Origin of the sequence: Pedobacter sp. KBW01, assembly GCF_003852395.1 — a bacterium.
Taxonomy (GTDB): domain Bacteria; phylum Bacteroidota; class Bacteroidia; order Sphingobacteriales; family Sphingobacteriaceae; genus Pedobacter.
In genome coordinates this window covers 1-57,671 of the sequence record NZ_QAJQ01000040.1, presented here as the reverse complement: position 1 = coordinate 57,671, position 57,671 = coordinate 1, and the positions used below count along the sequence as shown (strand labels likewise).

Genomic DNA, 57,671 nt, shown 5'->3' with positions numbered 1-57,671 from the left:
CATCCTGTTGGCTTAATGGGTTCATCGTTAACCGCTATCGATGCGGTAAGAACACTGGCTAAGGCAAATGGTAAATTTATAAACGCTAAAGATGGCAAGCTCAGTTACGAACTTAACAAGGATAGTGAAGGTTTCAAGCTCATTATGCATTCCAGGAATGGGTTATTACCTGCCATCCGGTTTCATTTAGAAGACCCACATTTAGGTAAGGGCGAAACCTTACTCAAAACAGAAATTCAGGAACATATTAAAGCAAATGATGGCTTTGTGAGCCTCGATTTTTTATTTGAGCAGAATTTTAAAGCCAGGTTTATTAAAGAAGATCCCGGTTTCTACAAAAAAATAAAAGATTTAACGCTTGAAGAGTTTGTAGCAAACATGATGGCTTCCAGGGAGAAGAAAGAGCCTTTTGAGCTTTTTAAACAAGAGTATATAGAAGCCGAAAAATCCATCCGTAAAAAGAAATCGGTTTATTGGAAAGAAGCACTTGCTATTTTAAGCTTTACCATGAACTATCCTGCCAAATATTTATCGGCGGAAGATATGGAACGACTGCAAAAAGTATTAATGCCCTTAATATCCATTGTAATTGCATTTGTGCCACAAAGTTCATGTAGAATCTTATTTGCTTTGCATGATGCCGGCATTTTAGAAATTATTGAAGTTGGTGATGATAGTGAGGTTAAACCCATTAAAAAAGGTGGAGCCAATTATCATTATTACAACAGCCAGAATAAAAAGGTTGTGAGGCATTTTGAGACTTTTGTTGATTGCGTTGGGCAGCCCCATCTCTCTATTAAAGATTTTCCATTTAAAAGCCTGGTTAAAAAAGGTAAAATCAGTCAGGCCAGGCTTGCTTTTAAGTCAGCCGAGGTTGGCCAGGAAACAAAACAGGGAGGTAATAAACAAGTTAGAATTGTAGAAGGGAAGTACTTTTTAAATGTGCCTGGTAGCACCATCAACGATTATTTTCAGGTGGTAGATAAAAAAGGAAATAGCAATGACAGGGTTTATTTAATGGCAGTGCCGTATATGGGAGGCTATAATCCGGACTATTCAGGTCTTGATTTTTGTGAGGCAGCGTCAACAATTGTCACCCAGCAAATTTTAGTTTGAAATACTTGATGATTTTGTCTTTAAATGTAGCGCTAAGTATACTTAATTTTAGGTATTATGTTTATTCTTTTTTAATCTCTTTATTTGTGTAATGTGTTGTTTATGAGTGTTTTGACTTTTGTTTTGTTTTGTTTGTGCTCTTAAAAACAAACGTTTGCGCTTAAATTGTGTGTAAATTGTTTTTCTTGACTTTTCAGTCTGGTTTACACTAGTGTCAAAAACCTAAAGATTAGCGTATTATCCTCATAGTTTTAATTTTTGGTCACTCAATTATATTGTCATCTTGACGTTTATTGTATTTTGCCGTTTGTTAAAGGAATATCTCTATAAAAATCGACAAAAACTGTCGGGTATTTTAAAGGTTGAAAGCTTTTATGTTGCTTTAGTTTGTTTTAAAGGCATTTTTTAGGCAAACGTTTGCGTTAAGAAAAATTAAAATTGAACTTTCTTAATCTATATCTTGCATTAACAAAATTAAAACGAGCCAAATATTTTTTTAGTACAATAGCTTTAAAATGCTTTCTGCCAACCAACAGGAAACACAATTAGTAAGGCAATGATAAACCCTTAACCGGGAAATAACAGCAAACAAACAATAACTAATGGTTCTTGCCACAATATTTTTGTAGCAAGGATTAATAACTAATCCTAATTAAACTCTATGGTCAAAAACTTTACACTTTGTCTCCAGGTATTCTTTTAAGAAAATAACAAACAACCAAATGGTTCTTGATGCAATTCTTTTTGCAGCAAGAATTATAACTAATCATTCTAATTCCCATACTATGTTCAAAAAATTTACGCTTTGTCCACTGGCATTCTTATGCCCAAAATTTTCTGCCAGTAACAGTCTGTTACCGGTCTTTTAGCAATTGCATTTTCATTTAACACTAAAAATTTAATAAAAACTATTCAAATGGTTAAAATTTACACAAGCATTTGTTTTGCCTTGTTTTTATCTGTTTTTGGATCTCAAACTTTACACGCCAATACGGTAGTGGTAAAGGGGGGTAATAGTGTGTATTTTGCTTTTCAGCAAGATACTACGAAAGCTAAGAAAGAGCCATCAACATTTTCTGTAAAAACAGATACAATAGGGCAAATGATTAAGGCGTTGCAGAAATTTAAGGCTGTACGCGATACGATTAACATCCGTTCGGCAACACCAGTTCCAAATTTGTCATTACAACAGATTATTAAAGGAAATTTGGCAGGAGTTTACGTACAGGAGCCAAATGGCGAGCCAGGAACTGAACAGAGCATTATTATACAAGGAGCTTCCGGGCAATTGTTTACAAAAAAGGATATTTATGCACTACAGCCGGCAGTTTATTTAAACGGTGTGCCGTTGGTAGCCGATAACCCTTTTGCTTTTGATGTACAGAAGTATGACTACAATAGGGTTGGTCCGGCAACTAATTTACTTTCTCAGATTAGTATTGATAATATTCAGTCTATTTCGGTGATTAAAGATCCATTTGAGCTGGCCAAACTTGGACCAAATGCAGCAAATGGCGCCATATATATTACCACAAAGAATGCAAGGGCAGCTGGTCTTCGTGATATTAGTGCAAACGCTTATTTTGGTTATGTAACTGCCCCCACTGTAAATACGATTAATGGTGTTTACGAAAATAATTTCAGAAAACCATTTTATCAAAAATATGCAACTACCGAGAATTATGCAGGTTATGCTTCTTATTTAAGAGATTCTACCAATACCGCATATTACGGGCCATCTAACTGGAATGATGTCTATTATAAAAATACGCCAACCTTTTCGGCTGATTTAGGTATTACAGGTGGTGGCGATCGGGCAAATTTCAGATTTTTTGGTTCAGGTACTCAAAATGCAGGTAATGCCGATGATACCCACATTAATAAGTATAACTTATTTTTTGGAATTAACATGGCGCCGTTTAAATGGCTTACTGTTTCGAGTAGCGTAAATGCGGCGCGTTTAGATCGTACCAGAAACCGAAGCCTGAGAGATCGCTTTGCCGAAACCAGATATATTCCTGATTTATCAAATCCCTTATCACCAAATGCCTCTATATATGGAAGCTTTTTAGGCGAAAATGAAAAAAATGTTGACAATAACCGCTCTAGTATATTAAATGGAAATTTAATAATAAGTGCTAAAATCAATAAAATAACCCTCGCTTCAAGTCTAATTTTTGATTACAATGAAGGGGTTAGAGATTATTTTACACCCTCTACCTTAATGGATGGAGTAAGCTACGTATCTAATTATTTTGGTTATAGTCAGCGTTTGTTACAAAGCAATACGGCTTCTTATAAATATGAAATTAATAAAGCAAATACAGTCGATTTTGAAATAGGCCAGAGCTTTCAGGGCGATACTTACAAATATAATTATGCCAGGGCTTATAATGGACCAAATGATTATGTAAAATTAAACCTGGTTGATGGTCGTGAAAAGATTAACGATGCCGATAACCCTGAATATCTAAATACCCTGGCTAAAGGCGGATTCTATGTTTTTAGATATATAGACAAAGAACGGAACAATTTAATGTCTTTCTATGGATCAGCCAAATACAGTTATAAAAACCTCCTAAATGTAAGTGCCCTTTTAAGAAGAGATGGTTCCTCAAACGGACAGCCAGATAGCAGGTGGGTAACTACACCAGCTTTTAGCGCCACCTTTAATTTAAAGGAACAGTTTTTAAAGGACAATACTTTTTTTGATAACCTGAACCTGAGTGCAGGTTGGGGAAGAAATTTGAGAATTTTCCTTGACGACAGATACGCGGCAGGCCCTCAGTACCGTTCAGAAAATGGGTGGTTTGAAGAGCCAACTATCCCTGGCTATGGAGGTAGATTGGGGATAAACAGACCATACGAGAGTGGCTTTATTGGTTATGGAATTAGCCTTCCTTTTTCTGATCGTACCAATATTACCCTTGATGCATCTTTCCTGAAAAACAGAATTAATGCAGCAATTAGCGCTTATAATCGTAATGATAATAATAACATTGTTGGCGTACCAGTACCTTTTGAAACAGGTTATAGTGTTAACTATCAATCGGGAATGGATATTAACAATAAAGGTTTAGAGCTCATGTTGAACGGAGTAATCATCAGTAAGCCGAAAGGGTTAAACTGGAATACTACCTTAAACATCAATTACAATCACAATGAACTTAAAGCATTGCCTAACGGTTTAAAGGAAGTAATTGTTGGAGATAATAAACTTGCTGTTGGTAAACCTGTTGGAAGTTTTTGGTTGTATAGCAACAATGGAATTTACAATACCAATGCCGATGTACCGGCAGGAAGAACCTTTAATGGTATTCCAATGAAAGCTGGCGATCCTAACTGGGCAGATTATAACGGCGATAACCGTGTTGATAGTAAAGATAAAGTTTTAACAGGTAACAGGTTGCCGAAATTTGTAGGTGGCTGGAACAATACGTTGGCTTATAAAAACTTTGATCTTAATTTCAACTTCATATTTGCATTAGGGCAAAAAGCAATTAATCAATATGAAGCTACCCGTTATGGATTTATTAATCGTGAAGCAAGTAACGATATCAATTCGGTTAAAGAAGTTTCTTCTTGGCAGATATTTGACAATGAAAAAGCATATCCAATTTACAATCCATGGAGCGATGTTGATGCTTATCGTGTAGATCAGGACCTATTCCTTGAAGATGCTTCATATGTAAAATTAAGATCGGTAACATTAGGTTACGATTTCGGTAAAACATCATTTTTTAAAAAATCGGGTAAAACAATAAGAAGGGCATATTTATATGCAACCGCGATGAACTTGTTTACCATAACCAGGTTTACAGGAGCAGATCCTGAACTTGTAAACTATACCGGATACTACGATGGAGCCAATTTAACCATTCCTAGAACTTTTGTATTAGGCTTTAAATTGGATTTATAAAATAATTATACAATTAATATGAATGATATAATCAATAAAGAAAATAGGTTTTACAAAACTGCAGCTGCAATTTTGGTATTACTAATTGGCTTTGGAAACTTTTCTTGTAAAAAGATTGACGATGTACAATCGACAAGATTATCTACCGAAGAAACCAACTGGAAAACCTTAGAAGATGCCAAAGCCAATCTGCTATCGGTATATGGTTTACTTCGTTCGGCTACTGTAGCTGATAACGGCCACTGGATCATGGGCGATTTAAGACAAGGTGATTTTACTATTACCAATCGTGCCGATTTAAAGGCAGTTGTGAATGGGCAGCTTAATGCTTCTTACCCGGTAATTAACAGATTAACCAACTGGAGAAGATTTTATGCAGCCATAAATGCGGCAAGCCTTTTTATAGAGCGGGCAAAAGAGATTAAAAGTTTAGATCCACGTTATACCCAAATAAATTTTGATGTAGATGTTGCACAGGCCAGAATGCTTAGGGCTTTTGCTTATTTTTATATGAGCAGAATTTGGGGCGATGTGCCTTTGCTTACCTCTTCTCACGATGGTGAATTTGTACAACTGGCCAGAACATCACAACAAAAAGTACTGGCATTTGCTACCAACGAATTGTTGGCTGCGGCTAAGGTTGTACCTTTTAGATATGGTGGTACCGATCCGATTATGCCAGGCTTATATTATGGCGCAAACTGGCCTTCATGGAATGGCATCGTTTTTACACGCTTATCAGCTTATATCATTTTAGCACACATTGCTGCATGGCAAGGTAACTATATCGATGTGGCCAACTATTCTAAATTTGTTTTGGACAATCAATCTACCCAATATTTTGTAGATGGCGCTAACCCGTTGGATTATATTGATATGAATGCGCTAACGGAAAATCAGAACAACTATAGCCCGTTTGCATACAAAAGAGCAAACCTTATGGTGGGTTTCCCTTTTGAAGCTGGTAATGGTTTATCAACTGCCAACGGCCACATTGAGCAATTAACGCTGGCTTATCCATTTATCCCGAAATCACAGCCAGAAATGTTTGTTTCTAAAGATACCATCATCAAGGCATTTTCAGTTCCATTTGATTTAAGGTTCAGCAGAGATCCAATAACAGGTTTATTGAGAACGAATTATTTCTATGGTTTTGAATCTGAACGTCCAATCTTTAATAAAATAAAGGTAATCTATCCATCCAACACTTCGGGTAATGTTACCTTATTCAGTTCATCTATGGTATTTAGCCGCATGGAAGAAATTACCTTATTAAGGGCTGAGGCACTAGCTGTTTTAGGGCAGAACGATCAGGCACTTAATGCGCTGAACAGGGCCTGTTTATTAAGAGGCTTTGGTTTTACCACCAGCACACCAGATTTAGTTGCTGCAATTTTTCAGGAGCGTAGAAGGGAGTTAATGGGCGAAGGCTGGAGATGGTACGATATTGTACGCTACAATAGAATTAAAAACCCGCAAACTGTTTTTGCAACCAAAGGTGGTAAGTCGATGACGTTTAAGGAGTTTGAGGCTGCCGGAGGTATTTATTGGCCAGTATCACAAGATGTAATTAATGCCAATTCATCAATTACCCAAAATCCATACTGGTAACCATTAACCTAATCAGATTTAGAATGAAAAATTTATTATATAAAAAGAGCACATTTTTTCTTTTGGGGCTTATTGGCTTATTCTTTACTGCCTGCAAGAAAGATGTTACGCCTTATCATGATTATGTAAATACACAGCAAACCTTCAATGGTTCTGCAATGGATTATTTAAAGGCCCAGCCTAAAGGCACCTTTGATTCCTTGTTGTTGGCTTTAGATCGCTATCCATTCCTGAAAGACTCCTTAACAAATCAAAAAGTAACACTTTTTGCCCCGGTAAACAAAAATTTTGAGGCAGCAGAGAAGTACCTAAACTTAGTGCGTAAAAACCAGGGCAAAGCACCCGTTTATTTGTCAAATGCAGATCCGCTTCAATTGGCCGTAATGTTATGCAAATACATCATCAGAGGCGATAGAACTACGGATGCATACATCAATAATGCAGATGGAATGTTACTTAAAAACATTGTAATCGACTATCAGATGCATGTTAAATATGTAAAATTAAGCTCGGCAGGTTATGTTGGCGGAGGCCCCGCATCACTTAATTTTAGCGATACCTATGGTTCTATCTTTTCCAATACCTGGGTAACAACAACAACCAACGCGGTTAACATTAAAACCAACAATGCAATTATCAATATCCTTACACCAATACACAATTTTGGTTTTGACGAATTCACATACAGATTGAACAATTAAAAAGTGATGATGAAAAATAAAATAAATCTATTGCGTATATGCTTAATTCTGGTAATGGGTAGCATAGCCTTATCGGCATGTAAAAAGAATTTACCTGATGAACGTTTATCAATAGCCAACGATTCTCAGTACACCCAATATTTATATCAACCGGTTTTAGGTAGAAATACTTTGTTTGCCAATAATTTTCAATATGGGAATTCCAGCCGTCCGTTGGATTTTAAAATTGTAAATATGCGCACCTTTAATGGGGAGCCGGCACCAGAGTTAACCAACAACTACCCTGTAACCGTTTGGAAAACTGCTTACGATGGGACAGAGAAATCGCTTGCAGCGATCGAAGCGAAACGTACTATAGAAAACCATCCGTTATTCGAAGTAAGACCACACTCTGGTGAGTTTATGATGTGGGCTGCAGCCAATTCGAATATGGTAAAGGCGCAGCCAGACTCGGGATACGTTTTTGATGTAGAAATGTCAAATTCAGGAGGTAGAAAGTACTATCAGAATTTCCGTTTGCGCCCTTTGCGTGAGCGTCCCTATGAGCCATCAAATTTAGATCCTATAACAGGACAAGGTACCTCAGTATCGGTTAATCCTACCAGTGTATTTATCACAGGCGAACGCGGACAGTTACTCAATACCAGAGATGATGTGCAGGTTCTGTTTAAAAAAGTAGGAAATGGTAACAGTCTCACTTTCAAATTCGCAGATACATTATCTAATCCAATTGATCCGAATAAGTTTGCCGCTACCGATTGGGCTAATTTGGTACATGGTTTTAACATGGTTAAAGATGCTGGTAAGGTAAAATACGAGGTGGCTTATCCAATACCTTGCAGTGCTTATCCAACTAAGTACACTACGCTGTCAGGAGATCAGGCCAGTGTTGTTTTCAGGTTTAACAGGCAGGCATTTGGTAATATCCAGCAAAAGTGTTTCCTGTCCTTCAACTTTAATATTTACCAAAAAGGAGATTGGGAAATCACTTTCTGGTTTAAGCGTGATAAACCAAAATTTGATAATGATTAATGGAACAGTATAAACTAAAACAAAACATATTTCCAATGAAGTATTTTTACACCATAGTTATTTTATTGATTTTTGGTTTCCAGAATTTAGCTATTGCCCAGCAACGCATTGTTGTAACAGGGACAGTTATTGATGGCTCATCAAAATCAAAAGAAACGATACCCGGAGTTAGTGTTACCAGCGGAGGCAGTTCGTTAGGTATTACCGATAATAACGGTAAATTTAGGGTAACGGTAGCTAACAACGGTTCTTTAACCTTTAGCTATGTAGGTTACGAACCTATCACAGTTAAAGTAAACAACCGTACCAATATTTCGGTTACCATGGGGGTCGATAATAAAACCTTAAAAGAGGTAACAGTTACAGCTGGTTATCAAACCAAAACAAAAACATTGATGACCGGCTCTGCTGTAACCATTTCCGGAAAAGATATCCAGGGACAACCAGCCAGTGATGTAATGTCGCTATTACAAGGTAAGGTGGCAGGTTTAAATATTCAAAACAATACAGGTTCTCCTGGTTTTAGAGGTAGCGTAACCATACGTGGTATATCTAATATCAATGTTTCGGGTTCTGGAAGTTCTTCTTTCTTAACACCTACGTCGCCATTATTTGTAATTGATGGTGTACCGGTAGATGATAATACCGATTACTCATATGGTTTTCAACAAGCAGGCCCTGGTGTTTCGCCAGCTTCTCAAATTCCACCAGAGGATGTTGAAGATATTACAGTATTAAAAGATGCTGCCGCTACAGCCCTATATGGCTCAAGGGGAGCATATGGTGTAATTTTAATTACCACTAAGCGCGGTAATTCAAAAGTTCCGGTAGTGCGTTATAATGGTTCAGCCTTTATGTCAACCGTTCCGCAATTGCGTTCAGTTATTGGTGGTAAAGGTGAGCGTTTGTTAAGAGTTGATCAGATTTTACGTTATGATACAGCTTATAATCATGCCATCGATTTAATAAACTCTACACCATTTTTATCTGATAGTTTAAATGCCTATTACAATAACTCAACAGATTGGCAGTCTTATTTTTATCGACCCACTTTTAACCAAAACCACAATTTAAATATTTCTGGTGGCGATACCAAGTTTAACTATAAAGTAGCCTTAGGAATTTACGATGAAAAAGGTATTCAACAGAATACAGGTTATTCTCGTTATAACCTGAACATGAATATGATTTATGCACCTAGTCGAAAGTTTAAACTCGAAGGGCAGTTAAATAACTCTATACAAAATCAGCAAACGGGAAGTGGGAACGGACTCCAGAACGCTGGGATTGCGAAAGGAGGAAGCTCGTCTTCCTTACTGCCAGCCCCCTCGCTCTACTCATCTGTTGATGCAGTACTGGGGGCACTAACTACCGATAACGATAATAAGGTATTAAACACTACTGCAACCCTAAATGGAGAGTACGAAATTGTACCGAATTTAAAATTGGGTTCTTATTTAAGCTATACCGGAAAATCGAGTACAAAAGATAATTTTTCACCGGCGGCATTAAATTCAAACCAGGCAGAGTACTATACCTATAATGATAGGGCTACTACTTTATACAACCGTAATCAACTTTCGTATGTATATTCATTAAAAGAGGCTGGCGAAGATGCACACAACTTTTCAGTTTTTGCCTTCTCTGAGCTAAGAGCTTCTTTCTTTAAATCGGATGCAATATTGAACGATCGCGTAGTAAACGATCAGTTAAGAGGGCCGTTAACCAATATGACCGATTATCTGACTTCAAAAGGGGGAACAATTGGTTATACCGATTTAAGAAGTATTGCTTTTGCCGGTGCTTTCTCTTATAACTATAAGCAGAAATATGTAATCGACCTTAACTATCGTGTGGATGGACTTTCTACCAATGGACCAAATGCCGGTTACAAGAAAAACCCTGCGATAGCAGTAAAATGGAACTTTGATAGAGAAGCATTTTTAAGCAATTTGAAATTTTTGGATTATGGTGATATTCGTTTAAGTTATGGTTCCAATATTACACCAAATGGTAATATTTATCAGGCATATGGTAAGTATTCTGGCGGCGGTCGCTATAACAATAGCAATACTGTAATATCAGATTTAGAGTTTCTGCCAAACTTAACTTTAGAGCCAACAAAAGCCACAACTTATAATGCAGGTTTTGATGTTGGTATCTTAAATGGAAAATTCAGTTTGTCAATGGATGCTTATTATAAACAAACAGACAACATTTTCAGAGAAAAAAAGCTATCTGTTGCTAATTCATTTGATAAAATTGGTTCTACAGAAATTAGTAATGTTAACTACGGATGGGAGTTTCAGGCAACAAGCCGCCCGTTAAACGCTACCAGTCCGTTCAAATTAGCTTTAAGTGCGAATTTGGCGATTAATAGAGAGATTTTGGCAGCATTGCCTGATGGATTAAGAGAACAAATTTATTACGATGCAGCTTTAGGTCAGGATACTTATTATCGTTTGGGTATCAATTCACTATCTAATTACCTGTACAATACGAAAGGTGTTTACAGTACCAATGCTCAGGTTCCGGTTGATCCGCTTACTGGTTTACCATACCGTGTAGGTGCCAATGGTAAATTAAATTATTTCAAAGCCGGAGATCCTATTTTTACTGATTTAGACGGTAACTATGTATTAAACGAATATGATAGGGTAATAGCAGGTAACTCGCAACCGCAAATTACAGGTGGTTTTACCTCGTTGTTTCAGTATAAGAACTGGAGTTTGGAGGTTAATACATCTTTTACACTTAAGCGCGATATCTTAAATAACAGTTTGGCAGCTCAGTTTGCCCGTTTCAACACTCCGCTGGGTAATGACAAAGGTGAAATAGGTGGTTTGGTTCCGCTTTCTGAATATAGCTATTGGGCAGCGCCGGGCGATATGGCCATGTATGGTAACCCATTAGATTTTGTTAGGGCAAAACTATTAGATCCATATAGATCTAATCAAACCCTGTTTCAGGAAGATGGATCGTATTTTAAATTAAACTCAGTAAAAGTGTACTACATGTTTAATCAAAAATTCACACAAAAATATGGTATGAACAGAGTAAGTGTTAACCTAACTGCTTCTAACTTAGGTTTTATAACCCGTTACTCAGGCCCAAATCCAGAAAATGTTACCTCTTTAGGAAGAGATGACTCTGGAGGTTACCCAATTTCAAAACAATTTGCATTAGGCTTAAATATTGAATTTTAAATCGGATATGATGAAAGCGAAAAATATAAAATATTTACTAATGGCTACTTTACTATTATTCGTAGCCCCAGGGTGTAAGAAGTTTCTTAATGTAGAACCTATTGATGCATTATCTGGAAACAATTTTTGGCAAACCAAAAAGGATGTAGAAGGTTTTACCAACGGTATTTATTCCAGGTTGAGAAATAAAATAGGCTCGAGTGTGATTATGCCAGCGCTCGACGTTCGTGCGAATTTCGTAACAACAGTTGGTACAATTGATAATAACGGAAACAATGTTTTCAATAACTTAATAGCCAATAACTTAAAGGCTGCTGTGAATGGCAGTACCACTTATGATGGCAGATTAAGGGGGATTATGGATTGGAAAGCCTGGTACGATATTATTGCTGCCAGCAATATCCTGTATTATGAGGTAGATAATGTTCCTGGTAACAACCTATCAGATAGCGAGAGAAAAAGGTATAAAGCCGAAGCAGTATTTACGCGTAATTTAAGTTACATGTTTATCTGCAAACTATTTGGCGATGCCATTTACTATACCGAAGCTTATAATAGTAAAGCGTTGCCACGAAGCCCTCAGGTTGAAGTAATGAAAAAATGTATTGCAGATATGAATGCTGCAAAGAACGATCTTCCCGAATCATATACAGATGCTTCTTTAGTTGGTATAAGACCAACTAAAGCAAGTGCAGTAGCTTTATTGATGCATTTAAATATGTGGGCAGCTGCCTGGGATACCGGAGATAAGACTGGTTATTATAAGGCAGTGTTGGCACTTGGAGAAGAGATGGCCACTTATAAAAATTATACGGTGTTGCCAGTTACTGTAGAAAATACCAAACGGATTTTTAAAGGGCGTTCGAGCGAAAACTTATTTAGTATTTTGCAGGATTACAATTATGGCGAGATATTCTCAAGCTTTTCCAATTATTCATATTTCTTTTCTCATTACCCTGTTCGTGGTGCTACAACTAAAACCACCAGTTTTATGGCATATGAAAAAGATTACATCAATAAACTGTTCCCTGCCGGTGTGCCCGATGCAAGGATAAGCACCTGGTTCGAAAATTACGATGCCGGAAATAACACCTTTCAGTTTAAAAAATTCATAAATGTATATTCAACCGGATCAGGGGCAAGTTTAACTGTAAATAGTGATGATAGCGCAATTATTTTCCGTTTGCCCGATGCGTTATTATTAGCGGCAGAGGCTGCGGCAGAACTTGGTGATGATGTTACTGCGAAGACTTACGCTAACCAGGTTAGAGTTGCTGCAGCAGCCCCCTTATTAATCTCAAACGGCGAGGAATTGAAAAATGATATTTACAAAGAACGGTGCCGCGAATTAATTGGCGAAGGTCAGTTCTTTTTCGATCTCGTACGCACAAAAAGAGCTATAAGTACTGATTACTCTAAAGCGGTAATCAGTGTGTCTAACTTTAACAACGGTGCGTGGACCTGGCCTTTACTCATCAGTAGCGCTGAGCGTACGGCTAATCCATATTTGATAGGTAATAATTTTTGGAATTAAGAAGATGAAAATACAAAACATAAATAAAGCATTTTTATTGGTAATGGCCAGCGTGCTCTTCATGCTTGCAAGTTGCAAAAAATACTATTTTGATACAGGCGTGCACGATCCAAAGTTTAATGGAAGCAGTTTGCAGTATATGAAATCAAAGAAACCTTTCTTTGACAGTACTTTAACAGTGATTAATCTGGCAGGTATGAATGATGTGCTGGATAAAGAAAATGTAACCTTTTTTGCACCACCAAGCGGTTCGGTTTTTAAAAGTATTAAAAGATTGAACGAGTATTTGAGAATAAATGGGAAAGATACCGTATCGCAACTTAGCCAGATAAAACCCGAAGTATGGAGAAACACCCTTTCACAATATATTTTTAAGGGTTCCAACTTGTTAAAAGATTATCCGCAAAGAGATACGCTTTCATACATTGCTTTTCCCGGTCAGAATTATACTTCCTATAATGGACGTATCATGAATGTTGGTGCAATTTTTAGCGATGCAGGAGGGGTGAAATACGCAGGTTACCGTCAGTTATTTTTGGCCTATATTCCGGATTTATCAAATCCGCAGGTAGCGCTGCAAAATAATCCGGTGGCCACGTCCGATATCCAGACTACAAATGGCGTGTTGCATGTATTAACCAAAATTAAACATAACCTCGGTTTTAATACCGATACTTTCATCGATCAGGTAGTTGCAGCGGGCATTTTACCGCCTACACCATAGCTAATTATTTATTTATATTAATTAATAGATACATGTTAACAAACATAAAATATAGAACAGGCTTATTGGTAGCAATGGTAATTTGCCTTGTTAGTCTGATGGTTTCTTGCGAAAAAAGCAAGGGACTGGCCGATGATCCTTACGCTGGTGGGAAACAGGTATTGGGTATAACTTTTATCTCAAAAACTACCGACCCAGATATCGTAACCGCTGGCTCAACCCTAAACCTTCAGGTAAATGGATTAATGAAGTATAAAGATAACTTTAAGCTTTATGTGAATGAGATCGAAGCCGAAGTATTGAATTATACCGACAGTACAATTCAGTTTAAGGTTCCTTTAACGGCCAGTACCGGCAGTGTTTGGATTACTTCACAGGGACAAAGTTTTTTCGGGCCAATTGTTAAAGTTGGTGGAAAAGTAGCAGTAGATCCTACCTTTAAAATTGTAAATGGTGCCAGTTCAGTTTCTGCATTCGGTATAAATACAGTTTACGATGCCGAAAAACTACCTTCGGGCAGGTTTTGGCTTACTGGCGGATTTACTACTTTTGAGCAGAAAGGGTCATTATTAACACCTAATGGAGGTATAGTTCAGGTAGATGCCGACGGGGCTTATATTACCAACGATATTAACTTTGGGAAAGGAGTTGCCGGAGGCTTTGGAATTATAACCTCAATTAACAGAATATCAAGTGGTTCTCAAAATGGTAAATTTATAATTGCTGGCAGTTTCTCTTCGTATAACTCTTACCGTACTAACCGACAAACACTTAGCAATATTGCCCGGTTAAATGCAAATGGTACTTTAGATACCATCAAAACAGCAGATAAAGATGCTCAGGGCAATTCATTGGTGCCTATTGTTAATCCTAAACCAGGCGAAACCTGGAAAAATGGTGATACTGTAGCAGCCTTCAATGCTGGTGTAGATGGTTTTGTAAGAAAAACATTTATTTATGGCGAGCAGATTTATATCGTGGGTAATTTTCAGAATTTCAGAAGAATGTATTATCCAAATTCCAGTTACGATGAGAAGGTATATGATATAACCAAAATGAAACAAATGGTGCGGGTTAATGCAGATGGAACTATGGATTCTACCTTCCATTATAATAAGAATACCCGCCAAAGTGCTGCGGCTGGAAACGGGGGGATTATCGATGCCATGATGCAGACAGATGGAAAACTTATTTTGGTTGGATCGTTTACATCGTTTAACGGTGTAACAGCTAACCGGATTGTACGTTTAAATTTAGATGGTTCTGTAGATCAGTCTTTTAGTGCTGGTAATGGAGCTGATGGCGATATTTATTCGATCAGATATAATGCTACAACCGATAAAATTGTAGTCAGTGGTAACTTTAGTATGTATAACGGAAAAGCCTCTTCCGGCATAGCTTTGTTAAATTCAAACGGGTCTGTAGTTAGTACTTTTAACGGCTCGACTATTACAGGTGGTATTGCCACTTTCGCTGCTCAGCTTAACAATGGTAAAATAATAGTTGCTGGTTCATTCAATAAATATGCCGATTATTTACGTCAGGGCTTTATGATATTGGAAGCCAACGGACAGTTAGCTGTTGGCTACAACAATACAGGTGGTTTTCAGGGTAGAGTTTACGATATGATTGAAACCCCGGTAACCAATGGTTCGCAGGTTATTTTAGTTGGTGATATTTTTAGATTTAACTCTATGCTGCCACATAACGTACTTAGGCTAGTCATTTCTAATTAACTGTACACTTTAATTTTATAGATATGAAAAAAAATATAAGATCAGTTTTTAACATAAAAACGATAAGTGCAGCATTCCTTTTAGGGTTTATTTTACTCCACTCGGCCTGCAATAAAAATTTTGATAATGTTTTGCCTAAATCGTTCAGAAACGATACACTTGGCTTAGGCAACAATTCAAAAAAAGTGTTATACATTATACTAGATGGTGTAAAAGGTTCAGTAGTGAGCAGTTTAGCACCAGCCAACCTGACACAAATTACCAACAATGCCATATTTTCTTATGATGGCGTTGCTGATTATCAGCGTAACACCATCACCAACGCAGCAGCATGGACTACTATGCTTACCGGCGTTGATTATACCAAACACAATGTAAGCACTGAAGCTTTTACAGGGTTGAATTTACAAACCACACCAACGTTATTTAGTGGAATAAAATCAAGTTTGGGAAATGTAAGGACAGTTTCTTTAGCTTCAACAGCTGCATTTAACGATAATCTGGCCGCTGATGCTACTGTTAAACAAACCCTGGCCGATGATGCCGCAGTTAAAACTGCTGTTATTGCTGAGCTAGGAGCTGGTAATCCTTCATTACTGGTGGCACAATTCCACAGTGCAGAAGTGGCAGGTATGGCGAACGGCTATACAGGGTCTACAACAGCATATACAACCGCAATTAATACACTAGATGGTTATGTAGGAGAAATTTTGACTGCTTTAAGGGCTAGAAAAACCTATGCGCAGGAAAGCTGGTTAGTAGTGGTAGCTTCAAACAAAGGTGGTGCTGCAACTTCAGGTGGTGCACCAGGTTCGAATATTTATGCAGACGATTCGCGTAATACTTTTGTAGCTTTTTATAACCCTAAATTTAAACCGAATGCCATAAATAAGCCTGATGTAACTAACCTGCCCTATGCAGGAGTTGGCGCAAAGTTTAACGCAACCAATGGTGCGGTACAAAGCGACGCCAATTTTTTAAATTTAGGTACAAATATAGAGGCTACAATTCGTTTTAACATCCGCTGGGATGGAAGTGCTGGTAATTCAGGTTACTGCGCAATTCTTCAAAAAAGAGGCCTTACCAACGGAATTACCGGAGGAGTACCTGGATGGGCCTTTATCAAAGATGATGGTGGTATTATTAGTTTTAACGCGAGTTTCACAGGAACTACGGGTAATAGCCAGGCAAAGGGGCCAACATCTCAAAAGCTTGATGATGGAAAATGGCATGCTGTTGCGGTAAGATTTTTTAATAATGGTGCAACCCATACTGCAAGTATGTTTGTTGATGGTATACCTGCGCAAACTGCTAATTTAGGCCTAACTGCAGGCAATGGAAATTTAAATAGCCCATCACCTTTACAATTTGGAAAATATACTAATGTTGATTGTTTTATAACCGAATTTGCGGTTTACAATATAGCTATTCCAAATGCCGATATCATTGCAGCCAGTAAAAAAACGCCGTTAACACCAATTACTGATCCATATTACAATAATTTAGTAGCTTATTTTAAAACCAGTGAAGGTGTTGGTAATGTATTGAATGATGCCTTAGGTAAAGCTCCTGCAATGAATTTAGTAGGGGCAGCCAATTGGACAAATTATGCCGATATTTCTCCAAATCTCTCTCCAGCTATATCCGAGGCGGCTTTTAAAGCTGTTCCAAATGGTGTCGATATTCCGGTGTTAATCTACAATTGGTTAAATATTGCGGCACCTGCTCAATGGTCTCTAATGGGGAAATTTTATGCCCCGGTTGTTTCTTATCCAACCAACTAATTTAAATTGTATATGAAAATTAATCATTTCACTATATCATGCGCTGCAGCCTTATTATTAAGTCTGGCAGCTTGTAAAAAATATGGTTACAATATACCAGATGGCTATCCTGATGATTCTCAGAATGTGGCAGCAGGTAAAATTGATACCAATATGAAGATAATCGATAAATCGATGTATGCAAAAGCTAGGGTGTTCCCGGGGCTGGTTGATCAATCAGAGCCTCGTGTTCAAAATGCCAAGTTTACCTTAGATTTAAACTTTACCGATCAAACCGCCGATAATTTGCGTATACAGGTAGCGCCTGAGCCACAATACAGTACGGGATATTATGCCGCACCTGGCGAACTGGTTAAAATCGATGTTCCGGCAGGTATTGAAGGTTTAACCGTTCAGGTAGGCGGGCACACCGATAATCTTTCTGGTAAGTCTCCCTTATTGCGCGATCCGGTTATTTACATGCGCCAGCAACTGTATGCTGGTGCAAACTATGTACGTAATTTATATGGTGGTACCATTTATATCCGTGCAGGCAGGGCCTATCCAAACCCGGTAGAGTTTACCATTACCAATGCCTGCGTTTCTCCCGATTTTATTCTCGGCCAAACAGTAGATGCAGATTGGGTAAATAAAGTAAAAGCTTCTCAGGTGCCTTGGCTGGAATTGCGTAGTAAACGCGTAATTTTCCTGGTGCCAAGAGATAAAATTGTAGCAACATTTAGCTCATCAGAGCCATATACTAACCCAACAGTAGCATTGGGCAAGTGGAACGATGTATTCGATTTGGATTACAACGCCTGGATGGGTTTATCAGATAATGCAGCTGATGCAAAAGACAAAAGCCCGCAAGGGCCATGGCGAGGAATATTAGATATTCAGTTGTCAGCAGGTTACGGCCATAGTGGTTTCCCTTTTGTGGGTTTAAATGACAATGAATGGTTTAAAGGTTTTACAAGTCTAAAAAATATTACCACCAGTGCAGGTCAATGGGGTTCTTATCACGAGTTTGGGCATAACTGCCAGCAAACTAAAGTTTGGAGCTGGAGTACTTTAGGCGAAACCACCAACAACCTGTTCAGTTTTAAGGTTGCCAATAGGATAGGAGCCGATTATAACATTTTGCACCCGGCAGTTTCAAGCGGTTTCCCTCAGGCCATCACTTACGCTACTGGTACAGGAACCAAAAATTTTGATGCAGATGGGGCGATGAACGATCCGTTTAAACGGATGACACCGTTTGTACAGATTTTCGAAAAATATGGTTATGGCGCAATGACCTACCTTTATTCGGAGGCCCGCCACGCTGCCCGCTTGAATACTAGCGATATTAGCATGCATAATTTTGTATACGAAAAATTATCAGATTATACACAAACTGACTTGGCTCCGTTTTTCGATGCATGGGGTATTTCTATTAGCGATGCAGTGGTAGCTAAATTAGCAGCCAAATATCCAATTTTAACCAATCAGATTTGGACCTATAACCCTTTAAATAAAACTGGCGGTACTGCAGCTATTTCTTATGCACCGGGTGTAACTGTAAGTTCTAACCAGTCAAACGAAGGTAGTCCTGCTGCAATGCTCGATAATAATACAGCAACCTATTGGCATTCGCAATATAGTCCGGCACCAAGTGCTGCACAAGGTTACCCATATACCATTGTGTATAGCGAAAATAAGAGAATGACAATTAAGGGAATGTATTTCGTTCCAAGAAATTCTACAGCCCAACGCGTAAAGAACATCGAAATATTGGTAAGTAGCGATAACGTTAATTTTACCAGCGTTGCCACAACACAAATACCTAATGCGTTTTCGCGTTACGACTTTACCTTTCCAAGCGGACCTGTTTTTGGTAAATTTTTCAAAGTTTTGTTGAAAGATGGATGGAATACACCGGTAGCCTCATTTCCGTATGCAGCTATGGCTGAGTTAGGTGTAATTAAATAACCCTCTAAATTTAAAGAAGATGAAGAATTCAAATAAATTTAAAAATATTATCGCTGCAGCTTTATTTATTCCTGTAGCTTTTACAGCCTGTAAAAAATACGATAACCCTCCGCCAGTATTTGAAGAGCTAAAACCACTTAATAGTATTCAGCGAAAGGTAATCTTAATCAGTATTGATGGGGTTACAGGTAGTGAATTAAAGGCTATTGATGCACCCAATCTTGCTGAACTGCAAAAAACATCAAAGTATTCTTTCGAGGTGCAAAAAAGTGGGGTTGGTAACGACGTAGCTTCGTGGGTAACCATGGTAACAGGAGTAAGTTTTGCTAAGCATTCTATAGGAACCGATAATTTCGAAAGAATACAAGATCCTAACGGCGATGATCATGCAGAAATTAAATCGTATAGAAATGTTCTGGATTACATTACCCAGTATAAGGCTACAAAAACCGCAGTTATTACACCTTGGGATAATTTGCGCAAATATTTAAGAAATGCTGATTTTTCTCCTGTGGTAAGCACCGATTTAGCTGTTAAAGACAGTACGATTAATGTTTTAACTAAACAGGATGGTGTTGGTGCAGTTATGGTTCACTTCAGAGATGCAGAAACGGCAGGAGGCAATGGTGGCTTTGTGGCAAGTAATGCCAATTATAAAAATGCCATTTTAAAATCTGATGAATATGTGGGCAATATCATAACTGCTTTAAGAGCAAGAAAAAACTATGCAAAGGAAGATTGGTTGATTATTCTTACTACAAATCATGGTGGTAGTAGTGTAAATCCGCAGTCGGGATTTTTGATCGCTTCGAATAAAAATTTTAAACAAGAAGAGATAAAGAAAAGAGGATTTAACACACCATTGTTTAACAGTACCAGTATAGGTGCACAGGTTAATAATGATAATGGTTTATATGATTCTGGATCGAATAAGGATTTCACTGTTCAGATGCAAGCTAAATTTAACAGCGAGAATTATTATGTAGGTTTCTTATCAAAAAGTACCCTCATTAGTGGTAGTACACAAACTGGATGGATGTGGTTTCAAACCGATTCAAAAAAGTGGAATGTTTCTTTTGGAGGTACAAATAACGGTTCAGGTACTGGTAGGCAAGAGGTTAATGGAGGAGGTATAGTTTTCGATGGTGCATGGCATACTTTAACCATGACGGTTAAATATATTAATACCACCACCAGAACGGTTACGTTGTATACGGATGGAGCACAGAACGCAAGTATAAATATCAGTGCTCATAAAAGTTTATCGACTTCTGAAAAGTTAACCCTGGGTTATAAACAGTTTTCGGGCGGTACCGGTTTAAGTTTTCAGGGAGCAGAGTTAGCTTATTTCAATGTCGCGTTAGATGCAGCAACGGTTCAGGCAAATGTGGCCTTAAAAGACATTACCAAACACCCGAACTATAGCAATTTAATTGGCTATTGGCAAAATAACGAAGGAACGGATGCTTACCTGGCAAATAAAGCACCAGGAGGCTACGACATGGCGCTTTACGGGCCGTTTACCTGGAAAGCCATGGGAACAGATGTACCACCATCGGTAACGCCTGATGCAAATGCAGCAGGTAAATCCATAGCACTTACACCGGCAACTGTTAGTGCAAATATGTTGTACTGGATGAACATTAAAATCTTGGCAGATTTTGGCATTGATGGTAATCCTTTCTTAAATCAGTATGAAATAGAATTCTTAAAATAGTAGTTAGTTTAGTTAGTGAAACCCTTGCCTCCGGAGGAGGCAAAGGGTTTTTTCTGTTTAAAGGGATTTTATAAGCGCATTAATAGTATAATTTCTACACCTTAGTACTAATCAATTCCAAATAACGTAACCGTTCAGTAACATATTTAAAACTCAAACGTTTGCGCTAAAATATGCTTACCATAATCACCCAATCATCCGTAATTTGGATGCACAAAACCTAATATTATACACACACAATGAAGAGAAAATTAACCATTTTATTTACCTCATTATGGGTAGCCGGTCAAGTTGGTGCACAACAACTGCCAGCCGAGCTGCAAACACCTGAAGTGGTTTCGGTAAACCGTTTGCCTATGCGGGCCTCGGCCTTTGCTTTCGAAAGCCAGGAGCTTGCCGCTAAAAGAGCTAAAGAAAAATCAGCCTACTTTTTATCCTTAAACGGAACCTGGAAATTTAACTGGGTAAAAGACCCACGTAAACGACCAACAGATTTTTATAAGGTAGATTTCGACGATAAGGGATGGGATAACTTTAAAGTACCTGCAAACTGGGAAGTAAACGGTTACGGGCTACCTATATATGTGAATCAGCCATACGAGTTTGCCGGTAGGCAGCTTACAGGTAACCGCATGAATCCGCCTTTCGATATCCCGGAAGACAACAATCCGGTAGGTTCATACCGCAGAAAAATCAATATCCCGGCTAATTGGGGCGATAAGCAGGTATTTATCAGCTTAGGAGCAGTTAAATCGGCCTTTTATATTTGGGTAAATGGCAAAAAAGTAGGTTACAGCGAAGATAGCAAGCTGGCAGCCGAATTTGATATCACCAAGTACGTAAAACCAGGCGAAAATACAATTGCCCTGCAGGTGTACAGGTGGAGCGACGGCAGTTATTTAGAGTGTCAGGATATGTGGCGCATCTCCGGTATCGAGCGTGAAGTGTATCTGTATGCTACCCCGAAACTGGATATCCGTGATTTTAAAGTATCAGGTACGCTCGATGCAAGCTATACCAACGGACTGCTGAATGTTGATTTAGCCGTTCAGAATTATAAAATAGATCAACGCACCAACCACAGCCGACCTGATAGTTTTTATGTAGCACTCGATCTGGTAGATGCCAAAGGAAATAACGTGTGGAAAGAAGCGGCCAAACTGCAAAAAGTATTGGGTAACTATAAAACCGATCTTAATTTCAAGGCACAGATTAACAATGTTAAAAACTGGTCGGCAGAAGTACCTTATCTATATACCTTATACATCACTTTAAAAGATAAAAACGATAAAGTAATCGAAGTAATTCCACAGCGTGTGGGCTTCCGTTCGGTAGAAATTAAGGGCAGCGATTTACTGGTTAATGGTAAGCGTGTATTTTTAAAAGGCGTAAACAGGCACGAGCACAATGCCACTCAGGGCCATACTTTAACCCATGCCGATATGGAAAAGGATATGGAAATGATGAAAAAGCTGAATGTAAATGCCGTGCGTCATTCACATTACCCGCCCGATCCCTATTGGATGGAACTTTGCGATGAATATGGTTTGTACGTAATTGATGAAGCCAATATCGAATCGCATGGCCGTTATTACAGTCTGGAAACAACTTTTGCCAACGATAAACAATGGCGCGTTCCACACCTGGAGCGCATTACCCGCATGTACGAGCGCGATAAAAACCATGCTTCGGTTATTACCTGGTCGTTAGGTAACGAAGCGGGTAATGGCGTTAACTTTTACGAAGCTTATGAGTGGTTAAAAGCCAAAGACTTCCGTCCGGTGCAGTACGAAAGGGCCGAAAATGATTTCAATACCGATATGATTGTACCGCAATATCCTTCGCCAAATTACCTGCCCCGTTATTCGAAACAGGAAAAAGAAACCCGTCCGTTTATCATGAGCGAATACGCACATATCATGGGCAACAGTTTGGGTAATTTTAAAGAGTATTGGGATGCCATCGAAAACAATCCAAAATTACAGGGTGGTTTTGTATGGGAATGGATCGATCAGGCCATCGATACCGTAAAAAACGGTAAGCGTATTATGGCTTACGGTGGCGATTTTCCTTTGAGTGGCCCGGTTGATGAAAACTTTAGCGATAACGATTTTTGTGTTAAAGGCGTGGTTACGGCTTATCGCGGAATGACTCCAATGGCTGTTGAACTTAAAAAAGTACATCAGTACATTAAGACAACTTTTAATGGTACCAATCAGATAAATGTAAATAACAGTTATTTCTTTAAAGATATTAGCAATGTGCAGCTAAACTGGGAGTTGGTAGAAGATGGCAAAGTAGTGCAAACCGGTGTGGTAAATAACCTGAATGTTGGTCCGCGCCAAAGCCAAACACTAACCATTCCATTTAATACGAAGTATGCAAGCGGTAAAGAATATTTCTTAAATGTGCGTTACCGCTTAAAAACAGCCGAGCCATTTTTAGAAAAGGGTTATGAAATTGCTTACGAGCAGATTGCTTTGGCAGGAACACCGAAGGCTAATACCTACACTGCTGGTAAAAAAGCTTTAAAGGTTGAGCAAACTGCCGATCGCGCAATTGTTAAAGGCAGTGATTTTACCATTACTTTCGATCTTAAAAAAGGAACTTTAATCAGTTACCTCTCTAAAGGTCGTGAGTTGTTGGCCGCTGGCCCACAGCCGGGCTTTTACCGTGCACCAACCGATAATGATATTGGTGCAGGTTTAAATACCAGGTTAAGGATGTGGCGCAATGTGTATCAGGATAATGATGCCGCCAATATCAAATCTACTGTAAATTCAACTGCCGATGGCTTTACACTAACCGTTAATTCATCGCTGTTAAAAGGCGATGCCGAAACCACTCAGCAATTTACTGTTCTGGCTGATGGTACCGTTAAAGTTGATAACCAATTTAAAGCAGTAACAGGCAATTACAAAAGTTTAATGCGTATCGGTAACGATTTGCAGTTGAAAAACGAATACAGCAATATTCAATGGTATGGCCGTGGTCCGAGCGAAAATTATGTTGATAGAAAAACGGCTTCCTTAATCGGAACCTATAAATCAACCGTTGCCGATCAGTATTTCCCCTATGCCCGTCCGCAGGAGAGTGGTAATAAAACTGAAGTGCGCTGGGTAAATTTCACCGATAAAGCCGGTAAAGGTTTACGCTTCGAATTTGCCGATCAGTTATTGAGCTTTAATGCACTGCCTTACGCAGTTGAAGATTTAGATCCTGAGGCAGAGAAAAAACAATACCACTCAGGCGAACTGGTAAAGCGTAATCAGATTTATGTACACATGGATTTACAGCAACTGGGTGTACAGGGAATTGATAGCTGGGGCTCTATGCCATTAATCCAGTATCAGATTCCTTTCAAAGATTACAATTACAGCTATTACATTAAACCTATTAAGTAACATAGATGGTCGTCATTCCCAATTTGATTGGGAATCTTAAAACATTAGTATTAAGATTCCTACCTGTGTGAGAATGACGACTGTTCTTTTTTAATGAAATGAAGAACGCGGTATCCAAAGAAAATATGAGATTTATCAAAATCTGTTTTACCTTATTGTTATTTGTCCAAATCAGCTTTGCACAAGAAACAAAATTAGCAGCAACGCCACCTATGGGCTGGATGAGCTGGAATATCATGTCAGAAAATCCGAACGAAAAAGATATTAAAGAAATGGCCGATGCGATGGTAACCAGCGGAATGGTTAAAGCAGGTTATCAATATATCTTTTTAGATGATTGCTGGCAGGGCGGTCGCGATAATAAAAACAACATCATAGCCGATGCTAAGAAATTCCCATCAGGCATTAAAGCGCTGGCCGATTATCTGCACGATAAAGGGATGAAACTCGGCATTTATTCAGATGCCGCTCCTTTAACCTGTGGTGGTTATACTGCCAGTTTAAATTTCGAAGACCAGGATGCCAAAACCTTTGCATCGTGGGGAATCGATTACCTGAAATACGACTATTGCAACGCACCAGAGGATGTAGAAACCGCGAAGAAACGTTATGGTAAAATCGCCCAGGCCTTACGCAAATCGGGCAGGGATATCGTATTGGGCATTTGCGAATGGGGCCCACGCGAACCCTGGAACTGGGGCGCACAAGTTGGCGGCCAAAGCTGGCGTACCACTTTCGATATCAGGGATAAATGGCTGGATACCGAAGGTAAAGGCGGTGTGGGGATTTATAACGTGGTTGATAAAATGGCAGGATTGGCCAGCTTTTCAGGTCCGGGTAAGTGGAACGATGGCGATATGCTTGTAGCTGGTTTGCATGGCACCAAAGGGCCTTCTTCTGCTTTTAATGGCGTGGGTTGCACAAAGGCTGAGTACCAGAGCCAGATGAGTTTATACAGCATGCTTAACTCGCCACTGTATGCCAGTTGCGATATCCGCAAAATGGACGATGAAGCGAAAGCCATTTTTACCAATGCCGAAGTTATTGCCTTAAACCAGGATGCTTTGGGCAAACAGGCCGAACGTAAAATTAAAACCGATACCTGGGATATCTTTGTACGACCTCTGGCCAATGGCGATTTCGCCATCGCTATTTTAAACAAATCAGCCTCAACACAAAGTGCCAAAGTAAACTTTGCAGAACTGGGCCTGGCTAATAAATATGAGATTAAAGATTTGTGGCAACACAAAATTATTGGCAAAAATAACAAGTGGATAGGTGAAGTAACTGCTCACGAAACCAAAGTTTTCCGCTTGAAAAAAGTATAACCTACTTCAAAATACTAAACCATCCCAACTAAAACACAATGAACCAAACACCAATCAAATCAGCATTAACACTCGCACTTATGGCAGGTGGTTTAACTGCTTTTGCCCAGGATGTAGCTAAAGATCCGGCAACTATTGTTATCTCGCCCGAGCATACACTTGCTAAAACTGATACAGAATTTAGGAAAGCCATAGCCAAATGGAGCGATGAAACATTAAAAAGCACCGATTATAAAAGCGTTAAAGCACAGCCCTCTGCTAATATTTTTCCAGGTGCCGTTAAAGAAGGCTTCCAGTTTATCAATAAAACAGTAAGCATCGAGCATAAAAAAATGGCCGATAGTCTGGTCTCAATTGTATCAACCTTGGGTTATTCGGGTTACGATAATGCCACCATGTACAGCACGGGTTTATATGCCAAAGCCGGCGAATACATTGAAATTGACGTGCCTAAAAATGCCGATGTAAGCGAACTTGAAGTGCAGATTGGCGCGCATAGCGACCGCCTGAATTATTGGGTTGCAGGCAAGGAAGATTGGCGCCGGATGCCGATTATTACCAAGAAACAAAAACTGGTAGTGGGCAAAAACAGGTTGGCTTCGCCTTTTGGCGGTTTAATTTACATTGATGTTAAACCGCAGGCTGCCAGCAGAAAAATTGATTTCAAAATTAGTCATGCGGTAGCGGCACCACTTTTTGTTTTAGGCAAAAGCACGCAAAGCGATTGGGAAAACCAGTTGAAGAACAATAAAGCGCCATGGGGAGAAATGGCTACTGAAAATGTAATTTTAACCCTGCCGGATAGTGTTTTGCAAACCATTAAAAAACCTGAAGAGGTGCTTAAACTGTGGGATCTGGTAGTATTGGGTGAGCTCGATCTGGCCAATATGCCTGCTCCGTTTTACCGCGCACAACGCATGGTTCCCGATGAGCATATTGGGGGAGGTTATATGCACAGTGGTTATCCGATCATGATTCACCATTCGCCTTCGAGGCACATGGTTTCTAACGAAATTATGGCCAACCCGGAGTTGCTGATGAAACCTAGTAAAGGTGGCGCAAACTGGGGCTTTTTTCACGAAATAGGGCATAACATGCAAAACTTAAACTGGGTTTTTGGCGGTACAACCGAAGTGAGCAACAACTTCTTTTCGCTGTACATGTTCGATAGATTAATGGGCGGAAGAGACGATTCGCACACAGGTGTATCGAGTGCAAACACACAGAAAATGATGAAAAAATATTTCGCAGAAGGAGCCAGCTACGAAAAATGGAAAAAAGATCCTTTCTTAGGTTTAATCATGTTTCGCCAGATGCAGGAAGGATTTGGCTGGGAGAGCTTTAAATCTTTCTTTAAAGAATATCAAAAAATCGGACCAGCTATAGGCGAACTTAACGATCAGCAGAAACGTGATTTATGGGTTAAAACCTATTCGAACATCGTAAAACGCAACCTTGCGTCATTTTTTAATACCTGGGGAGTTGATATTAGTGAGCAAACCCAGAAAGAACTGGCAGCTTTGCCTGCCTGGAAACCTTTCAATTTTCCGCCGGTAAACTAAGTTTAAAAGCTATTCAATCAAAAATAAATTAACGGGTATGGCTTTAAGCGCAAAAATAACATCAAAAACAAAAGAGCTGAAAATTTATGAGGTTAATCCCATCATTTTTTATTCTGGCGAAGCCGATGAACTGAATATTGAGCTGCTGGAGTTTAATCATGGCGAGCTGATTATCAAATCTTTGTCTACAGCTATTTTAAAAGTGAAATCGCTGGCAATGGCCGACGAAGACTTTACCATAAAATGGAAGCAGGACGCTAAAGGGCTGAGAATTACGCTACCTGATGGACTCATCAATGATGAAAGCAGGGAAAAATGCGTTTTGAAAATTAAGTTTTAACCCGGTTTTCCGAAATTTCACACTTCAAACCTACGAGGTTTTAATGGACACATTGCTCTTAAAACCTCATAGGTTTTTTAGGATTTGGGCTTTTATTCGAAGACCTACGAGGTTTTAATGGACACATTGCTCTTAAAACCTCATAGGTTTTTTAGGATTTGGGCTTTTATTCGAAGACCTATGAGGTTTTAATAAGCATATTGCTTAGAAACCTCATAGGTCTTTTAACCTTTGGATTTTTGTTTCTAGAACTATCAGGTTTTATTGGGCACTTTGCTCAAAAACCTCGTAGGTTTTTAATTATAATCTCTAAAACTTTCTTATTTAGAATTATTCCAAGCCGCCCATGGAGGGAAGCTTTCATACCTTCAATGATTTGGCGCTGCGCACTGCAGGAAGCTTTCATGACCCTCATGATTTGATGCTGCTTGTAGCACGAAGGTTTCTTCGTAATTTAGATATTTGTCGCCAAAAAATAAATCAGAATCCTAAAATTAATCCTTTCTGTTAAGTATAAATGTTGCCAGACTGCTGTAATGGGATACTTTTACTATTTAACATATTCCTTAATAAATAGCTGTGGATTGTAAAACCGCTCGTTCAATTGGCTGTTGGTAAAAGTTAACCAGCTTGCACAGCCGTAATCATCAAATTTCTTCCTGATTTCTAAATGCAGGTGATGATAATCGCCTCCATATTTTTTGCTTTCCTGCGGGGTAAACAGGCGCGCCAGTTTGGTAGTCTGATCTACGTTTTGGCCGTTGCTAACATATACTTCCTTTAAATGTTTATAGGTTGTAAACATCGTTGTGCCATTGGGCAATTTATGTTTCACCACTACAGTGCGCTGGTTTTCGCCTAAATGTATCGAACAAACAGTACCATTAGCCATGGCGTAAACACTAACCAGTTTGCTTTTGGGCTGGGCAGGGTTAATGTCAATCGCAGTGTGGATATGTCCTTTAACATAACTATCGCGGTGATCGCCGAAAATGCTGATAATTTTAATATTGTTTACCTTTTTACGGTTGGCTACATCAAATGGAAGGTACCACTGGTCGGCCGTTCTAGCGGGGCTAATCTCACTGTAATAAGGTTTCCAACGCTCGCGGTCCTTTTCAATAGTTGGTGTTTCAAATAATAGTGCCGATAAAAAGATAAACAAGATACTTTTCATAAATAAGAAATTATAAGGCCAATATAAATATTTTAACGGAATAACTATTAGATTAGTTCATGAAAAATATCCATCACTATTAGCCAAATAGCCTACAGTTCTTTTATACAGGGTTAACGTCTTTTATCAGGCATAGGTAGAGCATAGTTCCAGTATAGATAAAGCATAGATAGAGTATTGCAATAGTATAACAAGCCATATTTTTTCTAGAAGCTTGTCACGTTGAGCCTGTCGAAACGTCTCGCACAGTATTCAGGCAAGTCCTTCGACAAGCTCAGGATGATAATTCTAATATTATGATACAATATCTTCGTTCCGCGTAGTGAAGATTTACCCAATTATGCTAAAACATCTTCCCTCAAAGCCTCCGCTGCCGGATTCACCAACGTACCAATCAATTCCGGTACGGGTACATCAGTACTTTCACTGTAACCATGGGTAAGTAACCTTACTCGGTTAATGCATACGCGGATAAACTCAGGCACAAACAGATCGAATTTTTCGAATTTGGAAGATAATTCAGGATTTTCCTGCTGGAAAGCTAAAATTACATCTGCCACTTGGCGCCAAAACTGCTTCTCATCCAAACCCACATAGCTGTGAAAAATATTGCCCAGATACCTGAAAACGGCATCAAAAATGCCCGAGAGGATAAACAGGGGAGCAAGTTCATCGTTAATTTCTCTTAAAACATCCACCAGGTCTTCTGGTAATTTAGCTTTCGATTCGTCGGTGAGTACAATTTCTTCCACAAAATCTTTGATGATAATCCTTTCAGGTACACCGTTCTTCATAACCAGTATGGTATTTTCGCCATGCGGACTAAAGAAGAAGGCATGTTTGTAAAATATGCGGAGTATGGGTTTTAAGTAAGCCGATAAATAAGCATTTAACCAGATCGCAGCATCCAGTCCCGATTTTTCGATCAATGCCTGCACCATGCTCTTGCCCTGATCATCTACATAAAGCAAGCTGGCCATGGTCATGATGGTTTCGTCTTCTAGTAGGTAATTTTCGGCACTTTCGCGCCAAATAGCACCTAAAAACTCCTGGTATTGGTAAGGGGATCCGGGAATTTCGCTATACTGCGGGTGTGTATAGGCTACGGTAGCCACCTCGCCCAAAAGCACAACGCGGGTTTGTTTCAGGTATTCATCGCCTTGCAACATATCTTTAGCCCATTGGGTTACCCTTGGTGCAATAGCCAGTTTTTTAGGCGATAGGCCCCTGAAAATGGAAGTGTTTAAAATAGAAATGGCCGTTTTTACATAATGTTTTTTAGGTTCGCTTACATTAAAAAAGGTACGGATACTGTTTTGGCACATATACTCATCTGCGCCCAAACCAACTGGTACAATTAACTGGAGGGCAATATCATGCGCCAGTTGAAGCACAATTTTATTGTTCCACTGCCATTCGTGCACCGGGATAAAGAAATAATCGGCAGGTTGCAACTGTTGCTCCAAAAGCACCTGATTAAAATCGTGTACCTGTTTTAAGCTTAGCTCTTCATTGTAGAAAGAAAATGCCGAAATACTTTCAATGCTTTTAAACGATGCCCTGCTATGGTGTACCGCCAGCCAGGCCAGGCGCGTTTTTTGTGCCGCTTCGGGCGCATATTTACCCTGATCGCTATGGTTAAAACCTATACGGCCTTTGTTAATGGTTGCCCATGGGTGACCATCCATTTGGTGTTCTATCGTTTGGTAATCTGCATTGGCCAGTTCATCGGCGCTTAACCTGCCTTTTTCGTGAATGTAGGCATCGGCATAAAGGGTATTTAAGGTTTCTTCTATAAAATGTGCCAGCGTAAAAGGTTTAATACCGAAGGTTTGCTGCAGCTCAGTGTAAAATGCCGGTGCATTATTTACCGCCACGCTTTCACCGTTTACAAATTTTTTAATGCTCTTTTTGTCGATATGCAGGTAATCGAGTGCACGTTCCTGACCCGAAAAGGTGTAGTAAATCGCTGCACTGTCGGTGGCTAAATGGTAATCATTCCAGCCCGGTGTACTGCTGCCTACCAACGCAGGTTCGGCCAGTTTTTCATGCATCAGTTCGACTATCGATTTAGCGATATAGTTGAGATTTACCTTATCCCAGATTTCTTTTTTTAAAGGTTTTATTTGATCAAAGTTGTTGTAATTCATGGTGTTGTTTTTTAATGGTGTTGTTAGTCCGGATTTGCGCCTAGTTAGTCCGGATTCGTAATCCGGACTTTACTTATCTCCGGTCGGGATTACAAATCCCGACCAACTATAAATTGCATTTGTTCCTCTGCAAATTCATTCTCCGGTTTTTCATCTGGGATGCTAAACTGCTGGAAGGCAATGCGTTTTTCTACCTTGTAAATTTCGAATCCCAATGCGGCATTGATAATGGAAGCATTGCGATAAGCACCCATGCCCAAATCGGGAGTTACAAAACCGTGGGTATGCAGTTCGGCATTCTGAACAAAAATTTCATCTCCGTTTACATCAATGGCATAATTGCGGTGCACCTGGAACAGTCCGTCGGCATTTCGGCCTATGCGTTCTTGAATAGGACTTAAAAACGCAGGCTCGTTATACTTATAGCCGGTAGCCAGTACCACAAAATTCGTATCTACACTAAAGTTTTTCTCGCTTTCAGTATGGTAAAAGTCGAGCTTGTAAGTACCGTTATCTTTGGCGTTTAAATTGTTCAGCTGGCAGTTGGGCATCAGTGCTGCATTTATTTGTTCGCCATCTACACTCAACTCATACAGTTTATCGAATATCTGGTTAATCAGATCGAAGTTAATGCCTTTAAATAGCGAATTTTGTTTACTTAGCAACTGCTTTCGTTTGGCATCGCTCAGGTTGTAAAAATGGTCTACATACTCTGGCGAAGTTAATTCCAGCGTTAGTTTCGAATATTCCATTGGGAAAAACCGGTCGGGACGCGTAAACCATTTTAGTTGCAGTCCGTTCTCTGTTTCCGGTAAAAGATCGTAGAAAATCTCTGCAGCACTTTGCCCCGAACCCACTACGGTTACGGTTTTTTGCTGTAAAATGCTTTGCTTAAACTGGAGGTACTCTGAAGAGTGTATCGCATTTTGGTGCAGGGCAGGCTTAACAAAGTCGGGTACTTTTGGCCCTGTTCCGGTTCCGAGTACAATTTTTTTGGTAAAAACGGTTTCAGTTGTTCCGGTGTTTAGGTTAATCCGCTCTACCTTGTAAATGCCATCTTGGTAATGTATTGCCGTAACTTTTTGCTCAAACTGGCAGTTAGGAAGGTGGCTGATGGCCCATTTGCAATAGGCATTATACTCTTTGCGCAACACAAAAAAATCTTCCCTGATGTAAAATTTATACAAACGATCGGTTTGTTTCAGGTAGTTTAAAAAACTGTACGCACTGGTTGGGTCGGCCAAAGTTACCAGATCAGCCATAAAAGGAACCTGCAGGGTAGCATCGCTCAGCATCATGCCCGGGTGCCAGTTAAATTCACTGGCCTGATCTAAAAACAAGGTAGATAAACCACTAATAGGCGCGCACAAGGCGGCAAGTCCCAAATTAAAGGGGCCAATGCCAATGCCTACGATATCATATATTTTCTGGTTCTGCATTAGGCTTCCTCCGTTTCAAATGGTGATAATTTGGCCTGAGCATAAGCTTTGGCTTCGGGGAATTTTTCCCAGTACCAGTCGCGGTAGCAAAAGGTAAGGTTGGCCATTTTGTATGGCATCTGGATTACTTTTTCAAGCTTAAAGCCGAGTCGGGTTACAAAAATGTGCATGGCGCGACTTTCAACAGCAGCTTCGCCGATGCATTTGCCTACCTCTTTCTGCTCAAAAATGAAATCCATTAAAGCCTGGCCGGTTTCAAAACTGTACTTTTTGTCTTTTTCGGTTGGGGCAATGAGCAGGTGCGCACCATAATCAGTAGTTAATGCCTCGTAACAAGCGCCTACGCCATCGCGCATAGGCCAGTAAGGTTCTATGGTGAAGGTGGGTTCGCCGTTTATCTCGCCAATAAAACTGTGCGAGGCATCGTTAGGCAGTAATGTGCGGTAAAAAAGCTCTAACCCTTTAATCGGGCCATCCATTTTCCAGATGGGTTTGGCATGTTCCTGGTTAAACCAGTCGTGCACCATTTCCAGATCACGGTCTATATCAAAAGGACGGATGTTAATCGTCACATCTTCTTTCGGGAAATATCGGCTGTATAGCACCTCTTTGCTTTGTGGTTTAATCAGGTTTTCAGCAAACAGATATTTTGAGAGGGGATTCGGGAATTCGCGGTAAATGGCCGGATTATCAATCGGTGCGCTGGCTTCGTCGATATTGCAGAGGTTGGTAAGCAGGTTGCCTTTAACTTCCCAGCTGCGGCGGTTAATAATATAATCTACCAAACCCGTAGTATCGCTGTTTTCAAATTGTTTAAACTCTAAATAAACCAGGTCGATTAAAGTCTTTTCGTCAGCCAGGTTATTGCTGGCCAGCGCATTTACTACGCCTAAAATATTGTTAATGAGTAAATAATAAGTCAGTTTCGGAATGATATACGCATTCGGTACAATAGAACCGCTTTCTGCTGCAATTTCGGGATATGCCTGTTGCAGGGCTTCAGCTTTGCTATCGCTAAAGAAATAGCCCTGGTTGTCTCTGAAGTACAATTTGGCCGGATAAAAATCCTTATCCAGCTCTACCATTACGTTTTGCTGGTGAAATTCGAAAGCCATTCCGTAATTGTTGTACAGGCCAACAATAGGCGTTACGCACAGGTGCAGGTATTGTTTAAACCAGTTTACTGCGGTATGAGCAAGGCTCTTGTTTTTACTGATCGATGCCTCTTCAATCACATGTACCAATCTTGGTTTTTGGCCCAGCAAGCCATCCTGACATAAGGCAGCAAGCAGGGTTACGTTTTTCTCTGCTTCTTCGCCCTTAAACGGATTGTGCCTGATACTGATATTAAAGCCATCGATGTTTTGCCCCTGATAATTTACCGTAATAAAAGCCGGATCGGTAATGAATTCAATTTCAGGGAATTCGGCTTTTGCCGCTTTGCCCAAAGTGGTTTTTAAAAGTTTACTTACATCGTAACCACGGTGCAGTTCTCTAACCAGGTTAACGCGTTGCGAATTGGTGATTTTAACATGGAGCGAAAATTTAAGCATCCAATCGCTCGCTGCATTGTACACGGTTCTAACCGATGAGGTTGGGGTATAGGCATCGCCAAATTGCCCGAGGTAAACCAGCAATTTTTCCGCTCGCATGGCTTGTACAGCAGGTTGGTCAAGCAGGTAATCCGCTTCCCAGGGATGCATGGGCACCACTTTGTGGTTAGGGTACCGATCAAGTATTGTTATTGTTTCTGTATTTGTCGTCTCTAAAAGTTCAATCCTGAACAAATCAGTAATATCGAAACCTTCGGCATTTTTTTCATTGATATTGGCTGCCGCAATTAAGAAATAACTAAGCTGGAAACTGCCTTTTGTTTCGGGAGAATATTTTAAAAGCTCGTCAGTACTGTTAAAACCCGACCGGCCCTTGGGTAGGGGATGGGCATTATGACCTAAAAACAGCGATTGTTCTGCCGATATAAAGTTCATTTTAGCAAAGTTTACCGGTTTGCCATTTTGCTGGAAGAACGAAAGAAATTGCTGAAGGTTTTCTACACTATTGGCTAAACGTTGTTTTACCTGGTCGGCAGCTGTATCCGGAAACTCAGCTGTGCTGAACTGCACCGCTAATTCCATGAAGCGATAAATATCAATGGCAGTAATTGTATTTGTTTCAATACCGCGTGCTACAACCGGGAAATTAAAAACATGCCGGCCGCTATCTGCATAAAACTTTAATGGGGCATATACCTCGTAACCAATGCTGCTAAAATCAAACCTGATATGCAAACGGTCTGATGTAGTAGACAGGTAGTTAGCCAGTGGTGCGTCGTATTTCGGGATACCTGCATAACGGGTCCAGTTGGTAAATTCGCGGCAATAACTGTTAAGGAGCGCATTAAAGTTAGTTTCTTCTGAAATCTGCTGAAGCTTGATTAAGTCTAACGTATTCGTTTCCATGTTTTTTAATGATTTTAATGATGTTTTCAATATCGCTGATGGTAGTAAGCGGGTTTAGTAGGGTAAATTTGAGGTAGAATTGCTGGTTAATCTTAGTGCCGGCCACCAGGGCTTTACCTTGATTAAACATCGTTTTTTTTATGTATTGGTTCATGGCGCATACATCCAGTTGCACGTTTTTAGGGCGGTATCTGAATACCAATGCACTGATATCCGATTCGTTCATAAGTTCAATATCATGATCGGCCTGCAATAAGCTGGCTATTTCAGCTGCGGTTTCAATAATGGTATCAAAATAGCCGCCCAATTTATCGCGACCCATCATGCGGAGTGTGAACCACAGTTTTAAAGCGTCGAAGCGTCGGGTAGTTTGTATCGATTTATTTACCTGGTTGGGCAGGCCATCGTCATCATGATCTTTAGGGTTTAAGTAATCGGCATGGTGCGTAATCAGGTTGAAAAAGTGCTTGTCACGCACCAGAAAACCGCTGCTGCTTACAGGCTGAAAGAAAGATTTATGGTAATCAACCGTAACCGAATGCGCCAGTTCGATACCGTTTAGCAGGTTACGGTATTTATCGGTAAGCAATAAGCCACAGCCATAAGCCGCATCAATGTGGAACCAGGTATTGTATTTTTGGCTAATGGTGCCCAGTTGCTGCAGCGGATCTAGATTACCAAAATCGGTGGTGCCCGCTGTACCTACAATGGCAATTGGTATATTTCCCTGTGCAAGTTCTCTTTTTATAGCGTCTTCAAGCAAAACCGTATTCATCCTGAAACTGCGATCGGTTTTAATCTTGATGACTGCTTTTTCACCCAGACCTAACAGCGAGGCATTTTTCTGAATACTGAAATGTGCTTTTTCAGAAACAAAAATCCTGAAGCGCGAAGCCTCGGCAGGCAGGCCATTTACTTTAATGTTGTGGTTCAGGGCGGTAATGGCGTAATGATCTCTGGCCAGTAAAAGCCCCATTAAATTACTCTGCGTACCGCCGCTGGTAAAAATGCCGTCGGCTTTTTTGCCATAACCAATCTGATCGCAGGTCCACTCAATTAATTTTTGCTCAATTAAAGTGCCCCCAGAGCTTTGATCCCAGGTATCGATAGAGGAGTTGATGGCCGAAATCATCACTTCTGCGGCAACAGCCGGGATAACAATGGGACAGTTTAAGTGCGCAATGTAGGTAGGGTGATGAAAAGCAATAGCGTGGTTGGTGTAAAGCTGTTCAACTTCTTTCAGTAAAGCGTCGTAATTGTCGTGCGTTTTTTCAAATTCGATGGCATCGAATAAGGGTTTCAGTTTGACTGGCGATACACCGCTAAAGGGCTGCTGGTTGTGGTTCAGGAATTTTTTTACCGCCTGGGTAACTTTGCCAACCGCATGCAGGTACTCTGCTTCGTTTTCGTGGTGAAAGATTTCCTTAGCCGGGCTCTCCGTAAGGAAATCGATGAGGTCCTGTTTTTCTAGGTCTGATGTAAACATTAGTTTTTCAATTTTTCAAAATTTAAGTTCAAAAGGCAATACAATACCAGGCAAAATGCCGATAGTTTTTTACTGATTAATTGGTTAGTTGAGTACTTAAAATAAGCGTAATGTGTAGACTATAATCTCGACTGCTAAGGTATATTTTTATTTAGATTGATTAAAAATAATATTTAAAATAGTTTTAAACTATTGTTAATGAATTGTTTATATCTATGTTTTGTTACTTTTTTGAAGGTGTTCTCGGAAATATTTGCTTCTTATTATTTGGATTTAATCCAAATAAATGATTGCTTTACGAAAAAAATAAATCATTTAATGAAAAATCTATACTTAATTGCAATCCTTATCTGTGGGTTTATAATTACAGGTAAAGCTCAAACCATTACCGGCAAGGTAATAGGTGAAACTGCACCACTAAGTGGTGCTAATATTAAAGTGCAGGGCAAAAAATCTGCGGTTACTACTGGTGCAGATGGTAGTTTCGAACTTGCACTAAGCGAAGGTTCACATCAGCTACAGGTAAGTTATGTAGGCTATGTTACCGTATTTCAAAAAGTAAATTTAGCTAAAGGGCAAAATGTCAATTTAATCATCAACTTAAGCCCTACGGCCAACATGCAGGAGGTAGTAGTGGTATCGGCGCGTAAACCAACCAAAATAAGTGAGATACCAGGTACCGTTTGGGTGGTTGATGGCGCAAAAGTGCAAGAGCAGGTTAAAGCAGGCGTGCCCTTTAAACAGGCGTTAGCCCAATTGATTCCGAGTTTAGATGCCGGACCCGAAGGCCGTACCAATTACGGTCAAAACCAGCGTGGCAGAGATGCATTGGTTATGATCGATGGTGTATCGCTCAACAGCACGCGTGGGGTAAGCCGTCAGTTCGAATCTATCGATCCGTTTAATATCGAAAGAATTGAGGTACTATCAGGCGCGAGTGCCGTTTACGGTGGCGGTGCAACCGGAGGTATTATCAACATCATTACCAAAAAAGGACAGGATAGTCAGCCAGGTTTTACTACGCAGGTTGGTGTACGCAGTGGTTTGAAAGAAAAAAGCGATCACGATGTTCGTGTTGCACAAGCTATTTCGGGTGGCAGTAAAGATTGGAATGGCCGGATTGGTATTGCTTTCCAGAAAAACAATGCAGCTTATGGAGCCAATGGGAAGCGGATTTTCACCGATATTACCCAAACTGATTTGCAGTACAACGAGTCTTTCGATTTTTTTGGAAGCACAGAATTTAAATTGACAGATTATCAAAAGTTAACGGTAAATGCGCAGTATTACAATTCGGGCTATCGTGGTGATAAAGACTTGTTTTTAGGTACTAACTACGCCGGCTTATTGTCAAATGCATCGCTTTTGGAGATGAGAAATGGTTATTCATCAGATGTTGATCCTAAAACAAGCCGCGCCAATATCAATGCTAACTATCAGGCCAGCGATATTTTGGGCGGACAAACCCTTTACGTGCAGGCTGCAGCCAGAAATGAGCAGTTTAGCTTTCACCCATTTCCGGGAACAGCGGCCTTACCAGGTGTGCTTTACAGTGGCTCATCAATCCAGAATACCAATTACAGTGCTTTAAAACTGGTGTTGAATAAAGACTGGAATAAATTAAACCTAACCTATGGTATTGATGCCGATAACGAGAATTTTAATGCACAGCAAGCGCTTTTCGATAGGGTAAAAGCGGCAACATCCGGCGGTTTAACCAATACCACGGTTGCTACTATTGCGCGTTATCCTAATTTTAGGGTAAATGGCTTATCGGGCTTTTTGCAGGCACAATTTAAGCTGGCCGATTTCTTAACCCTATCTGGTGGTGTTCGTCAGCAACGCATGTTTGTTAAGGTTGGTGATTTTGTAGGCACAGCAGCTGCTGTACCTTTGGCTTATGGTGTAGGCCGTAACGCTACTGCTATTGCGGGTGGAAGCAATCACTATGATGTTAATTTGCTTAATGGTGGTTTGGTATTTAAAATCAATGCGCCTCAACAGGCCTGGTTTAACTATTCGCAAGGATTTAACCTGGCCGATCCGGCAAAATATTATGGTCAGGGAACTTATACGCTGGCAGGCACCAACTGGAATTTAGGTAACTCTATCAATGTAGGTAGTTCTCCTTTAACGGGTATTAAAACCGATCAGTACGAGGCTGGTTACCGTTACCGCACTGGTGTATTTAATGCGCAAGTGGCTGCTTTTTATGCTTTATCAGATAAAAATGTAAAAACCAACAGCACTTTCAATATCGAAGTGTATGATGAGCATGTAAGAAACCTTGGACTTGAAGGCTCGCTATCGCTTAACCTGAAAAATGGCTTCGAGGCTGGTGTAAATGGTTTGTATATCAAAACCCAAAAACAAAATGCCGATGGTACCTGGGCATTGCAGGATGTAACGGTGGCAAGTCCGTCTAAACTGGCTGGTTATATAGGTTATAACGGAAAAGTATTTGGCTTAAAAGCACAGGTTTTCCACTCATTCGATTCGAAAGGAATTTCTACTAATCTAAAAGAATACGAATTAAAAGGATATACCACGGTTGATTTATTGGGCTCAGTAAAAATATTTACCGGAAGCTTATCAATCGGTGTTCAAAACCTGTTGAACAAGAATTACCAAACAGTTTGGAGTCAGCGTTCATCAATTTTGTATGCTGCCTTGGCTAAACCCGAAACTTTTTATTATGCCGGCCGTGGCCGTACGTACAATGTAACATATACGCTTAATTATTAGGTTCAATAGATTGCTTTGTGATCCGTCATTCCCAACTTGATTGGGAATCGTAATGCCTTAGCAAGGTTTTTTTAGTTGCATTAAGATTCCCGCCTGCGCGGGAATGACGACCCTCTAAACACTAAATGCACCATGTTGGGCATTTAGTGTTTATTTCGCTTCAATTCAATCACCGTTACCTCGGGCCAGATTCCAATCCGACCAGAAAAGCCAAGGAAACCAAAGCCACGGTTTACGTTTAAATACCTACCGTTCTCGGTTTTAATGCCTGCCCAGTGTTTGTAGCGGTATTTCACCGGACTCCATTTAATACCAAAAGCCTCGATGCCAAACTGCATGCCATGCGTATGACCAGCCAGCGACAATTGTATTTTTGAAGGATAATTTTTTACCTGCGCATCCCAATGCGAAGGATCGTGAGAGAGCAGAATTTTGAAATCATTGGCAGTGGTATTGGCCAAAGCTTTATTTAAATCGCCCCGTTCGCCAAAACCAATTCCCCAGTTTTCTATCCCGGCCAGGATAATTTTTTCGCCATTCTTATGCAGTTCTACGTGCTCGTCCAGCAATAACTTAAAGCCGAGCTCTTTATGGTAAGCTTTTAACTGATCGAGGTTTTTGATCTTCTCCGCTTCGCTTGGCCATTTTACATAATCGCCATAATCATGATTACCCAAAACCGAAAACTGTCCGAAAGGTGCCTTTATTTGCGAGAAATGACCAATGTAAGGCACAATCTCTGAGGAAATATTGTTGACCAAATCACCCGTAAACACAAACAAATCGCTTTTTTGTGCATTAATTAAATCAATGCCCTTTTGTACTGCTTTGGGGTTAGTAAAACTGCCGGCGTGCACATCCGAAATTTGGGTTAAGGTAAAACCATCGAAAGCTGCTGGCAGATCGTCGAAATACAAAGTATGTTTAATTACCCTGTAGGCATATTTCCCCTGGGTAATGCCGTAGGCAAATAATCCAATGGTTAAGCAAAACATTACAAAAGCAAAATCGACCCAATAATTGCTACGCGCTAAAAGGTGGAAACCGCCACCATTAAAGCTACCCGTAATTCCGAACAGGAAACGGTAAATATCGCCTAGCAGCAAGAAGATCGCAAAAACTACTTCCGCAGTAAAAATGATCAGGAAAGTATGGCTTACGATTTGAAAAAAGCGGTTTATGCCCTGAATACGCATTTGCTGGATGGCATAAAACAAAGCAAAGGTTAAGCCGACAATAAAAACCCAGAAGATAGGACTAAGCCAGGTAGATTGATTTAAAGTGCCCAAACCTGATAAAACGTATGCATTTAAGACAAAAAACATAAATGCTACAATAAGGAGCGGGATGAGGTTGAGTTTTCTTTTCATTACAAATTGATAAGAGGCATAAAGATAAATGTAGGGCTTAAACGCAGATAAATTGCCTGCAGTTTGCAAGTTGGATTATTTTTACGCTTCTTTGATTAAAATGTATCTAAAAGGAGTGAGGCTCTGATTTAAATAATATGCTACAGCTAGAAAACATAATAGCCTGAATAGCGTATTTTAATAATTTACTTTCTTTTATTAGCTTTGTGCGAATATGCTGTCGAAAAAAACAAAATACGCCATAAAGGCACTTGTTGCTCTTGGTAAAAATTTAGATAAACCACCAATGCAGATCTCAAAAATTGCAGAGGAAGAGCATATCCCAAAAAAATTCCTGGAGCAAATTTTACTTGATTTACGTAATGCAGGCTTTTTATACAGTAAAAAGGGAGCCGGAGGCGGTTACAGCCTGAATAAAAAGCCCGAAGAAATTCTTTTGGTGCATATTATGCGGGTTACTGATGGTCCCATTGCCATGGTACCTTGTGCCAGCTTAAACTTCTATCACAAATGCGATGAATGCGAGGATGAAAAGACTTGCGGAATCAGAAGTGCATTTATTGATGTGAGAGACGCCACATTGAAGGTTTTAAGTGAAACCAGTATCGCCGATGTAATTAATCGTGAGGACACGCTAAAGCTGGCTATCGAAAAATTGTAAGAGATTATTTTAATCATAATGATCTAAAGGTTGGTGTCTTCACCAACCTTTTTTTATTGCTTGTTTCGGTCGGTGTGGACACCAACCGATAGGATAAAGGAGCCAGGTTATTTCTTAGTATCTAATGGTTGGTGTCCTCACCAACCAGCTTAGCCTCCGGCTATCTTCAAAAATAAATTACGGACAGCAACATTTTTTAGCAAACGATTGCACAGCCTATTAAAGGCGAAAAACCAACAGAAAACTGTCGTTAAGGGTTTACAGATTAACACCGTACCGTAATTTTTTTCATAAAAAATTACGACTATTCCTATATACTTTATATATTTGACGGATGAACCTAAATTTTATACCTAATAGAGCCGCTATCCGGATGATGTGCTGTTGTTGTAAAACACGGTAACAGGAGCCTATAGATAATTTAAGTATAAAATATTGGATGCTTCTCGGTAAAAGGGAAGCATTTTTTGAATAAAGCTAACAACACATATGCAAACTTTCAGAACAGAACTCGAAAACAATATTGTCGAGCAGGACATTATCGATTTAGAGAATAAGATTAAAGCCTTTCGGGATGGTACAATCCACGACGAAAAGTTTAGGAGCCTGCGTTTAGCACGCGGTGTTTACGGACAAAGACAGCCGGGAGTGCAAATGATCCGGATTAAGCTGCCTTTTGGAAAGGTTACTTTTAAGCAGTTATTGCGCATTGCCGATATTGCCGATGAGTATGGAAGTGGCAATTTACACTTAACCACCCGTCAGGATATCCAGTTGCACTATGTAAGTTTAGACCGGACACCAGAACTTTGGGCTAAATTAGAGCAAGATGATATTACCCTGCGTGAGGCTTGTGGTAACACGGTGCGTAATGTAACGGCATCGCCAAATTCGGGCATCGATAAAGATGAGCCGTTTGATGTTTCACCATACGCGCACGCTGTTTTTAAATACTTTTTGCGTAACCCAATCTGTCAGGAAATGGGTCGTAAAATTAAAATTTCATTCTCTTCGAGTGATAAGGATACTGCATTTAGCTACATTCATGATTTAGGTTTTATTCCGAAAATTAACGAAAAGGGCGAACGTGGATTTAAAGTTTTATTTGCTGGTGGTTTAGGTGCACAACCTTTCTTAGCCAGTGCCGTTCACGAATTTTTGCACGAAGATCAGATCATTCCTTTTACAGAGTCTGTGCTTCGCGTTTTCGACCGTTATGGCGAACGTACCAATAGAAATAAAGCGCGTTTAAAATACCTGGTTCAAAAATTAGGTTTAGACGAAGTTTTACGCCTGGTTGCCGAAGAGCGCATTGCCAATAAAGTAAAAAGCTTTAAAATAGATTTAAATACAATCGCCGAACCCATTTTGCCAGCAGAGCAAGATTACCCGGCGGTAGAAATTTTAAACGAAACCCACTACAAACACTGGTCGGCTACCAACGTGGTAGAGCAGAAACAGGCTGGTTTTTATTCGGTGTATGTAAAAGTACAGGTAGGTGATATTAAAACAGATAAAGCAAGGGTCTTTGTTGATGCCATCAGGCCGTATGTTGCCGATGAAATCAGGCTTACACAAAACCAGGGTTTGTTATTAAAATATGTACGCAAAGAAGCTTTACCTGCTTTATATGCGGAGTTAAATAAAATTGGTTTTACCACTGCCGGTTTCGATAGTGTTGCCGATATTACCACTTGCCCGGGAACAGATACCTGTAATTTAGGTATTGCCAACTCTATGACATTGGCCGAGGTGTTGGAAGATGTGATTTATACCGATTTCCCTGAATTGATTTATGAAAAAAACATCAAAATCAAAATCAGTGGCTGTATGAACTCTTGTGGTCAGCATGGTTTAGCCGAGATTGGTTTTCACGGCAGTTCGGTAAAAGCCGAAGGAAAAGTGGTTCCGGCGGTTCAGGTAATGCTTGGTGGTGGTACTGTAGGCGATGGCGTTGGTCGTGTGGCAGAACGTGTAATCAAAGTTCCATCAAAAAGAGCAACCAGTGTTTTGCATTTCATTTTAAATGATTTTAAAGCCAATAACCTGGCTGATGAGAATTTTCACCAGTATTACGATAGAAAAGGTAAAGACCATTTTTATCAGTTATTAAAACCACTGGCCGATTTAACTAATCTGCAAACTGAAGAATTTGTAGATTGGGGACACGTAGAGCCTTTTGTTACCGCAATCGGTGTGGGTGAATGTGCTGGTGTAGTGATTGATTTGGTTGCTACTTTATTGTTGGAAGCCGACGAAAAATTTGACTGGGCAAAGCAAAACTTAGAGAAAGGTGCTTATGCTGATGCGATTTACCATACCTACAGTACGTTTGTAAGTGCAGCAAAATCTTTGTTGCTGGATAAAGGTGTAAACAGCAGTACCCAGGTTGGCGTGATTCGCGAGTTCGATAACCATTATGTGGAAACTGGCGAATTTAATCTGGCCACTAACTTTTCTGATTTGGTTCTTCAGATTAATAAAAATGAACCAAGTGCTGAATTTGCCCAAAAATATTTTGAACAAGCCAATCAGTTTTTAAATCAGATTAAAGAAAAAAGAGGAGTATTGGTGAAATGAGATTGAAGACAATTGATATGAGATTTGAGAACTGCATACGCTAAACGCCATGCGCCAAACAACTCTTCATTCAGTTATTCAAAATTCAATAATTAAAAAGAAACATGGTTAATCAAAATAAAGAATCAAAAATAACCCTTCTAGGCGCAGGTCCGGGCGACCCTGACTTGTTAACTTTAAAAGGGGTAAAGGCTTTACAGGCTGCAGATGTAGTATTGTATGATGCATTAACCAACGAAGCTTTATTGGAACATGCACCGGCAGAAGCCATTAAAGTATATGTGGGTAAACGTTCAGGAGAGCATTCTTATCCTCAGGATACCATCAATAAATTAATGATCGATTACGCTTTAAACTATGGGCATGTAGTGCGGTTAAAAGGTGGCGATCCATTTGTGTTCGGCAGGGGTTACGAAGAGTTAGATTACGCCGCATCATACAGCATTCCGGTGAGTGTTATTCCAGGTATTTCGAGTTCAATCGGCGTACCGGGTTTGCAGCAAATTCCGGTTACACACCGTGGCCTGAGCGAAAGTTTTTGGGTAATTACAGGAACAACCACATCTGGTGAAGTATCGGCCGATATTTATCAGGCGGCAACATCAAATGCTACTGTAGTAGTTTTAATGGGACTTAAAAAACTTTCTAAAATTGTAGAGATTTTTAAAGCTGCAGGAAAACATAATTTACCAACAGCAGTAGTGCAGAATGGTTCGGCAGAAGACGAAAAATTAGTGGTTGGTGTGGTAGAAACTATAGAAAGTTTAGTGCAACACGAAAATATTAAGGCTCCGGCATTGTTAATATTTGGAGAAGTTGTATCATTACATCCGTCATTTAAAAACATCATTAAACAATATGCAAGTATTGCCTAACCAACCAAATAATGCAGAATCTTTTTCTGAACAGGAAAAAGGTAACCAGCTGTTTCCGGTTTTTGTGAAGCTGAATAAGCTGCGTACATTATTAATTGGTGCAGGTAATATTGGCCTCGAAAAATTAACGGCGATTGTTAACAACAGTCACCAAGCTAACATTACCATTGTAGCCGAAGTAATTTCTCCAGAGGTTTATACCTTAATTGCGAACTATCCTTTGGTTAAGGTTAAACAAAAGAGTTTTGATGTTTCTGATTTACAGGGTATTGATATTGTTTTTGCCGCAACAAACAATAACATTTTAAACGAAGAGATCAGAAAAGTAACCAACGAAAAAGGCTTACTGATCAATGTGGCCGATAAACCCGAGCTTTGCGATTTCTATTTAGGATCTATCGTTCAAAGGGGTGATCTAAAAATAGCGATTTCTACCAACGGAAAATCGCCAACCATAGCCAAACGCTTAAAACAAATTTTGAACGAAGGTTTACCGGCCGAGCTGGATGAAACTTTGCAGAATATGAGCGCTTTGCGCCAGACTTTAAACGGCGATTTCTCGGCAAAGGTTAAAAAGCTGAATAAGGTTACCCAAAGTTTAATTGACCCTAAAAAGAGTTTTGCCGAGCGCAATATCAAGTGGTTAATCTGGGTGGCTTCGGTATTATTAATCGGTGCCATAGGTTTTTCACTGTGGAATACCGAGCCAGAGTTTCAAACTTTCCTGATTAATATCGACCCCTTGTTTTACTGGTTTTTAGGTGCCGGATTTTTATTCGCCCTGATTGACGGTGCAATTGGCATGTCGTACGGGGTTACTACAGCCTCTTTCTCACTGGCAATGGGTTTACCTCCGGCCTCAGCTAGTATGGCGATCCACATTTCGGAAGTAATGAGTAACGGAATTGCTGGCTGGATGCATTACCGTATGGGCAATGTAAACTGGAAACTGTTTAAAATATTAATTCTCCCAGCTATAGTTGGGGCAGTGCTGGGCGCCTATATCTTATCGTCGCTGGAGCACTACAGTGCTTATGTTAAGCCAATTGTGGCGGTGTACACCTTGTTTTTGGGTGGCATTATTTTAATGAAAGCTTTCAACATCAAAAGAAAGAAAGCCGATCAGAAGATTAAAAAAATTGGTCTTTTAGGTTTTGTTGGTGGTTTTATCGATGCTGCTTTCGGTGGTGGTTGGGGCTCAATTGTATTGTCGAGTTTAATTGCCGGTGGCAGACATCCATTATTTTCTTTAGGAACAGTAAAAATTAGTCGTTTTTTTATTGCCACTCTTAGTTCGCTAACCTTTTTTACCATGTTAGGTGGCAAACACTGGGAAGCCGTTTTAGGCTTGATTATCGGTAGTGCAATAGCATCGCCAATTGCTGCAAAAGTATCCAACAAAATTTCGGCGAAAACCATTATGGTTGCCGTTGGTATTATTGTGATGCTGGTAAGCTTGCGCAGTGTAATTATGTTTATTTTAAAATTAATTTAGTGATGGAACGTGTAGAAGAGATAAAAGAAGCACTAAAAGGCTTAGATACCATTGAAAAATTAAGGTTTTTAGCCGATCGCTATGCCGGTCGCATTATATTTTCAACCAGTTTTGGATGGGAAGACCAGGCAATTACACACCTTATTTTTAGCAATAATATTCCAATTAAGGTTTTTACTTTAGAAACCGGGCGGTTATTTCCTGAAACCTATTACGTTTGGAACCGTACCCTTGAAATTTACAATAAACCGATTTACGCCTACTATCCGCAAAATGAGCTCTTGCAGGATATGGTGAACAGTAAAGGCCCAAGCAGTTTTTACGAATCGGTCGAAAACAGAAAAGAGTGCTGCTATATCCGTAAAATAGAACCTTTAAAAAGAGCATTAAAAGGTAACGAAATCTGGATCACAGGTATCAGGGCCGATCAAAGTACAAACCGTGAGGATATGCACGATGTAGAATGGGATGAAGGTAACCAGCTGGTTAAATTTCATCCGATTTTCGATTGGACATTAGACGATGTGAAGGCATATATTAAAGAAAACAACATTGTTTACAACACCCTGCACGATAAAGGATTCCCGAGCATAGGTTGCGCCCCATGTACAAGAGCAGTACAACCCGGCGAAGATTTTAGGGCCGGAAGATGGTGGTGGGAAGACCAGAGTAAAAAAGAATGTGGCTTGCATGCAGCATCCTGAGCCAAAAAAACATTCCTATCGGGGCGTCATTGCGAGGCAGGGAAAGAGCGAGCCGTGACAATCTTATAGAAGGATAAAATAAATTACTATTGCAGAAAGCCGAAACAGATTGCTTCGGCGGTTGAAAAACCTTCTCGCAATGACGTAAATAGAACAACAACAGCAAATATATTAGTTGAAAAAGGAGCGGCGCTGAAAAGCAACCTTCCAATATTTCAACAATCAATCATTTCAACATTTTATAATGAGTACATATAATTTTGATTACTTAGATGAACTAGAGGCAGAGGCCATTCACATTTTACGTGAGGTTGCGGGGCAGTTTGAAAAGCCGGCTTTGCTGTTTTCGGGTGGAAAAGATTCGATTACCTTAGTGCGTTTAGCAGAAAAAGCTTTCCGTCCCGGTAAATTTCCTTTTCCACTGGTACACATCGATACCGGGCATAATTTTGAAGAAACCATTACCTACCGTGATGAAATGGTAGAAAGAATTGGCGAAAGGCTGATTATTGGTTCAGTTCAGGAGTCTATTGATCAAGGTAAAGTAGTAGAACAAACCGGTAAAAACGCGAGCAGAAATGCTTTGCAAACCGTAACCTTGTTAGATACCATTGCAAAACACCAGTTCGATGCCTGTATTGGCGGTGCGCGCAGAGACGAAGAAAAAGCACGCGCAAAAGAGCGTATTTTCTCTGTACGTGATGAATTTGGCCAGTGGGATCCTAAACGCCAGCGCCCCGAGCTTTGGAACATTTATAACGGTAAAATCCACAAAGGTGAAAACATCCGTGTATTCCCAATCAGCAACTGGACCGAGCTGGATGTTTGGAACTACATCCGCCGCGAAAAAATTGAATTGCCAAGCATCTACTTCTCACACGAACGCGATGTGATTACCCGCAACGGACAGTTAATGGCCGCATCTCCGTTTTTAAATATGGATGATGAAGATATCGTATTCCGCAAGCAAGTGCGTTTCCGTACAGTTGGCGATATGTCGTGTACAGCTGCAGTTGAGTCGGAAGCAACTTTGATTGATGATATTATTGAAGAAATCAGCGCTTCTAAAATTTCAGAGCGTGGTGCCCGTTTAGACGATAAAGTTTCGGAAGCAGCAATGGAAGACAGGAAAAAAGGAGGATATTTTTAAAGAGCATCAAGATTAAACAGTATCAAGTGTTCAAGATTAAAGTATCAAGACATTATAATCTATATTGATATTTGATCTTACTACTCATTACTTGATACATTGTTAACAAACTTGACAACTCTATCTTAAATACGACAATAAACATGAACATATTAAAATTCTTTACAGCAGGCAGTGTAGATGATGGTAAAAGTACCTTAATCGGCCGTTTGTTATACGATACAGATTCTATTTTAGCCGATCAATTGGAAGCCTTACAAAGCTCGAACCGTAAAAATGACGACGGAACAATTGACCTGGCTATTTTAACTGATGGATTAAGGGCAGAACGCGAACAGGGCATTACCATTGATGTGGCCTACAAATACTTTCAAACCGAAAAGCGTAAATTTATTATAGCCGATACGCCGGGTCACATCCAGTATACCCGCAATATGGTTACCGGAGCATCAACCGCAAATCTGGCCATTATTTTAATCGATGCCCGCAACAGTGTAGTTGAACAAACTATCCGTCACTCGTATATTGTTTCACTACTGGGTATTAAGCACGTTGTGGTTTGTATCAATAAAATGGATATGGTTGATTACAGCGAAACGGTTTATGCTTCCATCATCGAAAAGTATAAAGTACTTGCGCAGCAACTTAAATTAGACGATGTAACGTACATCCCGGTTAGTGCCCTAAAAGGCGATAACGTGGTGCAACGTTCAGAAAATATGCAGTGGTACGAAGGCGAAAGCTTGCTTCATTTCTTAGAGCAGGTAGATACCGATCATCTAGACCGTTCGCAACTGGCGCGTATGCCGGTACAGTGGGTTGTACGCCCGCAAACCGACGAGTTGCACGATTACCGCGGTTACGCAGGCCGTGTATTGAGCGGAACTTTTAGCCTGAACGATAAAGTAAATGTATTGCCTTCAGGTGCTGGCTCTACCATCGAGAAAATTGAATTTTTTGATGAAGCACTGGATGAAGCCCATGCAGGTCAGTCGGTGATTATCCATTTAAAAGATGATGTGGATATTAGCCGTGGCGATACCATTGTAAATGCTTCTGCCTTACCGCAAGAATCGAAACTGATTGAAGCCGATTTGTGCTGGATGGATGCACGTGCATTGGATACGTCTATCATGTATAACATTCAGCATAACAGTAAGGTTACGAAATGTAAAATCAGCGAAATTCTGCATAAGGTAGATATCAACACACTCGAAAAACATGCAGCTGATGAATTTAAACTGAACGATATAGGTCGGGTGATTATTAAAACAGCAGATGCGTTGGCTTTTGATCTTTACGATGATAACCGCGCTAATGGCTCAGCTATTTTGGTTGATAGCCGTACCAATTTAACAGTTGGAGCCTTAATGTTCAGGGCAGCAGTTGAATAAAATAAACGTAAGGGGAGATGTGAGGTGGAAGAATTTTGTAAATATCCAGCAAAACCACAACCAAATATAAGATGAAGACGCTAGGCCGAAAGGTATAGTGTGAAAGCAATTTCAGCGGGGCATCGGTTACGATAGCCCCGTTTTTCGTAGTGTGCCGGCTATTTTATCATAATTTAGTGCCTGCGTAGATAATTTTTATATCTTAGTTTAACTCACTATCTCTTATAACCGCTTAACTTATGCATGCAGGAAAAAAATATACTTTTCTGGAATTTATTATCTGGACCAGGCGCGATATTTATCGCTTAACCATTCTGGCCATTATTCCTACCGTACTTTATCATTATTGCGCTTTTACGTTTCTTTCCATTTCCTGGGTACCTGTAGCGCTTTTGGGCACCGCAGTTTCATTTATCATTAGTTTTAAAAATAATGCCAGTTATGCCCGCCTTTGGGAAGCCCGGCAAATTTATGGTGCAATAATCAATTCGAGCAGGGCATTTGGCGTAATGGTTCGTGATTATCTGGCAGTTCATGATAAAAAAACAGATGTGGAAATCATTTTTTACCGCCACTTTGCCTGGCTAACCGCATTACGTTTTCAGTTAAGGGAGCCCAGGGCATGGGAAAACTCAAACGATCCGCGCAATATCGAATATGCCCGGCTTTACCGTGTTTCAGAAAAAGCAGATCGCCTGGAAGATAGCCTTGCGCAATACCTTTCTGCTGATGAGTTAAAATATATTTTGACCAAGAAGAACAAGGCTACCCAATTAATGGCACTGCAATCGGCCCATATTAATAAACTTGTGGTCAGCGGAGTTTTAACCGAACTGCAACTGCAATCTTTACAAAATACCATTACCAGCTTTTACGATAACCAGGGTAAGGCCGAAAGGATTAAAAATTTTCCTTATCCACGCCATTTTTCATCTATAGCCACCATTATGCTAAATTTATTTGTGTTTTTAGTTCCATATGGATTGCTAAACGAGTTTAATAAGTTAGGCAACGGTACTTTAATTGAAGGATATTCCATCTGGTTAAATATTCCCTTCGCTATTTTGTTAACCTGGGTTTTTAATTCGCTTGATATTGTTGGCGAAAGCTCAACCAACCCTTTCGAAGGAAGTGCGAACGATGTGCCCATTACCAATATTTCCAGGACGATAGAAATTGACATGCGGGATATGCTCGATGAAACCGATCTGCCGCCGTCACTTACGCCAGAGCATTTTATACTGATGTAATGGTTTTTCTGTTATGGAAATGCCAGAATGTTTTCATCATATTGGTATATTAGTATAATCAATTAAAATGCTAAAACTCTTGATATGAAAAGAATCATCATTTACCTCGTTATAGCGGCTCTTCCGTTTGCCTATGCCTGTAACCAAAATAAAACCAGTACAAATTCGAAAACAACAACCGACTCTGTAATTAAACAAGATTGTTATAAAGCAGGCTTTGAAAAAGATACTGCTTATATGAATGTAGAAATACATGCATCGGGCAAAGCTACAGGGAAGTTGTTAATTAGATATAATGATAAACCCAGCAATATGGGCGCTATATCGGGTAAATTTAATGGCGACACTTTGCTCGTAGATTATCGGTTTAAAACCGGAAAGGATACGGTTAGTGTATATACAAACCCACTGGCTTTTTTAAAAAAGGATGGTAAACTGATAATGGGGGTAGGGCAGATTGAAACCACACTAGGCAGGTCTTATTTTGTAAAAGGAAAACCGATTAATTACGAAGCCGGAAAATTTATCTTTGAAGAAGCAAGTTGTAAATAAGTAATAACCTATTGCATGCCATAATTATTTTTGCCACGGATGCGCAGAAAACATGGAAACATTTTTCTTTTTTATCACCCTGTTTCTAACGTAAGGTCAGATGGTAAAATCTGACCTTATACCAATCATAGCTTCGATGGCTGTTCGATAATAATATCTGACAGCACTATTCAGGTAGCCACTTCATAGATTGTCCTCCTGAGCGGAGTCCAAGGATTTTTAATAGTATTGTTTTTCATTGCATTAGCGATGCTTTATTAAGTTTGGCATGATAAATTAAAAATATTTTAAAATAAATTACTACAATTCCTATAGACTTTATATATTTGTAATAATTAATAACTGTTAACCCGCATAAAATTTGGTGTTATGATTTTAAATAAAGTAGAAAAAGCGAACATTGAACCACGAATTACTTTAATAGGTGCAGGTCCTGGCGACCCGGATTTATTTAGTTTAAAAGGTGTAAAAGCATTAAAAACAGCCGATGTTGTTTTGTACGATGCAAATGTGAATGAAGCTTTACTATGTTATGCGCCAGATGGTATTCCGAAAGTTTATGTGGGTAAACGCAGCGATGATGAAGATTTCTCGCAAGAGGCTGTTAATAAACTGATTGTTGATTACGCTTTAAACTATGGTCATGTGGTGCGTTTAAAAAGCGGCGATCCGTTTTTCTTTGCCAAAGGTTACGAAGAAATCGATGCGGCAGAATCTTATAGCATCCCAACCGAAATTATTCCTGGTATTTCGAGTGCTACAGGTGCACCAAGTTTACAAAAGATCCCGATGATTTATAAAGATCTGAGCGAGAGCTTTTGGGCGGTAACCGGAACCAATTCGAGAGGCGAAATTTCTGAAGATTTATACATTGCTGCTAAAACCAAAGCTACCATCGTAGTTTTAAACGGAATTGAGAAGGTAAAAGAAATCGCAGCTATATTTCAGGCCGAAAATAAAAACCTTTTACCGGTGGCTGTAATCCAGAACGGATCTACCCCACAAGAGAAAATTGCAGTAGGTATAGTTGATACCATTGCCGAAATTGTTGAAGATAAAAAAATAACTGCGCCTGCCTTATTGGTTTTTGGTGATGTGGTTTCCTTGCACCCACAGTTTCAACCCATCCGCGATTTCTACGAAATTATGGCGGAAGAGTACTAAGATATTTTTGAACCAAAAATATATTTGTTTTGTTGTTAAAAACCGCGTGGGCGAGCCAGGCGGTTTTTTTGTTTATGTATGCCTTAGCGTACATCTGCACAATCAGCGGGAAACTATTTGAAAATTGTCCGGCAGATTTAAGGAGATCATCGCAGATTAAATTCATGTATCGACTCTGCTTGTTGATTTGACTAGACTCGATCTCAGCGTACATCTGCGTAATCAGTTGAAACTATTTAGAAATTGCCCCACAGATTTAAAAAGATCACCTCAGATTAAACACCTGTTTCCCAATTTTTTCAATAGCTAAATTTGCTTGCTAAGCCTGGTTTGAAAGCTTCATTTTTTCGTTAGAAAGTCTCCGTGTATAATTGCGTAATCAGCAGAAAAATACCTAAAGCATTGCCGTTCAGCGTCAAAATCAATCCCCTGATCAGAAAATACCTGACCGCTAAATATTCAACTAAAAATATAATTTCCATTATTTGCAATGCTCAAAACAATTAGTAACTTACTTAGGTTATCTACACCAAATATTTGATGGAAATTATACATATAAGCGCCGAGTGTTACCCTATTGCAAAAGTTGGTGGTTTAGCCGATGTAGTAGGGGCCTTACCCAAGTATCAAAATAAATTAGGCCACATTGCCAAGGTGGTTGTTCCTGCGTACGACACTAAATTCATCCGCGAAAGCGAATTTGAGGTAACATACGATGCCTGGTCTAACTACGGCAATCATCATTTTCAGTACCGCATCTTAAAAGAAAAAACGAATAAACTGGGTTTCGATGTTTATGTAATCCACATCAAAGGCCTTACCGACAGACCGAATGTATACGGTTATGGCGATGATACCGAGCGTTTTGTTGCTTTTCAGATTGCTACCTTAGATTGGATAGCACAATGGGAACATCGGCCAGATGTAATCCATTGCCACGATCACCATACCGGTTTAATTCCTTTTATGGCATCGAACTGCTTAAAATACGAAAGTATTAAACATGTACCTACAGTTTTAACCATTCATAACGCACAATACCAGGGACAGTTTGGTTGGGATAAATTATATTACCTGCCAGCATTCGATTTGTGGAAAGGTGGCTTGTTGGGCTGGGAAGATGCCATTAACCCTTTGGCTTCGGCCATAAAATGTGCCTGGCGGGTAACTACGGTTTCGCCAAGTTACCTCGAAGAAATGATGAACAATGCCCGTGGCCTCGAAAGTTTGTTGAGGCAGGAGCGCTGGAAATCGGTAGGGATTTTAAACGGTATTGATAGTGAGGTTTGGAACCCGGAAACAGACCCCATGCTGGGCAAAGGTTACAACATAAAAACAGTAGAAGCCGGTAAACTGGCAAACAAAACCGCCCTGTGCAATGTTTTTCAGTTAGATGCCGCTAAACCCCTCTTTACTTTTATTGGCCGACTGGTTGATGAAAAAGGAGCCGATTTACTGCCTGATATATTTTACACTGCTTTGCAGCAGCATGGCGATAACATTAATATATTGGTTTTAGGATCGGGCGACAGTTGGGTAGAAGGCCGGCTAAATCAGTTAAAAGATATTTTTCCTGGTAAGTATAATGCTTATATTGGCTATAACGAGCAGGTTTCGCACGAAATATATGCCAGTGCCGATTTTCTGATCATGCCTTCGCGCGTTGAGCCTTGTGGTTTAAACCAGTTGTATGCATTAAGATATGGCACAGTGCCCATGGTGCGCCGCATAGGCGGGTTAAAAGATACCGTAATTGATATTGGCGATGGAGGTTTCGGTATTTGTCACGACCAGACCAGCATATGGGATGTTACCCATGCCATTAACAGGGCCGTAGAGCTGTATAACGATAAAAAAGCTTTTAAAGCAGTGCGTAAAACAATGATGAAGTTAGACCATTCGTGGGATAATGCCGCATTAAATTATATAGAATTGTACCAAATATTAAATTAAGCTTAAACATGACTGACAAAGTTTTAGGCGTTATCCTTGGCGGTGGCCAGGGCTCTAGATTATCGCCACTTACACAAACACGTTCTAAACCGGCAGTTCCAATTGCAGGGAAGTATCGGTTGGTAGACATTCCGATTTCTAACTGCCTTAACTCAGGCATCCACCGTATGTTTGTGCTTACACAGTTTAATTCGGCATCGTTAAATAAGCACATTAAAAACACTTATCACTTTAGTCATTTCAGTAAGGCTTTTGTCGATATTCTGGCAGCAGAGCAAACGGTACAAAATGCAGGTTGGTTTCAGGGTACTGCCGATGCTGTACGTCAGTGTATGCACCACATTGTTTCACACGAGTTCGATTATATTTTAATCCTTTCTGGCGATCAGTTATACCAGATGGATTTTAAAGATATGATTGAGAAGCACATTGAAGCCAATGCCGAAATTACCATTGCCACCATCCCGGTTACGGCCAAAGATGCTACCGATTTTGGTATTTTGAAAACCGATGAAGAAAATATGATCACTTCTTTTATCGAAAAACCAAAAACCGGACTGGATGAATGGATTTCTGACACAGGTGAAGAGATGCAAGGCGAAGGCCGTAATTTTCTGGCCTCGATGGGGATTTATGTTTTCAACCGCGAATACCTGATCAATATCTTAAACGAAAACGAAGAAGAAAAAGATTTTGGTAAAGAAATTTTGCCGCGTGCCATTACCCAAAGCAGGGTTTTGAGTTATCAGTACGAAGGTTATTGGACTGATATTGGTAACATTTCGTCGTTTTTTGAAGCCAATTTAGGATTGACCGACGAAATTCCTAAATTTAATATGTTCGATAGTAACCATGCTATTTTTACCAGGGCACGGATGTTGCCACCTTCTAAAATTTCGGGTACCACTTTAGATAAAACCATTATTGCCGAAGGCTGTATTGTACAGGCCAGTAAAGTAGAACATGCTGTTTTGGGTATCAGATCGAGAATTGGAAAAGATACCATAATTACCAACTCCTACATTATGGGTAGCGACAGGTATCAAACTTTCGAAGAAATACAGGAGGAAACGAGCAAAGGAAATTCGTTAATTGGTATTGGCGACAGGTGTTACATTAACAATGCCATTATCGATAAAAACTGCCGCATTGGTAACGATGTAAAAATTAATGGCGGTGAACATTTAGAAGATGGCGATTTTGAACTCTATGCCGTTAAAGATGGTATAGTGGTAATTAAAAAAGGAGTGGTTTTGCCTAGCGGAACCGTAATTTAGTAATCATTAATCATTAACTATAGGCCAGCCCGGATTTATCCAGGCTGGCTTTTTTATTTTAAGAATTTATTCCTCTTTGTTTTTTAGAAGTAGATGAGTAGTATTTCTGCTTGCTGTTTCATTCCTTACTGCACGCTTGATAGCTGCTGAAACAGCTTTTTTATATTCCTGCCAACATTTTTGGTATAGGCTTGTTAATTTATAAACACATAAAAAACAGCTTATGCCCGAACAGCATTTATATCAAACCGGAATAATAGGAAATTGCGCTTTTTTAGCCCACGTAAATAAAAACACCGATATATCATGGCTTTGCTGGCCACGTTTTGATAGTTCTTTCGTTTTCGGAAGTTTATTGGATAATGAAAAAGGAGGGGAGTTCTCCATTCGGCCGCAAGGCGAATTTTCATCTAACCAGTACTATGTCGAAAATACCAATGTATTGCGTACCGAAATTACAGCCGAAGATGGTGCATACCGGGTTACCGATTTTGCCCCGCGCTTTCACCTATACGAAAGGTATTTTAAGCCTTTAATGTTGATCCGCAAAATAGAACCCTTAAGCGGAAATCCAAGGATAACAATCAAATGTAAACCAGTTTGCAATTATGGTAAAAATGCGATGACGGTGAGTCGCGGGAGCAACCACATAGATTATTCAGGTTGCGATGAAAATATCCGTTTAAGTACGAATGTTTCATTAACTTATATTCTTGATGAGAAAGCATTTGTGCTTAACGAGGCCAAATATCTGGTAATGACTTACGGACAGGACCTGGAAGCACCAATTGTAAGTACCGCAGAAAATTTCCTGCGCGAAACGGTTGCTTACTGGCGATTGTGGATTAAACACTCTTCCATAGCTGGCTTTTACCAGCCTTTCGTTATCCGTTCAGCCCTGGTGCTTAAAATCCATCAGTACGAAGATACCGGAGCAATAATTGCCGCCAGTACAACCAGTTTGCCCGAATCGCCGGGGAGCACCCGTAACTGGGATTACCGCTATTGCTGGCTGCGCGATTCGCACTATGTCCTTACCTCACTCAACCACATCGGTCACTTCGAAGAAATGGAGAAGTACTTTAATTACCTTTCCGATATTTCGCATGCAGAAGATACACGTTACCAACCACTGTATGGCATTGCCGGCGAAAGGAAAATTACCGAAAGGACATTAGATCATCTGGAAGGTTATAAAGGCGAGCAACCCATCAGAATTGGAAATCAGGCTTACGAACACATTCAGAACGATATTTATGGTCAGGTTTTAATTTCAATGCTGCCGTTGTATACCGATCACCGCTTTGTATTTTCCGAACGGAGCGACTCGGTAAAATGGATAGAAAGTGTTTTATCTAAAATTGAAAGTACCATTGATGAAAAGGACGCAGGGATTTGGGAATTCAGGAACATTGCCAATGTGCATTGCTACAGTAACCTGTTTCAATGGGCAGGGGCGCAGGCAGCCCTAAAAATGGCCAAAACCATTGGCAACAAGAATTTCGAATACCGGGCACAAATTTTAATTGATAAAGCTGCAGCACATATCGAAGCTTGCTACGATCCGGAAAGGAAGGTGTACACCAATGCCGTGGGCAGCACACATTTGGATGCCAGTACACTGCAACTGATTATGATGAATTACCTCGACCCTGCATCTGATAAAGCCAAAGATCATTTAAAAGCATTGGAAGCAGAGCTTAAAACCGAAGATGGTTTATTTTATCGTTATCTGCATGCCGATGATTTTGGAAAACCTAAAACTACTTTCTTAATCTGCGCATTTTGGTATGTAGAGGCGCTGGCCTGCGTTGGCCGAACGGACGAAGCCATTAAAGAATTTGAAAATATCATTAAATACTGTAATCATTTATTGCTTTTTAGCGAAGATGTAGATGCCAAAACTGGTAGCCAATGGGGTAATTTTCCTCAGGCTTATAGTCATGTGGGGTTAATGAACGCCGCCTACCGCATTGCAATTAAGCTGGATAGGCCGATATTTTTATAATAATGTGGATTATAAATCCACAGTTACGAGGTCGGGATTACAAATTAGGAGTGTTCGAAACCTTACGGCCCTCTAAAGACCAGATCTGGATTACCCCGACAAGCGATAACTATCTGAA

36 protein-coding genes (1 of these 36 running past the window's edge) are annotated in these 57,671 nt (G+C 39.8%); 30 read left to right on the top strand and 6 right to left on the bottom strand.

Annotated elements, in window-relative coordinates; genetic code table 11:
- From DBR40_RS25890 to DBR40_RS25815, 16 genes are all read left to right on the top strand, one after another.
- Positions 1-1,116 carry the 3' portion of an FAD/NAD(P)-binding protein gene (locus DBR40_RS25890; protein WP_124562631.1) on the top strand. It extends 600 nt beyond the left edge of the window, so the window shows 1,116 of its 1,716 coding nt (coding positions 601-1,716); its start codon lies beyond the left edge, outside the window; its stop codon occupies positions 1,114-1,116.
- Between the two features lie 916 nt (positions 1,117-2,032).
- Positions 2,033-5,035 (top strand): SusC/RagA family TonB-linked outer membrane protein, encoded by a 3,003-nt coding sequence (locus tag DBR40_RS25885; RefSeq protein WP_124562630.1) that lies wholly within the window; start codon positions 2,033-2,035, stop codon positions 5,033-5,035.
- An 18-nt stretch (positions 5,036-5,053) separates the two neighbouring features.
- Positions 5,054-6,646: a RagB/SusD family nutrient uptake outer membrane protein gene (locus tag DBR40_RS25880; RefSeq protein ID WP_124562629.1), complete on the top strand. Its 1,593-nt coding sequence runs from the start codon at positions 5,054-5,056 to the stop codon at positions 6,644-6,646.
- A gap of 23 nt (positions 6,647-6,669) precedes the next feature.
- Complete coding sequence (locus tag DBR40_RS25875; RefSeq protein WP_124562628.1) at positions 6,670-7,347, top strand: hypothetical protein; 678 nt, start codon at positions 6,670-6,672, stop codon at positions 7,345-7,347.
- 9 nt (positions 7,348-7,356) lie between these two features.
- A complete protein-coding gene (locus DBR40_RS25870) occupies positions 7,357-8,379 on the top strand; it encodes a DUF5007 domain-containing protein (RefSeq protein WP_233603992.1) in 1,023 nt (340 codons plus the stop codon).
- A 35-nt stretch (positions 8,380-8,414) separates the two neighbouring features.
- Positions 8,415-11,585, top strand: coding sequence for a SusC/RagA family TonB-linked outer membrane protein (locus DBR40_RS25865; RefSeq protein WP_124562626.1), 3,171 nt, complete (start codon positions 8,415-8,417; stop codon positions 11,583-11,585).
- A 40-nt stretch (positions 11,586-11,625) separates the two neighbouring features.
- Positions 11,626-13,119, top strand: a complete 1,494-nt coding sequence (locus DBR40_RS25860) for a RagB/SusD family nutrient uptake outer membrane protein (protein WP_158674143.1) — start codon at positions 11,626-11,628, stop codon at positions 13,117-13,119.
- Positions 13,120-13,123: 4 nt separating this feature from the next.
- Positions 13,124-13,843, top strand: coding sequence for a fasciclin domain-containing protein (locus tag DBR40_RS25855; RefSeq protein ID WP_124562624.1), 720 nt, complete (start codon positions 13,124-13,126; stop codon positions 13,841-13,843).
- Between the two features lie 32 nt (positions 13,844-13,875).
- Positions 13,876-15,579, top strand: coding sequence for a DUF5008 domain-containing protein (locus DBR40_RS25850; protein ID WP_124562623.1), 1,704 nt, complete (start codon positions 13,876-13,878; stop codon positions 15,577-15,579).
- 23 nt (positions 15,580-15,602) lie between these two features.
- A complete protein-coding gene (locus tag DBR40_RS25845) occupies positions 15,603-17,363 on the top strand; it encodes a LamG domain-containing protein (protein ID WP_124562622.1) in 1,761 nt (586 codons plus the stop codon).
- Between the two features lie 12 nt (positions 17,364-17,375).
- Positions 17,376-19,313: a M60 family metallopeptidase gene (locus DBR40_RS25840; protein WP_124562621.1), complete on the top strand. Its 1,938-nt coding sequence runs from the start codon at positions 17,376-17,378 to the stop codon at positions 19,311-19,313.
- Between the two features lie 19 nt (positions 19,314-19,332).
- Complete coding sequence (locus tag DBR40_RS25835; RefSeq protein ID WP_124562620.1) at positions 19,333-21,030, top strand: alkaline phosphatase family protein; 1,698 nt, start codon at positions 19,333-19,335, stop codon at positions 21,028-21,030.
- Positions 21,031-21,269: 239 nt separating this feature from the next.
- Positions 21,270-24,434: a glycoside hydrolase family 2 TIM barrel-domain containing protein gene (locus DBR40_RS25830; protein WP_124562619.1), complete on the top strand. Its 3,165-nt coding sequence runs from the start codon at positions 21,270-21,272 to the stop codon at positions 24,432-24,434.
- A 125-nt stretch (positions 24,435-24,559) separates the two neighbouring features.
- The gene (locus DBR40_RS25825) at positions 24,560-25,762 is read left to right on the top strand and encodes a glycoside hydrolase family 27 protein (RefSeq protein WP_199748431.1); all 1,203 of its coding nucleotides are present in this window, start codon (positions 24,560-24,562) and stop codon (positions 25,760-25,762) included.
- Between the two features lie 38 nt (positions 25,763-25,800).
- Entirely contained in the window at positions 25,801-27,324 is a 1,524-nt protein-coding gene (locus DBR40_RS25820) for a M60 family metallopeptidase (RefSeq protein WP_124562618.1), read from the top strand.
- A 37-nt stretch (positions 27,325-27,361) separates the two neighbouring features.
- Positions 27,362-27,664 (top strand): hypothetical protein, encoded by a 303-nt coding sequence (locus DBR40_RS25815; RefSeq protein ID WP_124562617.1) that lies wholly within the window; start codon positions 27,362-27,364, stop codon positions 27,662-27,664.
- Positions 27,665-28,214: 550 nt separating this feature from the next.
- Here DBR40_RS25815 and DBR40_RS25810 read toward each other — a convergent pair.
- From DBR40_RS25810 to DBR40_RS25790, 5 genes are all read right to left on the bottom strand, one after another.
- On the bottom strand, positions 28,215-28,841 hold the full coding sequence (locus DBR40_RS25810; RefSeq protein ID WP_124562616.1) for a M23 family metallopeptidase: 627 nt from the start codon (positions 28,839-28,841) through the stop codon (positions 28,215-28,217).
- A 338-nt stretch (positions 28,842-29,179) separates the two neighbouring features.
- A complete protein-coding gene (locus tag DBR40_RS25805) occupies positions 29,180-30,991 on the bottom strand; it encodes an IucA/IucC family protein (protein WP_124562615.1) in 1,812 nt (603 codons plus the stop codon).
- Between the two features lie 89 nt (positions 30,992-31,080).
- Positions 31,081-32,430 (bottom strand): lysine N(6)-hydroxylase/L-ornithine N(5)-oxygenase family protein, encoded by a 1,350-nt coding sequence (locus DBR40_RS25800; protein WP_124562614.1) that lies wholly within the window; start codon positions 32,428-32,430, stop codon positions 31,081-31,083.
- The gene (locus DBR40_RS25795; protein WP_124562613.1) at positions 32,430-34,889 is read right to left on the bottom strand and encodes a GNAT family N-acetyltransferase; all 2,460 of its coding nucleotides are present in this window, start codon (positions 34,887-34,889) and stop codon (positions 32,430-32,432) included. Before DBR40_RS25795 ends, DBR40_RS25800 begins: the two co-directional genes overlap by 1 nt.
- Positions 34,834-36,375 carry a pyridoxal phosphate-dependent decarboxylase family protein gene (locus DBR40_RS25790; protein WP_124562612.1) on the bottom strand — a complete coding sequence of 514 codons (1,542 nt, stop codon included), beginning with the start codon at positions 36,373-36,375 and terminating at the stop codon, positions 34,834-34,836. The genes DBR40_RS25795 and DBR40_RS25790 overlap by 56 nt, the downstream gene beginning before the upstream one ends.
- Positions 36,376-36,693: 318 nt before the next feature.
- Between DBR40_RS25790 and DBR40_RS25785 the strand changes: the two genes are divergently transcribed.
- The gene (locus tag DBR40_RS25785; RefSeq protein ID WP_158674142.1) at positions 36,694-39,120 is read left to right on the top strand and encodes a TonB-dependent receptor; all 2,427 of its coding nucleotides are present in this window, start codon (positions 36,694-36,696) and stop codon (positions 39,118-39,120) included.
- Positions 39,121-39,263: 143 nt separating this feature from the next.
- On the opposite strand, the gene DBR40_RS25780 is transcribed toward DBR40_RS25785, so the two are convergent.
- Entirely contained in the window at positions 39,264-40,490 is a 1,227-nt protein-coding gene (locus tag DBR40_RS25780) for a metallophosphoesterase (RefSeq protein ID WP_199748430.1), read from the bottom strand.
- A gap of 214 nt (positions 40,491-40,704) precedes the next feature.
- Here DBR40_RS25780 and DBR40_RS25775 point away from each other — a divergent pair, with 214 nt between their 5' ends.
- From DBR40_RS25775 to DBR40_RS25715, 13 genes are all read left to right on the top strand, one after another.
- Positions 40,705-41,151, top strand: coding sequence for an RrF2 family transcriptional regulator (locus tag DBR40_RS25775; RefSeq protein WP_124562610.1), 447 nt, complete (start codon positions 40,705-40,707; stop codon positions 41,149-41,151).
- A 489-nt stretch (positions 41,152-41,640) separates the two neighbouring features.
- The gene (locus DBR40_RS25770; protein WP_124562609.1) at positions 41,641-43,731 is read left to right on the top strand and encodes a HEPN domain-containing protein; all 2,091 of its coding nucleotides are present in this window, start codon (positions 41,641-41,643) and stop codon (positions 43,729-43,731) included.
- A 104-nt stretch (positions 43,732-43,835) separates the two neighbouring features.
- Positions 43,836-44,606 (top strand): uroporphyrinogen-III C-methyltransferase, encoded by a 771-nt coding sequence (cobA, locus tag DBR40_RS25765; RefSeq protein ID WP_124562608.1) that lies wholly within the window; start codon positions 43,836-43,838, stop codon positions 44,604-44,606.
- On the top strand, positions 44,590-46,101 hold the full coding sequence (locus DBR40_RS25760) for a TSUP family transporter (protein WP_124562607.1): 1,512 nt from the start codon (positions 44,590-44,592) through the stop codon (positions 46,099-46,101). Before cobA (DBR40_RS25765) ends, DBR40_RS25760 begins: the two co-directional genes overlap by 17 nt.
- A gap of 2 nt (positions 46,102-46,103) precedes the next feature.
- Positions 46,104-46,805, top strand: a complete 702-nt coding sequence (locus DBR40_RS25755; protein ID WP_124562606.1) for a phosphoadenylyl-sulfate reductase — start codon at positions 46,104-46,106, stop codon at positions 46,803-46,805.
- Positions 46,806-47,049: 244 nt separating this feature from the next.
- Complete coding sequence (cysD, locus tag DBR40_RS25750) at positions 47,050-47,955, top strand: sulfate adenylyltransferase subunit CysD (protein WP_124562605.1); 906 nt, start codon at positions 47,050-47,052, stop codon at positions 47,953-47,955.
- Between the two features lie 143 nt (positions 47,956-48,098).
- Positions 48,099-49,349 carry a sulfate adenylyltransferase subunit 1 gene (locus tag DBR40_RS25745; protein WP_124562604.1) on the top strand — a complete coding sequence of 417 codons (1,251 nt, stop codon included), beginning with the start codon at positions 48,099-48,101 and terminating at the stop codon, positions 49,347-49,349.
- 239 nt (positions 49,350-49,588) lie between these two features.
- Positions 49,589-50,599: a bestrophin family protein gene (locus DBR40_RS25740; RefSeq protein WP_124562603.1), complete on the top strand. Its 1,011-nt coding sequence runs from the start codon at positions 49,589-49,591 to the stop codon at positions 50,597-50,599.
- 84 nt (positions 50,600-50,683) lie between these two features.
- The gene (locus tag DBR40_RS25735; protein ID WP_124562602.1) at positions 50,684-51,151 is read left to right on the top strand and encodes a hypothetical protein; all 468 of its coding nucleotides are present in this window, start codon (positions 50,684-50,686) and stop codon (positions 51,149-51,151) included.
- Positions 51,152-51,520: 369 nt separating this feature from the next.
- Positions 51,521-52,315, top strand: coding sequence for a uroporphyrinogen-III C-methyltransferase (gene cobA / locus DBR40_RS25730; protein WP_124562601.1), 795 nt, complete (start codon positions 51,521-51,523; stop codon positions 52,313-52,315).
- Between the two features lie 540 nt (positions 52,316-52,855).
- Complete coding sequence (locus DBR40_RS25725; RefSeq protein WP_124562600.1) at positions 52,856-54,268, top strand: glycogen synthase; 1,413 nt, start codon at positions 52,856-52,858, stop codon at positions 54,266-54,268.
- A gap of 8 nt (positions 54,269-54,276) precedes the next feature.
- Positions 54,277-55,545 carry a glucose-1-phosphate adenylyltransferase gene (locus DBR40_RS25720; protein ID WP_124562599.1) on the top strand — a complete coding sequence of 423 codons (1,269 nt, stop codon included), beginning with the start codon at positions 54,277-54,279 and terminating at the stop codon, positions 55,543-55,545.
- A 223-nt stretch (positions 55,546-55,768) separates the two neighbouring features.
- Positions 55,769-57,553, top strand: a complete 1,785-nt coding sequence (locus tag DBR40_RS25715; protein WP_124562598.1) for a glycoside hydrolase family 15 protein — start codon at positions 55,769-55,771, stop codon at positions 57,551-57,553.
- Positions 57,554-57,671: the final 118 nt, after the last annotated feature.

Coding starts and splice junctions, on each gene's coding strand:
- DBR40_RS25810 (WP_124562616.1), bottom strand. CDS start 28,841: ATGAAAAGTATCTTGTTTATCTTTTTATCGGCACTATTATTTGAAACA.
- DBR40_RS25755 (WP_124562606.1), top strand. CDS start 46,104: ATGGAACGTGTAGAAGAGATAAAAGAAGCACTAAAAGGCTTAGATACC.
- DBR40_RS25815 (WP_124562617.1), top strand. CDS start 27,362: ATGGCTTTAAGCGCAAAAATAACATCAAAAACAAAAGAGCTGAAAATT.
- DBR40_RS25780 (WP_199748430.1), bottom strand. CDS start 40,490: ATGAAAAGAAAACTCAACCTCATCCCGCTCCTTATTGTAGCATTTATG.
- DBR40_RS25775 (WP_124562610.1), top strand. CDS start 40,705: ATGCTGTCGAAAAAAACAAAATACGCCATAAAGGCACTTGTTGCTCTT.
- DBR40_RS25805 (WP_124562615.1), bottom strand. CDS start 30,991: ATGAATTACAACAACTTTGATCAAATAAAACCTTTAAAAAAAGAAATC.
- DBR40_RS25875 (WP_124562628.1), top strand. CDS start 6,670: ATGAAAAATTTATTATATAAAAAGAGCACATTTTTTCTTTTGGGGCTT.
- DBR40_RS25735 (WP_124562602.1), top strand. CDS start 50,684: ATGAAAAGAATCATCATTTACCTCGTTATAGCGGCTCTTCCGTTTGCC.
- DBR40_RS25835 (WP_124562620.1), top strand. CDS start 19,333: ATGAAGAATTCAAATAAATTTAAAAATATTATCGCTGCAGCTTTATTT.
- DBR40_RS25725 (WP_124562600.1), top strand. CDS start 52,856: ATGGAAATTATACATATAAGCGCCGAGTGTTACCCTATTGCAAAAGTT.
- DBR40_RS25820 (WP_124562618.1), top strand. CDS start 25,801: ATGAACCAAACACCAATCAAATCAGCATTAACACTCGCACTTATGGCA.
- DBR40_RS25840 (WP_124562621.1), top strand. CDS start 17,376: ATGAAAATTAATCATTTCACTATATCATGCGCTGCAGCCTTATTATTA.
- DBR40_RS25745 (WP_124562604.1), top strand. CDS start 48,099: ATGAACATATTAAAATTCTTTACAGCAGGCAGTGTAGATGATGGTAAA.
- cobA (WP_124562601.1), top strand. CDS start 51,521: ATGATTTTAAATAAAGTAGAAAAAGCGAACATTGAACCACGAATTACT.
- DBR40_RS25790 (WP_124562612.1), bottom strand. CDS start 36,375: ATGTTTACATCAGACCTAGAAAAACAGGACCTCATCGATTTCCTTACG.
- DBR40_RS25770 (WP_124562609.1), top strand. CDS start 41,641: ATGCAAACTTTCAGAACAGAACTCGAAAACAATATTGTCGAGCAGGAC.
- DBR40_RS25795 (WP_124562613.1), bottom strand. CDS start 34,889: ATGGAAACGAATACGTTAGACTTAATCAAGCTTCAGCAGATTTCAGAA.
- DBR40_RS25825 (WP_199748431.1), top strand. CDS start 24,560: ATGAGATTTATCAAAATCTGTTTTACCTTATTGTTATTTGTCCAAATC.
- DBR40_RS25760 (WP_124562607.1), top strand. CDS start 44,590: ATGCAAGTATTGCCTAACCAACCAAATAATGCAGAATCTTTTTCTGAA.
- DBR40_RS25850 (WP_124562623.1), top strand. CDS start 13,876: ATGTTAACAAACATAAAATATAGAACAGGCTTATTGGTAGCAATGGTA.
- DBR40_RS25865 (WP_124562626.1), top strand. CDS start 8,415: ATGAAGTATTTTTACACCATAGTTATTTTATTGATTTTTGGTTTCCAG.
- DBR40_RS25870 (WP_233603992.1), top strand. CDS start 7,357: ATGAAAAATAAAATAAATCTATTGCGTATATGCTTAATTCTGGTAATG.
- DBR40_RS25860 (WP_158674143.1), top strand. CDS start 11,626: ATGGCTACTTTACTATTATTCGTAGCCCCAGGGTGTAAGAAGTTTCTT.
- DBR40_RS25715 (WP_124562598.1), top strand. CDS start 55,769: ATGCCCGAACAGCATTTATATCAAACCGGAATAATAGGAAATTGCGCT.
- DBR40_RS25720 (WP_124562599.1), top strand. CDS start 54,277: ATGACTGACAAAGTTTTAGGCGTTATCCTTGGCGGTGGCCAGGGCTCT.
- cobA (WP_124562608.1), top strand. CDS start 43,836: ATGGTTAATCAAAATAAAGAATCAAAAATAACCCTTCTAGGCGCAGGT.
- DBR40_RS25830 (WP_124562619.1), top strand. CDS start 21,270: ATGAAGAGAAAATTAACCATTTTATTTACCTCATTATGGGTAGCCGGT.
- cysD (WP_124562605.1), top strand. CDS start 47,050: ATGAGTACATATAATTTTGATTACTTAGATGAACTAGAGGCAGAGGCC.
- DBR40_RS25740 (WP_124562603.1), top strand. CDS start 49,589: ATGCATGCAGGAAAAAAATATACTTTTCTGGAATTTATTATCTGGACC.
- DBR40_RS25845 (WP_124562622.1), top strand. CDS start 15,603: ATGAAAAAAAATATAAGATCAGTTTTTAACATAAAAACGATAAGTGCA.
- DBR40_RS25880 (WP_124562629.1), top strand. CDS start 5,054: ATGAATGATATAATCAATAAAGAAAATAGGTTTTACAAAACTGCAGCT.
- DBR40_RS25800 (WP_124562614.1), bottom strand. CDS start 32,430: ATGCAGAACCAGAAAATATATGATATCGTAGGCATTGGCATTGGCCCC.
- DBR40_RS25885 (WP_124562630.1), top strand. CDS start 2,033: ATGGTTAAAATTTACACAAGCATTTGTTTTGCCTTGTTTTTATCTGTT.
- DBR40_RS25855 (WP_124562624.1), top strand. CDS start 13,124: ATGAAAATACAAAACATAAATAAAGCATTTTTATTGGTAATGGCCAGC.
- DBR40_RS25785 (WP_158674142.1), top strand. CDS start 36,694: ATGAAAAATCTATACTTAATTGCAATCCTTATCTGTGGGTTTATAATT.